The sequence below is a fragment of the Aurantimonas sp. A2-1-M11 genome (assembly GCF_036549475.1).
In the GTDB taxonomy this organism is placed as follows: Bacteria; Pseudomonadota; Alphaproteobacteria; order Rhizobiales; family Rhizobiaceae; genus Aurantimonas.
The window spans coordinates 1-54,843 of the sequence record NZ_JAZHLI010000020.1 but is presented as its reverse complement, the minus strand read 5'-3'; the positions used below and the strand labels follow the sequence as shown (position 1 = coordinate 54,843).

The following is a 54,843-nucleotide window of genomic DNA, read 5'->3' as shown; positions in this document are numbered from 1 at the left end:
ACTTGTCTCGCCTGCCATGGTCAGGCGAGCGGCCGGCGCCGCGAACAGTCCGACGGCGCGCTCGACCTCGGCGGCCAGCGCCGGGATGCCCGTTACCGCGGCTGCATGCCGGGCACGTTCGAGCGCGTCGCGGGCCAGTCCGGCCTGTACCCGGCGCATCGCGATGCCGGCCTCGACGAGCGCGTAGCCCGATCGCGACGCAGGCGGCAGAACAGTGAAATCCACCCGGGCCAGCGCCGCCTCCGCCTTCTGGAGTTCGCCGATCAGGAGATGGTAGCGCGCTTCCAGCGTGCCGGCATGGGCCGCATTGGCGCGGTCGCCATGGGCTTCGAGCGCCGACCGTGCGGCTGCCAGATGCTGCATCGACCGCCCGAGATCGCGTGACACGAAGGCGATCTCCGCCTCGGCCAGCGCGCACCGCCCGCGCGACACGGCTTCCCGCGGACCGAAGGCGCGCGCGACGTCCCGCAGCAACGCCCTGGCGCGGGGCAGATCGCCAAGCTGCGCCATGGCAATGCCGCGCAGGGCCAGTGCCGGCGCATCCCCGCGGAGGGCAACGAGATTGAGAGCCCCGAGCGCGTCGCCTCTGGCGAGCGCCACGGCAGCGGCGGTGATCAGCGACTCCATTCAAATCGCGCCAAACATGTCACTCACACCTGTCGATCGGGCACGCCAATCTCGCTCACACCGCAGTCGGCCCGGGCCATTCTTGCCCAGGGGCCGCGGGAACTGAAGAGGAGATGACCGATGACATCGCATGCAACCGGATCACGCGACGAATGGCTGGCAGCCCGGCTCGAACTGCTGCAGACGGAGAAGACACTGACGCGGATGAGCGACGAGGCGGCACGCCAGCGGCAGGCCCTGCCATGGGTCCGCATCGACAAGGACTATCGCTTCGACACCAGGGATGGCCCCGCGTCGCTTGCCGAGCTTTTTGCCGGCCGCACCCAGCTCATCGTCTACCACTTCATGTTCGGCCCCGATTACAGGGCCGGATGCCCGTCCTGCTCGGCGATCGCCGACGGGTTCGATGGCATCGCCGTGCATCTCCAGAACCATGATGTGGCCTTTGCCGCCGTCTCGCGGGCGCCCCTCGCCCATCTCGTGGCCTATGCGACGCGCATGGGCTGGACGTTTCCCTGGGTGTCCTCGAACGGCAGCGACTTCAACTACGATTTCGGCGTCGCCTTTACCGAGGCCCAGCAATACGAGATCGGCATCGCGTATAATTACCGCCAGGAGCCGGCAAAGGTCAGGCTGGCCGCCAATGCTTCGGCGGATCCGGCGCCCGCGGCGCCGAGCGGTCCGGAAATCGCCGCGGCAATGACAGGCACGGACGTCGCGACCTATGCCCGGGAGCGGCCCGGCGTCAGTGCCTTCGCCCTGCAGGACGGCGCCGTCCATCACACCTATTCGACGTTTTCGCGCGGCCTCGACGATCTCTGGGGCATGTACAAATGGCTCGATCGCGCGCCGAAGGGTCGCAACGAGCCCGGCATGTGGCTGCGTCGCCGCGACGAATACGGCGTGGCGTGAGCGCGATGTCCGAGCCGAACGTCGACGCATCCGCTGGCCTGGAAGCAATGAATCCCAGGCAGGCAGCGGCCGTCTGGCCAGGGTGGCCGTCTGGCTGGCCCTGGCCGCGTCTCCGACCTTCATGCTGATGGCGGGTGTCGCCATCGCCGACACGCCGGCCATGGCAACCTGCCTGCAGACGTCGTCGCGTCTTTCGGCCGGCAGCATGGCCTTCATGTACCTGCTGATGGGTGTCTTCCATCTGTCGCCATGGCTGAGACTGGCCGCGACCGCCCCTCGCCTCTGATGGTCGAGATCCCGCGCCCGAACGTCAGGCGGGGGATTGCGCCCGGCTACCCAAGGCGAAGCGCCGGCGTGCCGGAGCGCAGATTGGCGATCGGCCGCCAGATGCCGATCTGCCTGTCGGCGGCCAGAAGGTCCGGCAGCGCGGCGTGCCACGCCCGGCGGTACGGCCGCGCCATCTGGACGGTCACGACGTCGTCGTGGTCAGACCAGACTTCGTGGAGGAGAAAGCGCTGCGGATTCTCCGGATCCTCATGCAGCGTCGCGCTCCGGAACGTCGCCTCGTGCCGCATGGCGTCGAGAACGCCGGTGAGGCGTTCGAGAAACCTTTCGCGGCGCCCGGGGCGCACGTCGAACGCGATGACATAGGCGACACTCATGCCGCCACCGGGTCGAGAAAGTCGAGGACTTCGACGATGCGACCCTCGGCATCGAGGCGCACGATGTCCGTGCCGGCAGCGACGGGTGATCCGCCATCGGGTCTCAGCGTCCAGGAGAAGCGCGCGCAATGCCCGTGACCGTCCGGCGTGCCGTGCAGGGCGAAGACGTGTCCCGGAAACTGCGCCCGTGCGCCCGCGATCATGCTGGCGACGCCATCGCGGCCGTCGGCCTGCATCAGCGGATCGCGGTAGCTGGCGTCGGCGCTCCAGTTCTCCAGAAGACGCCGCCGGTCGGCGTCCTGGTCCGCGTTCCACAGGTCCAGATAATTCGCGGCGATGTCGATCGGTGCTCGCATGGTGGTCTCCTCTGGTTGCGAGCCCGCAGTCTGGCAAATGCGCCGAGGCCCGCGATTACCTCCGAGGTCATGGGCGGCGCCGACATTCCGTGCGAAAACGCGCCATGACGACGGTTCTGGCAGACCATACGGTGGGCGACGTCCTGCGCGACTGGCGACAGCGGCGCCGCTTCAGCCAGTTGCAGCTGGCCCTGGAGGCGGAGGTCTCGGCGCGGATCTGAGCTTCATCGAGAGCGGACGGTCCGCGCCCAGTCGCGACATGCTGCTGCGCCTGGCCGAGCCGCTGGGCTTGCCCCTGCGCGAGCGCAACCGTCTCCTGCTGGCGGGCGGCTATGCGCCGCAATATGCCGAACGGCCGATGGATGCGCCGGACATGGCGGCGGTCCGGCAGGCGGTGGAGGCCGTTTTGGCCGGCTATGAGCCGTTTCCCGCTCTGGCCGTCGACCGGCACTGGACGCTGGTTGCCGCCAACGGCGCGCTGGCGCGCCTGTTGCAAGGTGTCGGGCCCCGCCTCCTGGAGCCGCCCGTCAACATCCTGCGGCTGTCGCTGGCGCAGGACGGGCTTGCGCCCTTCATCCTCAATCTCGCCGAATGGCGGCACCACATCCTGGAGCGCTTGCGGCGCGACGCGGCCGCCTCGGGGGATGGCGCACTGGACCGTCTCCACGACGAATTGCGCGCCCTTCCGGTGTCCGCACGATCGACAAGGCCCATATCGCCGCCACCGAGCATGCCGGTCGCCGTGCCCCTCGTCCTGCGCCATCCGGCCACCGGCGAACGGCTGTCCTTCCTGTCGACCACCACGATGTTCGGCACGGCAACCGACATCGCGCTTGCCGAGCTCACCCTGGAGGGCTTCCTGCCCGCTGACGCCGCAACGCGCCAGGCTTTGATGCGGGGTTGACGAAGGATGGCGACGTGGCGCTCCCCGCGTCTGTCGCCAGAGGGCCCACGGAGTGACGAGGCCCCGATCACCCGACGCTTCGACCTCAGGCTATATTCCACGCACCGCAGGCAGCGCCTTCAGAGTCCGGTCCGCGAGCGCATGGCGGCCGAGAGCGTGCCTTCGTCCAGATAGTCGAGCTCGCCGCCCACCGGCACGCCGTGGGCAAGACGGGTGACCCGCACCTCGAAGCCCTCGAGCTGGTCCATGAGGTAATGCGCCGTGGTCTGCCCCTCGACCGTGGCGTTGACGGCCAGGATCAGCTCCTTCACCCCGCCCCTGTGGACGCGCTCGACGAGCTGCCGGATGGTCAGATCGTCCGGCCCGATGCCGTCGAGCGGCGACAGGACGCCGCCGAGCACGTGATAGGCCGCGTTCAGGGCCTTGGCCCGCTCCAGCGCCCACAGATCGGAAACGTCCTCGACCACGATCACGATCGACTGGTCCCGCGAGGCGTCGGTGCAGATCGTGCAGGGGTCGAAGGTGTCGATGTTGCCGCAGGCCGAGCAGATGGTCACCTTGTCCAGCGCCTCGCCCATCGCAGCCGACAGCGGCGCCAGAAGCTGCTCGCGCCGCTTGACGAGATGAAGCGCCGCGCGGCGTGCCGAGCGGGGGCCGAGGCCGGGAAGCTTGGCGAGCAGCTGGATCAGCCGCTCGATTTCCGGGCCGGCAATGGGTTTGGCCATGAGGGTCTAGATGCCGTCGAAGGATCTCAGAACGGCAGGCTCATGCCGGGGGGAAGCTGCAGGCCGGCGGTCAGCTCCTGGGTCTTTTCCTGGATGGCGGCGTCGAGCTTGCCCTTGGCGTCGTTGTGCGCCGCCATGACGAGATCCTCGACGATGTCCTTTTCCTCGGGCTTCAGCAGCGACGGGTCGATCGCCACCGCCTGCAGCTCGCCCTTGCCGGTCAGGGTCACCGACACGACGCCGCCGCCGGCCTGCCCGGTCACGGTGATGCCGGCGATCTCTTCCTGCAGGCCGGCCATCTTGGCCTGCATTTCCTTGGCCTGCTTCATCATGCCCATCAGGTCTTTCATAGCGATCTCCTAGATGTCGTCATCGTCGGACATTTCCGACGGATCGACCAGAATGTCGTCCTCGACCACCTCCGCGACAAGCGCCGCTTCGTCGGCCGCTGCCTCGGCATGGCCGCGAAGCCGCACGTCGATCACCTTCGCGCCGGGGAACGAGGCGAGGATGGCCGCGACCTCGGGGTCGGATTCGGCGTCCAGAAGCAGGGTGTTGCGGCGCGCGGTCGCGCTCTCGTCCAGGGTGGGCCGCGCCTCGCCATTGGAGATGGTCACCACCCAGCGCCGGCCGGTCCATTCGTGCAGCCGCCGCGTCAGGTCGGTGATCAGCGTGCGCGGCGCCTCGGGCGTCAACGCGACCTCGATGCGCCCCGGCACCAGCTTCACCAGCCGCAGATAGCGACGGATCGACACGGTCATCAAGGAATCGCGCTTTGCCTCGGACAACGCGACCAGCTGTTCGAGCGAACCGATCTCGACCTCGGGCGGCGCCTCCGGAACCGCCGGGCGGATCTGCGGCCGCGATGGCTGCCCGCTGCCGCCCATCCGCGCCGCCGACAGGCTCGAGGATTGCGGCCCGCCAGATGATACGGCCGGCCCCGTCCCGGAGGCGATCGCCTGGGTGGTACCCGACCCGGCCGGCATACCCTGGCCGGATGCGCTGGGGTCATGGCCGCCACCGCCCGTCTCTTCGGACCGGGATGCGCCGTTGCCCGCGGCGTGAGCCGGCAGGCTGCCGATCTCGCCGTTGCGGATCATCCGCACCAGATCGTCGGGCGATGGCAGGTCGGCGGCATGGGCGATCCGGATCAGCGCCATTTCCGCCGCCTGGCGTGGCGCATTGGCGTTGCGGGTCTCCTCCAGGGCCTTCAGCAGCATCTGCCAGACCTGGCCGAGGGTGCGGATCGACAGCGTCTTGGAAAATTCCAGCCCGCGCTCGGCCTCCATCGGCGACAGCGCCGCATCGTCGGCCGCATCCGGCACGAATCGCAGTGTCGTGACGAGATGGGTGAAATCGGCGAGGTCGGCCAGGACGACGGCCGGATCGGCGCCGACGACATATTGCTCGCGCAGTTCCTTCAGCGCCGCCGCGCCGTCGCCCGCCATCAGATATTCGAAGAGGTCGATGATCCGGACACGGTCGGCCAGGCCCAGCATGTCGCGCACGGCCTGCGCCGACACCGCCCCGGCCCCATGGGCGATGGCCTGGTCGGTCAGCGACAGGGCGTCGCGGACCGAGCCCTCGGCGGCCCGGGCGATCAGCCGCAGGGCATCCTGGTCCACCTCGACCCGTTCGGCCGCGGCGATCCTCGTCAGATGCGCCATCAGCGTCGCCGATTCGACGCGCCGCAGGTCGAAGCGCTGGCAGCGCGACAATACCGTCACCGGCACCTTGCGGATCTCGGTGGTCGCGAAGACGAACTTCACGTGCTCCGGCGGCTCCTCCAGCGTCTTCAGCAGGCCGTTGAAGGCCTGCGTCGACAGCATGTGGACCTCGTCGATGATGTAGACCTTGTAGCGTGCCGACACCGGGCGGTAGCGCACCTGCGCGATGATCTCGCGCACGTCGTCGATGCCGGTGTGCGAGGCCGCGTCCATCTCGACGACGTCGACATGCCGGCCTTCCATGATCGCCTGGTCGTGGATGCCGGGCTCGCCCATGTGGATGGTCGGCTGGTCGATGTCGTCGGTCTGGTAGTTCAGGGCGCGGGCCAGGATGCGGGCGGTCGTGGTCTTGCCGACGCCGCGCACGCCCGTCAGCATCCAGGCCTGCGCGATGCGGCCGGTCTCGAAGGCATTGGTCAGGGTGCGGACCATCGGCTCCTGGCCGATCAGGTCGTCGAAGGAGCGCGGACGGTATTTGCGCGCAAGCACCCGATAGGGCGCGGCGTCGCCGGCCTCGGATGACATCGCAGTGCCGCTTTCGATATCGCTCATCGCGCCTGGGTCCGGAACTTCGTCGCTGGGTGGCGGGATCGACCCAACACCGTCGGCCGGCGCGGCGGCCCGTGGCCGATGCCGCGCTTGCGTCCGGTTCTGAAGCGAATGGGCGGGGGACGCAAGTCCTGCGCGCGGCCAATGGACCCCAGCCCGTGTTTCGCCTTGCAAGTCGCGACAAGGCTCTGGCAAATGCGGCAAGATCGCCGTCACGGCGATTATGCGGCGGAGTGAGATGATGGCACTGGCGCGATATCAGAAGCGACGCAGGCTGGCACTCTTCGCCCTGCTGATCGCAGCGTTCATGGCGCTGCTCGTCGTCAGATCGGCCTGGCCGGAGCACGTCCACGAAACCATCGAGGTCGCCGGGCTGGCGCTGATCGTCGTCGGCATCGCAGGGCGGATCTGGTGCACGCTCTATATCGGCGGCCGCAAGGCGTCGGAAATCGTCTCCAGCGGCCCCTATTCGATCTCGCGCAATCCGCTCTACGTGTTTTCCAGCATCGCGGCGGGCGGGGCCGGAGCGGCCACCGGCAGCCTCGTGCTCGGCCTGGTCTTCATGATCGGTTGCGCCGCCGCGTTCCGGGTGGTGATCCTGCGCGAGGAGAGCTATCTGCGCGGCATCTTCGGCACAGATTTCGACCGCTATGCAGCCCGCGTCCCGCGGTTCCTGCCAAAGCTCGCCCTCTACCAGGATGTCCGTCGGATCACCCTCGATACCAGGCTGGTCTATCGCACCCTGATGGACGGGCTGGTGTTCTTCCTCGCCGTGCCCTTCTTCGAAACCGTCGAGATGCTGCAGACGAGCGGCTATCTGCCAGTGCTTCTGCGCCTGTACTGATCGGCGCATGGCAACCCGCCACGGGCGCGGCCGGGGGCTGCGCGCTCGTGCGGATCGTGATGGCGAAAGGGAATTGGTGGGAGGCTGGCACGATGACCCGTGCCGAAGCTCGTTGGGGCTGCTTCCTTCCGGACCTGACCCGGTTGGCGAGTGGCGCGTCCACCACCAACCTCCCACGCTCCATATCTGCGATACGTGCCCTAATTGCAAGACGGGCACCCCCAATCGAGGATCGGAATTGATGCGAGCCTTCCAACTCGACCCCTGTCTTGCCAGGGACACGATTGCGATCAGCCAGCTCGGTCTCTGCGACCTTCGCCTGATGAACGACAGCCGCTGGCCCTGGCTGATCCTGGTGCCCCAGCGTCTCGGCATCACCGAGTTTCACGAACTGACACCGCTCGACCAGACCATGCTGACCTTCGAGATGGGCCTTGTCGCCAAGACGCTGCAGACCACCGTCGGCGCCGACAAGATGAATCTCGGCACGCTGGGTAATATCGTGCCGATGTTTCACCTGCATGTCGTCGCGCGGCGCAGGGGCGACCCCAACTGGCCCGGTCCGGTCTGGGGACATGGCACGCCGGTGCCCTATGATGCGGGCGAAGCCGAACGATTCGCCGACGAGATGCGGCGCGCGATCCTGCCGGCATGAATCTGCGGACAATCGAAAGAGCGACCCTTGAAAGATGACAACCAGCGCGCCGCGGCCTCCCTGGCGGCCGAGATGAGCGCCCGGACCGGCTTTACCGGCAACACGCTGTGGCGCGACGGCGAGCGGCGCACCGACGACAGCCTTGCTGCGGCGCTCGATCATGCCGGGGCCCGGATCTTCCTGGCGACGCCTGGCGGCAAATGGCTCTGCCGGACGGTCGGCACGGCGCTCGATGTCGGCTTCGCCCGAACCGAGGTGGAAGGGTTCGGCGCCGATTTCGCCACCTGCATCCTGCTCGGCTTCGAGCCCGACGGCCGTCCGGTCCTGGCGGCGAGCGCACCAGCGGACCTGCCGGGCGAGGGACTGGAGGAAAACGACCTGCGCTCGCTTGCCATGGGCGCCCGTCTCGACCCCGACACCGAAGGCCAGCTCGGCCAGGCCGCTCACCTGCTGGGCTGGCATGCACGCAACGGCTTCTGCGCCCGCTGCGGCGGCCCCACCCGATCGGAAGCGGCAGGGTATCGGCGCCGCTGCACGCGCTGCGAAGACGTCGTCTTCCCGCGCACCGACCCGGTGACCATCATGCTGGTCCATGACGGCAATGGTCGCTGCGTGCTGGGCCGCCAGCCGCATTTCCCGCCGGATTTCTGGTCCTGCCTCGCCGGTTTCGTCGAGGCCGGGGAGACGGTGGAGGCGGCGGTCCGCCGCGAGACGCTGGAGGAATCGGGCCTCACCGTCGCGACGGTGCGCTATCTGGCTTCGCAGCCCTGGCCATTTCCCGGCAGCCTGATGATCGGCTGCATTGCCCTGGCCAACAGTTTCGCGATCGATTTCGACAGCGACGAACTGGAAGCCTGCCGCTGGTTCGGCCGCGACGAGGTCCGGGCGATGCTCGCCAAGACCCATCCGGACGGCCTGGCCCTGCCCGGGCGCTTCGCCATCGCCCACCACCTGATCAAGGCGTTTGCCGACGGCGAGGTCTGAGCCTGCCGGCGCCGGGGGCTACTCGCCCGCCGGGCCGGACATCGCCGCGTTCAGGCGGTCGGGGGCGGCCTCGTAGACGCCCAGGATCGTCACCTTGCGGGTGAAGAACGCCAGTTCCTCCAGGGCCAGGCGCAGCGAATCGTCGCTCGGATGGCCCTCCACGTCGGCATAGAACTGGGTGGCAATGAACTGGCCGCCGAGCTGGTAGCTCTCCAGCTTCGTCATGTTGACGCCGTTGGTCGCAAACCCGCCGAGCGCCTTGTAGAGCGCCGCCGGCAGATTGCGCACCTCGAAGACGAAGGTCGTGACCGTGTGCCGCCCGGCCGGCGCCCACAGATCGGTCGGCTGGGCGCCGGGCCGCGACAGGATCACGAAGCGCGTCACGTTGTTGGCCGAATCCTCGACATTGCGCTCGATGATGTCGAGCCCGTAATGGGAGGCGGCCAGTTCCGGCGCCAGGGCCGCCCGGCTCCGGTCGCCGGCCTGCGATACTTCCCGCGCCGCGCCGGCCGTGTCGCCGGCCACGACCGGCTTCCAGCCATTGCCGCGGATGTAGCGGCGGCACTGGCCGAGCGCGTGGATGTGGCTCTGCACCGTGCGGATCTCGTCGCGGGCGACGCCCGGCAGGACCATCAGTTGGAAATGGATCGGCATGAAATATTCGCCGACGATCTGCAGCCCCGAATCGGGCATCAGGTGATGGATGTCGGCGACCCGGCCGGCCAGCGTGTTCTCGATCGGAATCATCGCCAGTGCCGCCTCGCCCGAGCGCACCGCGTCGAAGGCGTCGTCGAAGGACGGGCATGGCAGCGGCTCGTAGTCCGGCCGCACCGCATGGCAGGCCATGTCGGAATTGGCTCCCGGCTCGCCCTGGAAGGCGATCTTCAGGCGGTCCGCGCTCATGGCGTCACTCCGTACATGCTGCGCGCCCGCGCCAGATCGTCCGGCCCGTCCACGCCGAGCGGCACGGTGTCGACAATCTCGGCATCGATCCGCATGCCGTCCTCCAGCGCCCGCAGCTGCTCCAGCTTCTCCCGGATCTCCAGCGTCGAGGGGCCGAGCGCGACGAAGCGCTCCAGGCTGGCGCGCCGATAGGCGTAGAGGCCGACGTGATGGAACAGCGGCCCCTCGCCCCACGGCGCCGTGGCGCGGGTGAAATAGAGCGCGCGCAGCCGCGATGGTCCGTTCGGCGAGCCGACGATCTTGACCACGTTCGGGTTGGTCTTCTCCTGCGAATCGGTGATCTCGACGCCGAGCGTCGCGATGTCGCAGCGCGGATCCTCGAACGGCGCCAGCACCTGGCGGATCGCTTCCGGCTCGATCGTCGGCAGGTCCCCCTGGACGTTGACCACGGTCTCGACCGCCCCTTCCGGATCGAGGCCCTGCAGCGCCTCGAAGATCCGGTCCGAACCCGACTGGTGCTCGATCGAGGTCATCACCGCCTCGTAGCCCGCGCCGGTCACCGCATCGCGGATGTCCTGCGAATCCGTGGCGATGACCACGCGGCCGATATCGGCGGCCGAGGCGCGCTCGGCGACACGCACGATCATCGGCCGTCCGGCGATATCGGCGAGGGCTTTCCGGGGCAGGCGGGTCGAGGCGAGCCGCGCGGGAATGAGGACGAGGATCGACATGACGTGGAAGGAACCGGAATGTGAAGCCGCAAAGTGCTTGTCTGCAGCGGCGCGGGATGACAAAAGGCGCGGTGGAACCGCCTCTTACAGATATTGCCTTGAAACCGCAAAAGACTTAGGTTCCGCGCGTTTTAGTCAGACAGAAAGCGGCGGCATCGGGTGCCCTGCTTGCAGAGGGAGCCCTCCCGCTCATGAATTCGTTCGAGGCCAACAAGATCATCGGAGCCGTGCTCGGGACCATCTTCGTCCTGTTCGGCGGCAGCCTGCTGGCGGAAGCGTTGTTCCACGCAGAAGCGCCGGAAGTGCCGGGCTACGAGATCGTGGCAGCCGAACCCGGCGAAGGTGGCGAGGCTGCTCCCGCCGCGGCGGAAGCTCCGCCGATCGCCGCGTTGCTCCAGACCGCGGATGTCGAGGCCGGCGCCTCGCAGTTCAGGAAATGCACGGCCTGCCACAGCATCGAGCAGGGTGGCGCCAACAAGGTCGGCCCGGCTCTGTGGGACGTGGTCATGCGTCCGGTCGCCTCGGTCCCCGACTTCGGCTACTCGGCCGCCATGCAGGACTTCTCCGAGGGTGGCGAAGTCGCTTGGGACTATGAGCACCTCAACGGCTTCCTGGAAAACCCGAAGGGCTACGTGCCCGGCACGATCATGGCCTTCGCCGGCCTGAGAGATCCGGAGGACCGCGCCAACCTCATCGCCTATCTGCGCGAGCAGGCCGACAGCCCGGCACCGCTGCCCGAGGCTCCCGCAGAGGGCGCTGCCGAGGCTGAGGCTCCTGCCGATGCACCCGCCGACGCAGCAGCGCCTGCCGAGGGCGCCGCCGCAGAGGCTCCGGCCGCAGACGCGCCTGCAGGCGAAGACACGACGGCGAATGCTGACGCGACCACGCAGACGGACCCGGCTGCCGGCGCCGAATCGAGCGCCCAGGCCGGCGCCACGGTCGATGCCGAGCCGGCGCCTCAGGCGGGCGCCGACCAGGCCCCGACGATGACCGAAGAGCAGCGCCCGAGCCCGCCTGCCGCCGATCAGCCGCAGGATGCCGCCGCTACCCAGCCCGAAAGCCAGGAAGCGCCTGCGGCCGAGGCGGCTCCGGCCGAAGAAACTGCTGCGCCCGCGGCTGCCCCTGCCGAAGAAGCAGCGGCCCCCGCACCGGCCGAAGGCGCGGCGGAGACCCAGGTCGCCGCGGCCGAGCCGGCCGCAATTGCCGGCGATCCGGCAGCCGGCAAGTCGGTGTTCCGCAAGTGCATGGCCTGCCATGCGGTCGGCGAAGGCGCCCAGAACAAGATCGGACCCGAGTTGAACGGGATTGTCGGCGAGGCCGTCGCATCGGTCGAGGGCTACAACTTCTCGCCGGCGCTGCAGGAATATGCAGGCACGCAGCCGACGTGGGACGTCGAGCAGCTGACCGCATGGCTGGAAGACCCGCGCGCCCTCGTGCCGGGCACCAAGATGGTCTTCCCCGGCCTGAAGAAGCCCGAGGACCTCGCCAACGTCATCGCCTATCTCGCCACCTTCGACGAGAACGGCGCCACCACCGACAACTGACACCGCACCATCCTCGCGATGACATCGACGAAGCCCCGGCCACCCGCCGGGGCTTCGTTCGTTCTGGCGGTCGCATTTCCATAGTTCTCGCCGGGACGCCTCCCATGCACGGACACCGCGCTCGATTACGCTTTCGTCACGTGACTTTACCCGTGCCCCTTCCCTAGACTGGCCGTCAGACTCGATCGCGGGACAATGCCCGCCCATTGCATGGAGGCCGCCCTTGTCGTTGCCGAACCGTTTCGTCCGCCTTGCCCTTGCTGCCAGCCTTGCCACCGCAGCGATCGGCGCGCCGGCCTTCGCCCAGGATGGCGTGTCGCAGCCCGATCCGTCGGCGCAGACCGGAGCGGCAGAGACGGCAGGCAATGCGCAGACCCAGGACGGCGGCGAATGGCACGAATCCTCGTCGCTGATCGAGCGTTCGAAATATCCCGACGATTTCGCCCATTATGACTACGTCAATCCCGATGCGCCCAAGGGCGGCACGCTGAACCAGATCGCCATCGGCTCCTATGACAGCTTCAACCCGTTCATCGTGCGCGGCACGCCGGCGGCGGGTCTGGCGACCTTCGGCGGCGGCCTCCTCTACGACACGCTGATGGAGCAGTCGCCCGACGAGCCGGGCACCGCCCATGCCCTCATCGCGGAAGCCGTGCGCCATCCGGCTGACTTCTCCTCGGTGACCTATCGCCTGAACCCCGACGCGCGCTGGCACGACGGCGAACCGATCACGGTCGAGGACGTGATCTGGAGCTTCGAGACGCTGACCGAGCTGCATCCGCAATGGTCGGCGTACTACAAGAACATCGTCTCGGCCGAGGAGGCCGGCGAGCACGAGGTGACCTTCACCTTCGACCAGACCGGCAATCGCGAACTGCCCAACATCGTCGGCGACCTGACGATCCTGCCGAAGCACTGGTGGGAAGGCACCGATGCCAGCGGCAAGACGCGCGACATCACCCAGCCGACCTCCGAGATTCCGATGGGCTCCGGCCCCTATCGCATCAAGGCCTACGACACTGGCCAGTCGATCACCTGGGAGCGCGTCCCCGACTATTGGGGGCTCGACAACCCGACTCGAGTCGGCCGCTACAATTACGGCGAGATCCGCTACGTCTATCTGCGCGACGCCAATGCCGCATGGGAGGCCTTCAAGAAGGGCGGTCTCGACGACTGGCGGCTGGAGAACATGTCCCGCCGCTGGGCCGAGGGCTACGACTTTCCCGCCGTCAATGACGGGCGCGTCATCCGCAAGACCATCGACAGCGGCCAGGTGCAGTCGATGCAGGCCTATGTCCTGAACAACCGGCTGGAGAAGTTCCAGGACCGCCGGGTGCGCAAGGCGCTGACGCTGGCCTACAATTTCGAGGAGATGAACCGCACGCTGTTCTTCGGCCTCTACGAGCGCATGCACAGCTATTTCGAGAACAGCGAACTGGCGGCAAAGGGCCTGCCGAGCGAGCGGGAACTGGCCTATCTGGAGCCGCTGCGCGGGCAGATCCCCGCGGAGGTCTTCACAGAGGAATTCGCGCTGCCGACCTATAACGACCCCGGCGCCGCGCGCAATTATCTACGCGAGGCGCTCGGCCTCCTCAAGGAAGCCGGTTACGAACTGCGCGGCACGACGCTGGTCGATGCAGAGACCGGCGCGCCCTTCACCATCGAGTTCCTGGGCAACGACCCGATGGACACCCGCACGCTGGAGCCCCTCGCCCGCCAGCTCAACCGGCTCGGCATCCAGACCGAGGTCCGCATCGTTGACACCAACCAGTATATCGAGCGCATGAACAACTTCGAGTTCGAAGTGGCGGGCCTGCGCTATCCGGGCCAGTCCCTGTCGCCGGGCAACGAGCAGCGCGACTTCTGGAGCACGACCGCCGCCGACGCGCCGGGCAGCCGCAATTATTCCGGCATCAAGAACCCGGCCATCGACCAGCTGATCAACGACATCGTCTATGCGCCGAGCCGCGAAGACCTCGTCGCCGCGACGCGGGCGCTCGACCGGGTCCTGCTGTGGGAGTATTACGTCATCCCGCAATGGTACAAGGCGGAAGACTGGCTGGCCTATTGGGACAAGCTGCAGATGCCCGAGAAGGGCCCCGCCTATAACGGGATCGATCCCTTCTCCTGGTGGACGAAATCCGCCGAAACCGAGAAGGCCGCAGCGAACTGATGGCGACGGCGCTCTCCTATCTCACGCGCCGGAGCTTCGGGCAGATGATGCTCGCGGCCGGCGCCGCGGCGATGCTGCCCGGCCGACCCTTCGCGCAAGTGGCGACAGGGACGCCGCTGCACGGCCTGTCGGCCTTCGGCGACCTGAAATATCCGCCCGACTTCGACCATTTCGCCTATGCGACCCCGGACGCGCCGGCCGGCGGGCAGATGAACCTGGCGGTCTCCAACTGGCTGTTCAACCAGTCGCCCCAGACCTTCGACACCCTCAACACCTTCGTGCTGCAGGGCAACGCCCCGCCGCGCATGGAAAAGCTCTACGATTCGCTCGTCGTCGCCTCCATGGACGAACCCGACGCGATCTATTGCGCCCTTGCCGAGAGCGTCACGCTGTCGGACGACCGCAACAGCTTCATCTTCCGCATCCGGCCCGAGGCGCGCTTTTCCACCGGCGAGCCGGTCACCGCCGACGACGTGGTCTTTTCCTACGAGACCCTGCAGGAATTCGGGCATCCGAGCCTGCAGGTGGCGCTGCGCAAGGTGGCGGAAACCGTTGCCGAGGACGCGGCCACGGTGCGCATCACCTTTTCCGGCTCCCAGAGCTACCAGGATGCGCTCAGCGCGCTCGGCATGCCGATCCTGCCGCGCGCCTTCTTTGCCGGACGGGATCTCGCCACGGTCAGCGCCGAGCCGATTCCGGGCAGCGGGGCCTATACGATCGGCCGGCACGAATTCGGCCGCTATATCGAATATGTCAAACGCCCTGACTATTGGGCGAAGGACATGAACTTTGCCCGCGGACTCGGGCATTTCGACACGCTGCGGATCGATTTCTTCCGCGATCGCCAGCCGGCGCTGGAAGCCTTCAAGAAGGGATTGATCACCTTTCGTGAGGAATTCACGACCAAGGATTGGGCGACCGAATACGACTTTCCGGCGGTCCGCCGCGGCGACGTCGTCAAGCGCGAATTTCCGTCCGAAAAGCGGCCCCGCTTCCAGTGTTGGGCGCTCAACCAGCGCCGCGAGCGGTTTGCCGACGCCCGCATCCGCCGCGCCATCAACATGTGCTTCGACTTCGAATGGACGAACGCCAACCTGCTGTTCGGCCAGCGCGTCCATTCCAACTCGCCCTTCCAGGGTTCGGAATTCGTCGCCACCGGCACGCCGTCCGAGGCCGAGCTCGCGCTGCTGGAACCGCTGCGCGCCAGCATCCCCGAGGAGGTCTTCGGCGAGGTCTGGGTGCAGCCGGTCAGCGACGGCTCCGGCCGCGACCGGCGGCTCCTGCGCGAGGCGTCGCAGCTCTTCGCCGAAGCCGGCTGGCGCCGCGACGGCAACCGGCTGGTCGACGCGTCCGGAGAGCCCTTCCGGCTGGAATATCTGACCTACGGCCAGGAGCAGGAGCGGGTCTACGCCAAGTTCATCGACACGCTGCGCACGCTCGGCGTCGACGCCTCGTTGCGGCTGGTCGACCCGGCCCAGTATCAGGAGCGGCTGAACCGCTACGATTACGACATGGTGCTCGCCGCCTTCAGCCTCGGCGCCACCCCGACGCGCGAAAGCCTGTCGCTGTTCTTCGGCAGCGACGCCGTCGACCGGCCGGGCGCCTACAATTATCCGGGCATGGCCAGCGAGGGCGTCGACGCGCTGATCGAACATGCCGCGAGTGCTACGAACCGCGACGAGCTGGTCACGGCACTGCGCGCCATCGACCGGGTGCTGCGCTGGCGGCTCGACTGGCTGCCGAACATCACCGCCGACGGGCATCGCGCGGCCTTCTGGGACATTTTCGGCTTTCGCGAAGACAAGCCGGACTATGCGTGGCCCGTCGAGACTCTATGGTGGTACGACGCGGAGAAGGCGAAGGCGCTGGGCCGCAGCTGAAACACGGCCCGGCACGCCGGTGACGGGCGGATCGCGACGCTTTTGCGATCGCGGCGCGCCCGCGCTATCACCGGAACCGGCCGGAAACGCCTGCCGCCCCTTGGGCGGCACAACTGCATCTCGGAGACGATTACCCGCCCATGGGCTCCTATATCCTCCGCCGCATCCTGTTGATGATCCCGACCCTCGTCGGCATCATGGCCATCTCGTTCCTGGTGATCCAGTTCGCCCCCGGCGGGCCGATCGAACAGGTCATCGCCAGCCTGCAGGGCGAGGCCGGCGGCGCCATGGACCGGGTGTCCGGCGGCGGCGGCGATTTCGGCTCGGGCTCGAGCGGCGGCAGCGACAATTCCGGCTATCGCGGCGCCCAGGGCCTCGATCCCGCCTTCATCGAGCGTCTGGAGAAGCAGTTCGGCTTCGACAAGCCGCCGCTGGAGCGCTTCGGGCTGATGCTCTGGAACTATGTCCGCTTCGATTTCGGCGACAGCTATTTCCGCTCCGTCTCGGTCTGGGAGCTGATCCTGGAGAAGATGCCGGTGTCGATCTCGCTCGGCCTGTGGATCACCCTCCTGTCCTACCTGATCTCGATCCCCCTGGGCATCCGCAAGGCCCTGACCGACGGCTCGCGCTTCGACGTCTGGACCTCGGGCATCGTCATCGTCGCCTATGCGATCCCGGGTTTTCTCTTCGCCATCATCCTGATCGTCCTGTTCGCCGGCGGCTCGTTCTATGACTGGTTCCCGCTCCGCGGCCTCCTGTCCGACGGGGTGCGCGGCGACTGGTGCGCATTCTGGTCGCCGGCGGGCGATCTCAAGGCCTGCGTCACCCGCACCATTCCCGACTATTTCTGGCACCTGACGCTGCCGCTGATCGCGCTGTCGCTCTCGGCCTTCGCCACGACGACGCTTTTGACCAAGAATTCCTTCCTCGACGAGATCCGCAAGCAATATGTGACGACAGCCCGCGCCAAGGGCCTGTCCGAACGGCGCGTGCTCTACGGCCATGTCTTCCGCAATGCCATGCTGATCATCGTGGCGGGCTTCCCCGGCGCCTTCATCTCGGCCTTCTTCGCCGGCTCGCTGCTCATCGAGACGATCTTCTCGCTCGACGGTCTCGGCCTGCTCGGCTTCGAATCCATCTACCAGCGGGACTATCCGGTCGTGTTCGGTACCCTCTACATCTTCTCGCTGCTCGGGCTGGTGACCACGCTGCTCTCCGATCTCACCTACACCTGGATCGATCCCCGGATCGATTTCGAGAAGCGGGAGGTGTGACGATGGACGACGCACTGAAGGACCGCCTCGACGCCGAAAAGCGCGACCGTACGACCCCCGAGGAACGTGCCGCCGACATCGCGCGCGAGCAGACCGCCGGCATCGCGCAGATGGTGCCGGAATCGCAGACCACGAAACGCCCGCGCCTGTCGCCGCTGAACCTGCGCCGCTGGCACAACTTCAAGGCCAATCGGCGGGGCTTCTGGTCGCTCTGGATCTTCCTCGTCCTGTTCGTCGTGACGGGCCTTGCCGAACTCGTCGCCAACGACCGGCCGCTCCTCGTCGAGTACAAGGGCGAGTTCTACTACCCGATCGTCGTCGACTATCCGGAGGAGGTGTTCGGCGGCTTCCTGCCGGTGACCAATTATCGCGATCCCTTCGTGCAGGACGAGATTGCGGCCAATGGCTGGGCGATCTGGCCGCCGATCCGCTATTCCTACCAGACCGTCAACAACGCCATCCCGACGCCGGCCCCCTCCGCGCCCTCCTGGACATTCACCGAGGCGGAGCGCTGCCAGCGTTATCCGCTCGGCGTCGAGGACCCGAACTGCAATTTCGGCAACATGAACTGGCTGGGCACCGACGACCAGGCGCGCGACGTTGCCGCGCGGCTGATCTACGGCTTCCGCATCTCGGTGCTGTTCGGGCTGATCCTGACGGCGGCCTCGGCGGTGATCGGCGTGGCGGCCGGCGCCGTGCAGGGCTATTTCGGCGGGTGGCTCGACCTTCTGTTCCAGCGCTTCATCGAGATCTGGTCGTCGATCCCGGTGCTCTATCTGCTTCTGATCATCGCCGCGATCCTGCCGCCGGGCTTCTGGGTCCTGCTCGGCATCATGCTGCTGTTCTCCTGGGTGGCCTTCGTCGGCGTGGTGCGGGCCGAGTTCCTGCGCGCCCGCAACTTCGAATACGTCAATGCCGCGCGGGCGCTGGGCGTCGGTGACTGGACGATCATGACCCGCCATCTCCTGCCCAATGCGATGGTGGCGACGCTGACCTTCCTGCCCTTCATCCTCAACGGCTCGATCACCACACTCACCTCGCTCGACTTCCTGGGCTTCGGCCTGCCCCCGGGCTCGCCCTCGCTGGGCGAGCTGCTGGCCCAGGGCAAGAACAACCTGCAGGCGCCCTGGCTCGGCTTCTCCGGCTTCTTCGTGATATCGCTGATGCTGTCGCTGCTGGTCTTCGTCGGCGAGGCGGTCCGCGACGCCTTCGATCCCCGCAAGAGCTTCGGGTGAGGTCGATGTCGGCGCCAACCACGCTTCCCGCACGCGGGTGCCGTCGAACTGCTGCCGGCCCTCCGCCGGAGACGACGGCATGAGCAATCATTCCCATCACGACCATGGCGGCCACGACCATTCCCATGGCTTTACCGGCCATGCGGCGGGCGCCAACGAGACGCGGATCGCCGTCGCGGCAGTCCTGACCGGCCTGTTCATGGCCGCCGAGGTGGTCGGCGGCATCGTCTCGGGCTCGCTGGCGCTGCTGGCCGATGCCGGGCACATGCTGACCGACTTCGCCGCCCTGGCGCTCGGCTGGTTCGCCTTCCGGCTCGCGCGCAAGCCCAGCGACGCGCGCCGCACCTTCGGCTACGACCGCTTCCAGGTGCTCGTGGCCTTCGTCAACGGCCTGGCGCTCTTCCTGATCGCCGCCGTCATCATCTACGAGGCTTTCCACCGGCTGCAGGCGCCGAGCCCGATCCTCGGCGGCACCATGATGGCGGTCGCCGTCGCCGGGCTGGTGGTCAACATCGGCGTCTTCCTCGTGCTCCACGGCGCCGACCGCGAGAACCTCAACATCCGCGGCGCGGTACTCCATGTGCTGGGCGATCTCCTCGGCTCGGTGGCCGCGATCCTTGCGGCGATCGTCATCCTGTGGACCGGCTGGACGCCCATCGATCCGATCCTGTCGGTGCTGGTCTCGGTGATCATTCTCGTCTCGGCCTGGCGGCTGGTCCGCGACGCCGGCCACGTCCTGCTGGAGGGCGCCCCCGGCGGGATCGACATCTCCGAGGTCGAGCCGCATCTCGTCGCCTCGGTGCCTGGCCTGCGCGAGGTCCACCATGTCCATGCCTGGTCGATCACGCCCGAGCGCACCGTCGCCACGCTACACGCCTGCATCGCGGACGGGGCCGACGGCACCGCGATCACCCGTTCCATCAAGGCCGAGCTCAGCCGTCGCTTCGCCATCGGCCACGCAACGGTCGAGATCGAGCGCGGTGTCTGTGCCGACGATGGCGGCGATCATCATGGCGCTCCGGATGCCGCCCCCTGTCACCAGCCGGCCCGCAGCGCCGCCGCACCGTCCACGCGATGACGCCGGAACAAGGAATCTCCACTTGAGCCCGACCGCCACAGCCGCCCAGCCCCCCGCGCCGCAGGAAACGCTGCTGTCCGTCGAGAATCTGTCGGTCGCCTTCACCCAGGGCGGCAGGACGCAGCTTGCCGTCGACGACGTCTCCTTCTCCATCGCCAGGGGCCAGACCGTTGCGCTGGTCGGCGAATCCGGCTCCGGCAAGTCGGTCTCGGCCCTGTCGATCCTCAAGCTCCTGCCCTATCCCGCGGCCAGCCATCCGGGCGGCCGGGTGATGTTCAACGGCGAGAACCTCCTCGACGACGACGAGAGCGATCTGCGCCGGGTGCGCGGCAACCGCATCTCGATGATCTTCCAGGAGCCGATGTCCTCGCTCAATCCTCTGCACACGATCGAGCGGCAGATCGGCGAGGTGCTGAAGCTGCACCGGGGCATGCGCGACAAGCAGGCGCGCGAGCGCACGCTGGAACTGATGCATCAGGTCGGCATCCGCGAGCCCGAGAAGCGGCTCGACGCCTATCCGCACCAATTGTCCGGCGGCCAGCGCCAGCGCGTGATGATTGCCATGGCACTGGCCAACGAGCCGGACCTGCTGATTGCCGACGAGCCGACCACGGCCCTCGACGTGACGGTCCAGGCGCAGATCCTCGAACTCCTGAAGGTCATGCAGACCCGCCAGAACATGGGGATGCTGTTCATCACCCACGATCTGGGCATCGTGCGCGCCATCGCCGACCGGGTCTGCGTGATGTATCGGGGCAAGATCGTCGAGGAAGGCCCGACGAAACGCATCTTCGAGGCGCCCGAGCACCATTACACCCGGCATCTGCTGGCCGCCGAGCCGAAGGGCCAGCCCCCGGCGGCCAATTCGAACGCGCCGGCGGTGATGGAAGCCAAGGACCTCAAGGTCTGGTTCCCGATCAAGACCGGCTTCTTCCGGCGCACCACCGACCATGTGAAGGCGGTCGACGGCATCGACCTGATCGTGCGCGCCGGCCAGACGGTCGGCGTCGTCGGCGAATCGGGCTCCGGCAAGACGACGCTCGGCCTGGCGCTGTGCCGGATGATCGGCTCGACGGGGGAGATCCGCTTCGATGGCGCACGGATCGACGAACGCTCCTTCAAGGCGATGAAGCCGCTGCGCGAGCGCCTGCAGATCGTCTTCCAGGACCCGTTCGGCTCGCTTTCGCCGCGCATGCCCATCGCCGACATCGTCGCCGAGGGCCTGGAAATCCACGAGCGCCGGCTGTCGGCCCGTGAGCGCGACGCCCGCGTCGTCACCGCGCTGGAGGAAGTCGGCCTCGACCCGGCGACCCGCTTCCGCTTCCCGCACGAATTCTCCGGCGGTCAGCGCCAGCGCGTGGCGATCGCCCGGGCGATGGTGCTCAATCCGCGCTTCGTGATGCTGGACGAGCCGACCTCGGCCCTCGACATGAGCGTCCAGGCCCAGGTCGTCGACCTCCTGCGCGACCTGCAGAAGAAGCACAATCTGGCCTATCTGTTCATCAGCCACGATCTGCGCGTCGTGCGGGCGCTGGCCAACGAGGTGATCGTCATGCGCAACGGCGTGGTGGTCGAGCGCGGACCGTCCGAGCAGATCTTCGACCGCCCCCAGACCGACTACACGAAGGCGCTGATGGCCGCCGCTTTCGACATCAAGGCCGCACCGACGGGAATCGTATCGCAATGAGTACAGGTCACTATCGCGACAGGCTCGACGACCAGCCGATCGAGACGGAGCTCGTGAGCGACGAGTTGCTGCATGGCGGGTTCCGCGATTTCAAGGCGGCGACCCTGCGCCATGCGAGCCTCGACGGCGCGGGCATGATCGGCCCGGTGCGCCGCGAATATCTCCACACCGGCTCGGTCGTGGTCATCATTCCCTACGACCCGGTGCTGGATTCCATCGTCGTCATTCGCCAGTTCCGGCTGGCCGCGGCACTCAAGACCGAATGCGGCGCGGCGCTGGAACTGCCGGCTGGCATGGTCGACGAGGGCGAATCCGACGAGGCGGCCGCCGAACGCGAGCTGACCGAAGAGACGGGCCTGGCGCCCCAGGCCATCGAGAGCTGCTTCCGGATGCTGGCGGCGCCCGGCCTGACCGACGAACACGCGACCATCTTCCTGGCCCTGGTGGACGCGTCGAACCTGGCGAGCTCTGCCGGCAATGCCGACGAGGACGAGGACATCCGGCCGATCCTTGCCAGGGTCGACGACCTGATCGCCGCGGTCGACGAGCGGCGCGTGGAGAACGGCTATCTGATCGCCTGCACCCACTGGTTCGCGCGGCTCGGCCGCTCGCGCGCCCAGGCACTTCTGGGCACGCTCGACAGCGAGGACTGACCGATGACCATTCTTCTGTCCGTGACCGGCTTCGATCCGATGCGCTGGCGCGCCGCGCTGGAAGCGGCCGACGGCGACCGCGACATCGTCCTTGAGCCCGCCCGCTCGGACGACCCGGCGATCGAATACGCCGTGGTCTGGAAGCAGCCGCCGGGCCTTCTGGAGAACCTGCCCAACCTGAAGGCGGTTTTCTCGCTCGGTGCCGGCGTCGACCACATCTTCGCCGACCGGGGCCTGCCCGACGTGCCGGTGGTGCGCATCGTCGCCGAAGACCTCACCAGCCGGATGAGCGAATATGTCGTCTGGCGGGTGCTCGATCATTTCCGCCGCGGCCGCGCCTACCGCGCCCAGCAGGTCCAGACGATCTGGCACGAGCGCATGCAGCCCGCCGCCAGGGAGATCACCGTCGGCATCATGGGCCTGGGCGAACTCGGGCAGGATGCCGCCCGGAAGTTGCGCGTCCTCGGCTTCCAGGTCGCCGGCTGGAGCCGCACTGAGAAGGCGATCGACGGGATCGACACCCATGCCGGGCAGGACGGTCTGGACGGCTTTCTGGCGGCATCCGACATTCTGGTCGTGCTGCTGCCGCTGACCGCCGAGACCCGCGGCATCATCGACGCCGGACTGCTGTCGCGGCTCAAGCGGCAGACGCCGCTGGGCGGGCCGGTGCTGATCAATGCCGGGCGCGGCGGCCTGCAGAACGAGGCCGCGATCCTCGATGCGCTTGAACAGGAGACGCTGATGGAAGCCTCGCTCGACGTCTTCAATGTCGAGCCGCTGCCGTCGGATCACCCGCTGTGGCGCCATCCCCGGGTCTTCATCACGCCCCATGCGGCCGCGGTGTCAGATCCCGACGCACTGGCTCCCGCGGTCATGCGGCAGATCGCGGCCCATGAGCGCGGCGAACCGCTGCGCGGCGTGGTGGACCGCGCGGCGGGATACTGAGGGAACGGGCTGAAGCGGCGGCGCCGCTCAGCGCGCGTTGCGCTCCAGCCAGGCGCTCATCTGGGCGATCTCGGCTTCCTGGGCGGTGATGATGGCTTCGGCCAGCGCCCGCAATTCGGGATCCTTGCCGTATTCCAGCTCGACCTCGGCCATGTCGATCGCGCCTTGATGGTGGGCGATCATGCCGCGCACGAAATCGACGTCGGCATCGCCTGTCAGCGCCACCGACATGCCCTCGTGCATCCGGTCGGTGGCCGCGATGAACGCCTTGCTCGACGGGCTGTCCAATGCCGCGGCCGACGGATTGGCCTCGTCCATGGCGCCGTGCTCCGTCGCAGTGCCATGCATGGCGCCGTGATCCATGCCCGACCCGTCGGCTGCCCCATCGGACATGCCCTGCGCGGCAACGCCGCCGGCGAGGGCGACAAGCCATGCGGCTGCAACAACCATCGTGGTCTTCATCACAGGATCTCCATGCGCGATGGTGATGCCAGACGAGAAACGTCCCTGGGATCTCAAGGTCAAATAACCCTTGCGCGAGGCGACCGGATGTTCGCTATCGCGGCGTCCCGGCGGCGCGAACCCGGCGGACGCTCGTGACCGGCGCGCCCTTGTTGTCCAGCCGTTCGATCATGGCCGCGAGCGGCTCTACGGCCGTCATCATGTGATGGGCATTGGCGTGCAGGAGCCGTGTGCCGTCGAGCATGATGCCGACATGCCCCTTCCAGAAGACCAGGTCGCCGCGCTGCAGGGCCTCGACGCCGGCAATGCGGGTGCCGAGCCCGCGCTCATGCATGTCGGTGTCGCGCGGCGCATCGATCCCGGCCATCTGGCAGGCGATCTGGACAAGCCCGGAACAGTCGATGCCCGAGGCGCTCTTGCCACCCCACAGATAGGGCACGCCAAGAAACTGCTCGGCAATGGCGACGTAGTCACCGGCCACGTTGCCGGCCGGCTCGATATGCTGGGTGACGACGGCGCCGGCCGGCTCGATACGGGCATAGGAGGCGTTGTGGTCCTCCCCGGCCCCGACCACCGCCACCCTCGCGCCCATCGGCAGGTCGTGCAGCGGCGGCAGCTTGATGTCGTAGCCCGGAAACACCAGCGTCCGCGGCACGCTGACCCGATGCGTCGGGGACGCGCCCGGCGCCCCGAGCGCGGCACTTGGCACGTAGCCGACATAGGCGTCGTGCTGAAGCTGCACCCAGGCCCAGCCTTCCTGGTCCTCGTCGAAGACGGTCACGATCTCGCCGAACAGGGCTTCGGTGTCGAGCGGCGCGTTGCCGGCAGGATGTCGGCGCACCGGCGCGAGCGGGGCAATGATCCGGCGCAAGGCTCCCTCGACGAACCGGTCCGCCGTGACCTGCCCTTCGAGCCGGCGATCTGCCAGATCGGGGCGCATGGCGTTGAGGCGGGGATCGAGGGATTCGGTCATGGGGTCCTCGGGTTCACGGGCAGTGCTGCCGGCGACCGCCGGACGAGGCGGCCGCCGGTGCGGATCTCAGCCGCGCGGAAAGCGCGCCTTCAGCACCTGATAGAGCGCCCGGATGGCGTGGGCCTCGCCGCCGACGGGTCCGATCGGGCTTGCCTTGGGTCGCCAGCCATAGACGTCGAAATGCGACCAGCTCTGCGCCTTCTCGACGAACCCCTGCAGGAACAAAGCGGCGGTCACCGCCCCGGCGAAGCCATCGCTGGTGACATTGTTGATGTCGGCGACGCGCGAGAAGAGATTGGCGGCGTAGGGGGCCCAGAGCGGCATGCGCCAGACCGGATCGGCCACCGCGAGGCTTGCGGACGACAGCTCGTCGGCAAAGCCGCCATCGTCGGTGAAGAAGGGCGGCAGGTCCGGCCCCAGGGCCACGCGGGCAGCGCCCGTCAGGGTCGCCATGTCGATGAGCAGCTGCGGCGCCTCCTCGTCGGCCAGCGCCAGGGCGTCGGCCAGCACCAGCCGGCCCTCGGCATCGGTGTTGCCGATCTCGACCGTCCTGCCCTTGCGGCTGGTCAGTACGTCGCCGGGTCGGAAGGCATTGGCCGAGATCGAATTCTCCACTGCCGGGATCAGCACGCGCAGCCGCAGATTCAGGCCGCAGGACATGATGATGCGGGCAAGGCCGAGGACGTTGGCCGCGCCGCCCATGTCCTTCTTCATCAGCAGCATGCCTGAGGCAGGCTTGATGTCGAGCCCGCCCGTATCGAAGCACACGCCCTTGCCGACGAGCGTCACCTTCGGCCCGTCGGCCGGGCCCCAGCGCATGTCGACGAGCCGCGGCGCCGATGCGCTGGCCCGGCCGACGGCGTGGATCATCGGCAGGTTTTCGGCCAGCAAGGCGTCGCCTTCGATCGTCGTCACCGCTGCACCGAACTCGCCCGCAAGTGCGCGAGCGGCCGCTTCCAGTTCCGCCGGCCCCATGTCGCTGGTCGGCGTGTTGATCAGGTCGCGGGTCAGCGACACGCCCGCCGCCAGCGCCCGCACCTCGTCGGCGTCGACACCGGCGGGCGCACCGAAGCGGATGTCGGTCTTGCCCGCCTCGTTCCTGCCCTCCGTGCGATAGCGATCGAAGCGATAGCCGCCGAGAAGGACGGCAAGCGCGGCAAGCGATCCGTCGAGATCGGTGGCCTCCGCAAGGCGCCAGTCGCCCGACGGCAGATGCGTTGCCAGCGCTCCGGCGGCGAGCGCGCGACGCTGCGCCTCGCCTTCCCGGGTGCCGGCCGTCTTGCCAAGGCCCAGGATGGCGCCGGCCGTCGCCCCCGCGGCATCCGGCACGAACAGCACCTGGCCTGCGTCCGCGGTGAACCGCGTCGCCTGCGCCCAGCGCCGCGCCGGTTCCGGCAGATCGTCGAGGCCGCCTCTGGTCGCGGTCCAGACCGGCAGCGCGGTCGCGGCATTGTCGCTCGAAAGGGTGATCGTCATCGGGGGCATTTCCTGGGTTGCGTCCGGACACGGGATTAACCGGTCATTAGGGTTAACGAAATACTCTCATCCTCGAAGGCCGGTCCGTATTTACAGGGATCGGCGTGCAGGCGGGACAGGAGAGATCATGGTCGGGCGCGGAACTAGTTCGGTACGCCGTGCGAAACAGGGGTTGCTCCTCGGTGCAGGCCTCGCACTGCTGCTCGTCCAGGGCTGCGGCTCGGTCTCCAACGAGACCACCGGTTCGATCCAGCGCCCGGCGCAGGGCCGCACCGTGGCGCAGATGAACTCGACCGAGCTCCAGTCGGCGGTCCGCACCTATGGCGCCGCCTACGACCGCAATCCCAAGGACAAGCCGACCGGCCTCTCCTATGCCGCAGCCTTGCAGATGGCCGGCCGCAACGACCAGTCGCTGGCGGTGATGCAGCAGATGGCGATCGCCCATTCCAAGGATCGCGACGTTCTCGCTGCCTACGGCAAGGCCCTGGCGGCTGCCGGTGACCTGCCCAAGGCGCTGGAGACCATCCGCAGGGCCCAGACCCCCGACTATCCGGACTGGCGCCTCTATTCCGCCGAGGGCGCCATCCTCGACCAGATGGGCCAGCAGGCCGGCGCGCGCACGCTTTACCGCAAGGCGCTGGACATGCAGCCCAACGAGCCGACGATTCTGTCCAATCTCGGCATGTCCTATCTCCTCGGCAGCGATCTGAAATCGGCCGAATCCTACCTGCGGTCCGCCGCCGCCCAGCCCGGCAGCGACAGCCGCGTGCGCCAGAACCTGGCACTGGTCGTCGGCCTGCAGGGCCGCTTCGAGGAGGCCGAGAAGATCGCCACCAGCGAATTGTCGCCGTCTGAGGCGGAGGCCAATGTCGCCTTCCTGAAGGCGATGCTGTCCCAGCAGGACACCTGGTCGATGCTCAAGGACAAGGACCGCGCCGAGAACTGACCGGCCGGTCGACACCGACACACACACGCGAGGAAGGGCGCGGCCGGCCAGCCGCGCCCTTCCTCGTTTCTGGTGTGATACCGGGCCGCGATGCGATCCCCAAGACTGCACGAAAGCCTGTTCGGCCGGCTGCCTGGATCACTCTCCGGCGGCGTGCCGGAGGCGAACACGACCTCGGTTGCAGCCCTTCGTTTGACCTCGGCCCCTGCCCGGCGGTTCTATTGGACGGCCATGACCTTGATGATCGCCGGTCCGATGATCACGGCGAACAGCACCGGCAGGAAGAACACGATCATCGGCACCGTCAGCTTCGGCGGCAGCGCGGCGGCCTTCTTCTCTGCGAGATTCATCCGCTGGTCGCGGTTTTCCTGGGACAGCGTGCGCAGCGCGGTGCCGAGTGGCGTGCCGTAGCGCTCGGCCTGGACGAGCGCGGTGCAGACCGTGCGCACGCCGTCGATGCCCGTACGTGCGGCCAGATTGTCGTAGGCCACCTTTCGGTCCGGTAGATAGGACAGTTCGGCGCAGACGAGCACCAGTTCCTCGGCCAGCGGGATCGACTGGATGCCGATCTCCTCGGCCACCCGGCGAAAGGCCGCCTCGATGGAATTGCCCGATTCCACGCAGATCAGCAGCAGATCCAGGGCGTCCGGCCAGGCCCGCGTGATCGACAGCCGGCGCTTGGTGGCCCGGTTCTGCACGAAGAGGACCGGCGCGATGAAGCCGACATAGGCGACGCCCAGGCAGATCGCGACGCGCAGCATCGGCGGACTCGACTGGAGGAGGCCGAGACCGAAGACATAGAAAAGGGCCACCGCGAACACGACCAGCGGCAACACCGCGCGGGCAAACAGGAAGAGGGTCAGCGGGCGCTGGCCGCGATAGCCGGCATTGCGCAGGTTCGAGACGGTCTTGTCGTCGGCCAGGGCCTTGCGCAGGTTGAGCCGCTCGACGACCAAGCTGGCGATGCCCTTGCTGTCCTGCTGGCGCAGGCCCGAGCGCCCCCGGTCGTTTTCGGCCGCCATCCGCGCCCGTTCGCGCGCCCGCATCTCGTCGCGCTCCAGCGCGACCGCCTTCATCCGGCTCTTGAGCTGGTTGCCGGCCAGCATCGGCATGGCGATGGCGATGAAGGTGGTGAACACCGCAATCGCCATGACCACGCTGGCGGCGACCGCCGGGGTGATCCCGAGTAGCGCGAACATCGAATTCATCTGCGTCTGCACCTTCCGCTTCGGCTGCGCCTGATGGCCCGGCGCCGGTCGGCCCTAGAACTCGAAGCTGATCATCTTCTTCATCACGAAGACGCCGGTCGCCATCCACACGGCCGAGACCGCAAGAATCAGATTACCGGTACCCGAGGTGAACAGGACGGAGATGTAATCGGGCGTCGTGATGTAGACGAGACCGGCCACGATCACGGGCAGCGCGCCGATGATGCCGCCGGACGCCTTGGCTTCCATCGACATCGCCTGGACCTTGGCCCGCATCTTCTTGCGGTCGCGCAGGACCGCCGACAGATTGCCGAGCGCTTCCGACAGGTTGCCGCCGGCCTGCGACTGGATGGCGATGACGATGGCGAAGAAGTTCGCCTCCGAGGTGGGAATGTTGCGATAGAGCCGCTCGACCGCTTCGGAGATCGGCACACCCATCTGCTGGCTCTCGATGATCTTGCGGAACTCGCTGCGCACCGGCTCCATCGTCTCGCTGGAGACGATCTTCAGGGTGTCGTTCAGCGGCAGACCGGATTTGACGCCGCGCACGATCAGGTCGATGGCATTGGGAAACTCCTCGCCGAACTTCTGGAACCGCTTCTTGCGCGCCCGCGCCAGCAGGAAGCGCGGCAGACCGAGCCCGCCGACGACGGCGGCGCCGACGAGCAGCAGGAGCGGCGCACCGAAGATCGCCGCGACCATCGTGCTGACCAGGCCCAGCACGATGCTGAACAGCACGAACTGCTTGACCGACAGCTTCCATCCGGCCTGTTCGAGCTGGCGCTGCAGGGTCAGCTTGCCGGTGTGCTTGTCGCGCTCCTTGTGACGGGATTCGAGCTCCTTGAGCGACGACTGGATCGTCTTGCGCCGCTTGTCCTGCTCCTTCAACCGGTCGCGCGCGACCTTGAGCGAGCGGCGTTCGCTGTCGTCGCGCGTATATTGCGCGCGGCGGTTCTCCACCTTGCGTTCCTTGACGATCCGCGGCTGCAGAAAGGCGAAGGCGAGCCCGCCGGCCGCGACCGTCGAGAGGAGAATGAACAGGACAACGCCAGCCGGGCCCATCGTCAGAGCCCCGCCGTCTCGTCGACACCGGCGGCGTCGAGGGCCGCTGCGAGCCGCTGCTCCTCGTTGTAGTACCGGGCCCGGTCCCAGAAGGCCGGCCGGCCGATGCCGGTCGAGCGGTGCCGGCCGAGGATCCGTCCCTGGGCGTCCTCGCCGTTCATGTCGTAGACGAACAGGTCCTGCGTCGTGATCACGTCGCCTTCCATGCCCAGCACTTCGGTGATGTGGGTGATCCGGCGCGAACCATCGCGCAGGCGGGCGGCCTGGACGATCACGTCGATGGAGCCGACGATGATCTCCTTGACGGTCCGCGAGGGCAGCGAGAAGCCGCCCATGGCGATCATCGATTCCATGCGGTTCAGGCACTCGCGTGGCGAGTTGGCGTGGATCGTGCCCATCGAGCCGTCATGGCCGGTGTTCATCGCCTGCAGGAGGTCGAAGACCTCGGGTCCGCGGACCTCGCCGACGATGATGCGTTCGGGCCGCATGCGCAGGCAGTTCTTGACCAGGTCGCGCATGGTGATCTCGCCCTCGCCCTCGATGTTCGGGGGGCGGGTCTCGAGCCGCACGACATGGGGCTGCTGGAGCTGCAGCTCGGCCGAATCCTCGCAGGTGATGATCCGCTCGTCGGTGTCGATGTAGCGGGTCAGGCAGTTCAGCAGCGTCGTCTTGCCCGAGCCGGTACCGCCGGAGATCACGACGTTGCAGCGCACCCGGCCGATGATCTGCAGGATCTGCGCGCCTTCCGGCGAGATCGCGCCGAACTGGACAAGCTGATCGAGGGTCAGCTTGTCCTTCTTGAACTTACGAATGGTCAGGCTGGTGCCGTCGATCGACAGCGGCGGTGCGATGACGTTGACGCGGCTGCCGTCGGGCAGGCGCGCGTCGCAGATCGGCGAGGTCTCGTCGACGCGCCGGCCGACCTGGCTGACGATGCGCTGGCAGATGTTCAGGAGCTGCTGGTTGTCGCGGAAGCGGACATTGGTCTCCAGGACCTTGCCGGCGACTTCGATGAAGGTCTGGCGGGCGCCGTTGACCATGATGTCGGCGATGTCGTCGCGCGCCAGCAACGGCTCCAGGGGCCCGTAGCCGAGGACATCGTTGCAGATGTCGCTGAGCATGTCCTCCTGCTCGGAGATCGACATGGCGAAGCTTTTGATCGCGACGATGTCGTTGACGATGTCGCGGATTTCCTCGCGGGCGCTCTCGGCGTCGAGCCGCGCCAGCTGCGACAGGTCGATCGTGTCGATCAGGGCGGCAAACACTTCGGCCTTGCGGGCGTAGTAGCTGTCCGGCCGCACCGCCGCCGAGGTATCGCTGGCGACCGGTGCCCGAGGCTCGGCCGCGGGCGCCGGGGCCACGCGTGCACGCGACACGGGCTCGCGCGGCGGGGGCGCCGCGACCGGCGCTGCCGCCGGCTTCGGCAGGGTCGAGGACAGACCCATGCCGGTGCTGGTATTGGTCTCGCTTCCGCGTTTGCCGAACATCGCTGCCGCTACTCCCTGGTCGCTCTGCCGCTGTGGCGCAGCCGGTTGAGAAGACCCTGCTTCTTCGGCTTCTTGGCCGTGCTGCGTCCGGTCAGCACGTGGGCGACGTGCTCGAATGCCTCCACGGCCGGATGCTTGCCATCGAGTTCGGCGAGCATCTGACCGTTATTGGCCGCGTTGCCGAACGCCTGCGGATCGAAGGCGATCTGGGCGATCGGCTCGAGGCCGAGCGGATCGGCAAATTCCTCGGGGGAGATCTCCGGCCGCTTGGGGATCGCCAGCTGGTTGAGGATCAGGTGCGGCACCGGGTCGTTGGGCCGCAGCTTGGCGAGCATGTCGACGAGATTCTTGGCGTTGCGCAGATTGGCAAGATCCGGCGTGGCGGTGATCACGATCTGGTCGGCCGAGGCGAGCACGCTTCGGGTCCAGTCGTTCCACACGTGCGGAATGTCGAGCGCCACCACCGGCGCACCGCGCTGGGCGGTCTCGATCAGCGCCGTGAAGGCGTCGGTGGAGAAGTCGTAGGTCCGGTCGAGCATCGAAGGCGCAGCGAGTAGCGACAGATGCTCGGCGCATTTCGACAGGAGCCGGTCGAGCATGGTGTCGTCCATGCGCTCGGCCGAGAACACCGCCTCGGCGATCCCCTGGGCCGGGTCCTGGTCGAAATTGATGTTGGCCGTGCCGAAGGGCAGGTCGAGATCGGCGATCACCACGTCGCTGGAGAACAGCTTGGAGATCGACCAGGCCAGATTGTGCGCGATGGTCGAGGAACCGACGCCGCCCTTGGCGCCGACAAAGGCGATCGAGCGGCCGAGCGGCTCGGCATCGGGCGCGGTGAACAGCGAGCCGATGACTGCCATGATGTCGGCGATCGAGATCGGCGCGACCAGATATTCCGAGACGCCCCGATGCACCAGGTCGCGATACAGCGCGACGTCGTTGTAGTGGCCGATGATCACGACCTTGGAGCCCGGGTCGCAGACCTCCGACAGGGATTCCAGCTCGGCGATGAGTTCCAGCGGCGGAAGCTTCGATTCCAGGATCACCAGATTGGGCGTCGGCGCGCCGGAGAAATGCTCCACCGCGGCCCGGATGCCGCCCATGTTGACGCGCATGTGCGCCTTGGCCATGCGCCGGTCCCCGCCGGCATTTTCGATCGGCTTGGCGACGGCCTCGCTTTCGCAGAAGGCCTGGATGGAGATGCGCGGAATCGGCCGAACATTCTCGAGCCCGGCGGCTTCGTCGTGAGAGGCGTCCGGCGCAGCGCGCAAAGCAGTTTGCATGGTTTCCGCGGCTCCCATCAGTAATTGACATCGCTGGAACCGGCGGGGGTCGCCGTCGGCTCGCCGCGTCGGTAATTGTCGAGCACCGTGGTGCGCCGGCCGGCATCGATGGAATCGACGCCGCGCGGCGACAGCAGGTCGCGCGGGTCGGCGATCTGCGCGGCGAGGTTCTGCTGGCTGGCGCAGCCGAAATTGAAGTAGTTCTTGTTTTCCGACGTGTCCGTCAGATCGTCCGGCCAGCGGCCGCAGGGGCCGGTCTTGGCGACCAGCGTCGAATAGGCCAGCCGGATCGGCGTCGGACCGCTTGCCCCTACCGCCGAATAAGGCTGCACGAAGATGCGGTCGCGCTCGATGTAGCGGCCACGGAGCGCTTCGACGATCTCGTGGGAGACCCGCTCGGCAGCATACTGGTTCGCCGAGCCGGTCGGCAGCATCACCTGGATGGAATCGGCACCCGAGGCGCGAAAGCGGTCGGCGAAATGCTCGACACGGCCGCGATTGGCATAGGACAGGCGGGCGTCGGACATCACGATCGGGATGTCCGACGCCTCCTGGTCCTCCGATACCACGATCGGGTGCCGCGTCCGGTAGTCGTCCGGGATCGACCCGACCTCGACATTGTGGATGTTGCCACAGCCGCTGGCGACGAGCACCGCGGCCAGCGGCAACAACGCGGCCAGGGACGTGCGGGGGCGGCGGCGGCCGATGATCTGCGAACGGTCTTGCACCTGCGATCTCCCAGAACCGGTCATTTGTAGATGAAGCCGACGACGCCGTGATACCGGCCGGGCGGCAGCTTGGTTTCCATGTGGCCGTAGACGCGATTGACGCGGCCGAGGAAGTTGGCGGCACCGTCGCTCGACAGGGCGAAGCCGTCGTCCGGGCGGGCCAGCGCCTGGCGCGGAACCGGCCGCACCAGATAGGGCGTGACGATGATCACCAGCTCGGTCTCGTAGCGCTGGAAGTCGCGCGAGCGGAACAGCGTCCCGAGCACCGGGATCTTCGACAGCCCGGGCGTTCCGGAGATCACCTGGCGAACTTCGTCACGCACCAGCCCGGCGATCACCAGCGAGCCGCCGGATGGCAGCTCGACCGTCGTGTCAGCAAGACGCTTCCTGATGCCGATGACGCCGACGCCCGGTCCATACTTGTCGCCAGAAATGTTGAACGGACTCTCGAATGTCGGTTCAGAAACACTGGTTCGAATTTTGAGGCTGATGCGGCCTGGAGAAAGCACGACGGGCGTGAAGTCGAGACCGATGCCGTAGTCAATCTCGCGGCTCTCATAAGTAACGAATCCCGGAACTTTCGGAGTCGTCTTGTAGATGGGCAAACCTGTTATCGGATTGACCCCGACGACGTCTCGTGTTTCTGGCACTTCCTGCGTGACGTCGCGGCCCGAGGGAACCGAGAACTCGCCGCCGACTTTGAAGCTGGCCTTCTCACCCGAAATTGCCGTCAAGCTGGGTTCGGCCAAGGTTCGCATGACGCCAGCCTGTTCCATGGCATTGAGCTGGCCCGCGACATCGAAGCCGCCAATGCTGCCGGCAGCGCTTACGATGTTGTCGGCGATCGTCTTCCCGAGTCCAAATGGATTGTCTATATTGCCGTAAGAGATTCCGTCGGATGCCGAACCGTTGAAGCCGAGCTGCTTGACAACCGAACGCTGGACCTCGGCCACGGTGACTTTCAGCGTAACCTGGTCTTCGCCCTGGATCTGCAGGAGATTGACGATCTGGCTCTGCCGGCGTTCCTCTTGGGCAAAGCCGACGTCGCCGTCGCCGCCACCGGCACCTCCCGATGCGGTCGCCTGCTGGATGTACTGGCCGGTCGTGCCCTCGCCGCCGGTCACGAACAGCCGTGCCAGACGCTCGACCTTTGCCGCGTCCTGCGGCGTCTGCACCGTGCCGTTCAGAACGACATTGTCGTTCAGCATCTCGACCTGGACCACCGAGGACGGGACGTATTTGCGGATCGTGGCCTCGAGCCCGGTGATGTCGCGCTCGATCTTCAGGTCGATGGAAGCAATCTGGCGATTCTGGCGGTCGAAGACGACAATGTTCGTCTGCCCGATCTGCTTGCCGAAGATGTAGATGCGGCGTGCGTCACGGGTGACCGCATCGGCGACCGCCGGATTGGCGACAAGGATGTCGTGGGCGTCGGCCTCCAGGACGATGACCTTGGTCTTGTTCAGCCCGAGATTGACGGACTGGCTGCCCTGCCGGACATTCACCACCGTCTGCTCGGCACGGGCCGGCAAGGTCGCGAGCGGCGCAAGTGCCGTGGACGCAGCGGCCATGACGACCACCAGTTTGCGAAGCCGGGCGCGTAGCATGTCTGATCCTCTCGAATGGTTCATCGATGTGCCCGTCATTCCTTGGTGGTGATTTCGGAGGACTGGCCGTAGCGCACGACCCGGATCTTGCCGTTCTGGGCGTTTTCCTGGGCGAGCAGGAAGGCGGCATAGCCTGGAGAACCCGGGACGGAATCGGCCAGGGCGCGCAGCGACAGCACCAGCCGGTCGGCGATCTGCTGGGCGGCGGTCAGGGCTTCGGCCTGGTCCGGGTCGACCTCAAGGGTCGCGGTCGATCCGACCACGACCTTCTCGCCGTCCTGCTCCTGGATGGTCTGGTCGATGGCGAGAACCCGCAGGTTGCGCAGCACGGTCTCGGTCAACACCTGGTCGCCGCGGTTCTCCGCGCCTGAGACCCGGCGGGTCATGATGACGTCGACATGATCGTTCGGGAGGATGAACCCGCCGGCCGACGTTTCGGCCGCAATCTGGACGGCGACGGCGCGCTTGCCGGCCGGCAGAACGGCCGACATGAAGCCCTGGTCCGAGCGGATCAGCTTGGACTCTCGCACCGGTTCGCCGGCAAAGAAGGATTGGCGGGCGAGCGAGCCCTTGAGTTTCTCGATCGCGTCAGGTCGGTCGGACTTGCGGATCAGCGTCGGGCCGATGCCGTCCTCGGGCCAACTCTGCCAGTCGAGCGCGTCGTCGACCGCCTCCCCCATCGACAGGTCGCGGGACGTGACAAGGACGTCGGCGAGCTTGATCGGTGGCTCGGCCGGCGCCGCGGTGATGATCACCGGCTCGACCTTCTCGGGCTCCAGGTTCAAGGCGACGAATGCCGCACCCGCCGCTGCGACCAAAGCGACCGCCACAACTGCCATGCGGGCTAGATTCATCGGGCAACTCCTCGCAAACGAGGCCGCGACCATGCGGCTGTTCGCAACGGTTATCGCCGACAAACTCTCAATGTATGGTTAACGAAACCTGTCTCGTTGCGACGAACGCCCCTCAGAACGCGGCGGTGCGTGCCGCAATGTCGATCCAGACGCTGCCGGAATAGACGGTCAGTCCGGCAAGGCCGAGGGCGATTCCGTAGGGAATGCCGGTTTCGCCGTCGAGCAGGCGATCGACGAAGTCGACGCCGGTGACGGGCTGGACGAAGTTCCGAACCGTCAACAGACCGACGGTCAGCAGCCCGCCATAGATGCTTGTGAAGAGAAAGTATTCCAGGAGCGCGGTGGTCGGGCCGAACCACACGGCGGTGGCGGCCAGGAGCTTGGCGTCGCCGCCGCCCATCCAGCCCGCGGCGAACATGCCGAAGGCGACGGTCAGGCACACCAGGCCAACGCCCAGATGGGCGCCGATCGCGCCGGGCGCCATGCCGGCCGCATAGGCGACGACAGGAAAGGCCAGGGCGAGGAGAATGGAGACGCGGTTGGAAATCGTCATCGACACCAGATCCGACGCGGCTGCGTAGAGCATGGCGAAGGGAAAGATGACGAGGATCGCAAGGGCCGTCACGCGCCTACTCCAGTATCCAGGACCGGGCGAAGCAGGCGCTCCGTCCCGGTCCTGATGATCTTGAAATCACGCGGCATCACCGCGAGATGCAGCGCGATTAGTTGATGGTGGAAGGCGTCGAGTCGAGCATCGTGCCGATGTTGGTGAAGGAGGTGGTGAGACCGCCGGTCACGAACGGGAAGGCAGCGATGAGAGCAACGGCCATGATCGCGGCGATGAGGCCGTATTCGATGGCGGTCGCGCCGGACTCGTCCTTGGCGAAGCGAGCGAAAAGCTTGGACATTGGGAACTCCTTGTTTTCCAGAAACCGTTTGAAGCAGCATCCCCGTCGACAGCTTCGTCGATCGGATGGCCCATTTGTAAGGGCGTCCGGTTGCGATCCTCTTAAGCTGCGTGGTTTATTTTCCCTTCAGTTCTTGCTTAAAATTGTCACCTTTACTTGGGTTGCAGCTTAATCCGGCGTTTACCAAGACCGGGCTATCAAGAGAGAGGATTCCAGCAGCAGATCGGGATGAGCCACATGACCAGCTACCCTTGCGCCGCACTGGCTGCGACGATTGTCCTCGCTGCATGCGCCACCGCAAGCGCCTTCGACGGTACCGGCGTTCTTCCGGTCGAGGTCGACCATGCGCGGATCGTGCAGATCGACAACCCGGCTGCCACGGTGATTGTCGGCAACCCGGCAATCGTCGACGTCGCGGTCCTCTCCTCGAACCGCCTCGTGCTCACCGGTCGCAGCTACGGCATCACCAACCTCGTCATTCTCAATGCGGATGGTGATGTCATCATGGACCAGCAGGTCGCGGTGCAGAGCTTCGAGGACAACACCGTGCGCGTCTATCGCCAGGCGAGCCGCGTCACCTATGCCTGCGCTCCCAAATGCGAGCCGACGGTCACCATCGGCGACAACGACGAAAGCTTCGGCCAGGCCGCCCAGCAATATGCCCAGCGCCAGGGCATGGCGATGGATGCCGCCAAGCAGTAGCACGGCGCTGCTTTTGCCGGCGCCAGGCCCGGCTTCCCCTGTGAATCGTCGCCACCCCGACTATCTGCGTGACCGTATGCACGCCGGCACCGGACAGCCGGCGCCAGGCGGGCCGGCTAACGGGTCATGGAGACAAGCTTGACGCGCGCGGTTCTGATCGTCCTCGATTCCTTCGGGATCGGCCATGCCAGGGACGCCGACGCGTTCGGTGACGCAGGGGCCGACACGTTCGGCCATATTCTCGACCGCGCCGAAGCCGGCGACGCCGACCTTGCCGGGGTCAGGCAGGGCCCGCTCAGCCTGCCGAACATGCAACGGCTCGGCCTCTTCCACGCCGCCGGGCGCGATGGCGACGGATCGCCAGCCGGCCTGTGGGGCAGCGCCGAGGAAGTCTCCCGCGGCAAGGACACCCCGTCCGGCCATTGGGAAATTGCCGGCGTGCCGGTGACCTTCGACTGGGGCTATTTCCCGCGCACGGTGCCGGCCTTTCCCGATTCGCTGATCCGGCAGATCGCCGACGACACCGACATTCCCGGCATTCTCGGCGACTGCCATGCCTCCGGCACGACGATAATCGCCACGCTCGGCGAGGAGAGCATCGCGACCGGCAAGCCGATCTTCTATACCTCGTCCGACAGCGTGCTGCAGATTGCCGCCCACGAGACCCATTTCGGCCTCGACCGGCTCTACGCGCTGTGTGCCGTGGCACGGCGACACGTCGACCCCCTCAATATCGGGCGGGTGATCGCGCGTCCCTTCGTCGGCGAGACCGCCGAAACCTTCCGCCGCACCGGCAACCGCCGCGACTATTCGGTGCCGCCGCCCGAGCCGACCATCCTCGACCGCGCCGTCGACGCCGGCCACCGGGTCATCGCCATCGGCAAGATCGGCGACATCTTCGCCCATCAGGGCATCTCGGACGTGCGCAAGGGCGACGGCAACATGGCGCTGTTCGATGCCATGCTGGGCGCGATCGACGATGCGGGCGACGGCGATATCGTGTTTGCCAATTTCGTCGATTTCGACATGCTCTACGGCCACCGGCGCGACGTCGCCGGCTATGCCGCCGCGCTCGAGGCGTTCGATGCGCGCCTGCCGGAACTGGAGGCGCGGTTGCGGCCAGGCGATCTCGCCATCATCACCGCCGATCACGGCTGCGACCCCACCTTCCGCGGCACCGACCATACCCGCGAGACGGTGCCGGTGCTGGGCTTCGGACCGGGCGTTGCCCCCCGCGCCATCGGACGCCGCGAGACCTTCGCCGATATCGGCGAGAGCATCGCGGCGCATCTCGGCCTGCCCGCGGGGCGCCACGGCGAGAGCTTTCTTTGAGCATGGCGGCCAACCCTGCCCTCGCCCGCGCCGGGCGCGGCGGCGAGGTGCCGATGGCCGAGCTCCACTGCCACATCGAGGGTGCCGCCCGACCGGCGCTCGTCCTGGAACTGGCCGGGAAACACGGCATCGACGTCGGCGGCATCATCCGCGACGGCGCCTATGTCTGGCATGATTTCACCAGCTTCCTCGCCGTCTACGACCGTGCCTCCCTGGTGTTCCGGGATGCGGCCGACTATGCCCGCCTCGCCGAGGATCATCTGACAGTCCTGGCCCGCTCGGGCGCGGTCTATGCCGAGTTCTTCATCTCTCCCGACCACGCCGCTGGCGCAGGCATGCCGGGCAAAGCCTATCTGGCGGGCCTCGCCGACGGAGTGCGCCGGGCGACAAGCACGACCGGCATCGAGGCGCGGATGATCGTCGTCGGCGTGCGCCATCTGGGTGCCGACCGCGTCGAGGCCGCCGCTCGCTTTGCCGCGGCGAACGCGGTGCACGAGCCGCTGCTCACCGGCTTCGGCCTGGCCGGGGACGAGAGGATCGAGCGGCCGCAGGACTTCGCTCGGGCCTTCGACATCGCCCGCGACGCCGGTCTCGGCCTGACCGCCCATGCCGGCGAGTTCGACGGCGCCGAGAATGTGCGCGAGACGGCCAGGATCCTCAAGCCGAGCCGGATTGGCCATGGCGTGCGCGCGATCGAAGCGCCGGATGTCGTGCGCATGCTGGCCGACAAGGGGATTGTCCTGGAGATCTGCCCCGGCTCCAACCTCGCCCTCGGCGTCTATCCCGACGCGGCCTCGCACCCGCTCCGCAGGCTCGTCGAGGCCGGGTGCCGGGTGACGCTGAACGCCGATGACCCGCCCTTCTTCGACACCGATCTTGCGGCCGAATATGACTTTGCGGCCGCTGCGGGCTTCGGGCCGGGCGAGCGCCTCGGCTTCACCCGCAACGCCATCGAGGCCGCCTTCGTCGACGGTGCAACCCGGCAGCATCTCCTCGACCGCCTCGTGGTCTCGGCGATCGCCCTTGGCGCGCCGCCATCGTCCGGTTAAGCAGAAGCCAAATCAGCCAGAAAGCGAGGCCCCATGGACGGCGTCACCGTGATCGACCACCCGCTGGTCCAGCACAAGCTCACCATCATGCGCAACAAGGAGACGTCGACGGCGAGCTTTCGCCGGCTCCTGCGCGAGATCTCGACGCTCCTCTGCTACGAGGTGACACGCAATCTCGACCTGACGACAATCAGGATCGAGACGCCGATGGAGCCGATGGACGCTCCGGTCCTGGAAGGCAAGAAGCTGGTCTTCGCCTCGATCCTGCGGGCCGGCAACGGCCTCCTGGAAGGCATGCTCGACCTGGTGCCGGCCGCGCGCGTGGCCCATATCGGGCTCTACCGCGACCACGAGACGCTGCAGCCGGTCGAATACTATTTCAAGGCGCCCGAGGATCTGGGAAACCGCCTCGTCATCGTCGTCGACCCGATGCTGGCCACGGCCAATTCCGCCATCGCGGCGATCGAGAATCTGAAGCGGCGCGGCGCCAGGAACATCCGGTTCCTGTGCCTCCTGGCCGCGCCCGAGGGCATCGAGCGGTTTTGCGACGCCCACCCGGACGTGCCGGTCTTCACCGCGGCGATCGACAGCCACCTCAACGACAAGGGCTACATCATCCCCGGTCTCGGCGATGCCGGCGACCGCATGTACGGCACCAAATAGGCTTCAAGCCAGCCGATCTTAACCGTTCGGCAACCGCTCGGGGAGATCCACGGCGCGCGCGCTTCGCGGATTCGCGCCGGGTTAACCCCGGTGCCCCCACAATGTCCGACCCATCCGCAAAGGGTCGGACCGCCAGATGCAGAACGTCCTCATCATTCTCGCCGTGACCTCGATGGTCGCACTGACCATCCCGTCGGCGTTCGAGCGCTATCGGGCCAGCCTTTTGTCGGGCCAGGTGGAGACCGTCGACCCCGCGCCGGCGATCATGGATGCAGCGATCGAGCCCCGCGCGTCGGGCCTGTCCGGGCGTGTCGCGCGACTGTCCGCCGATGCGGGCGGCCATTTTCGGACCGCTGCGCGCATGAACGGCCGCTCCGTCCCGGTCCTGGTCGATACCGGCGCCACCTTCGTGTCCATCGACGAGACCACGGCCCGCCGGCTCGGCGTGGCACCGCAGCTCGATGCATACCGCCACCGGGTGCAGACGGCCAATGGCGAGACGCGGGCGGCTCTCGTCACCGTGGCCCGCCTGCAGTTGGGCCCGATCGAATTGCGCGACGTCGACACGCTGGTCACCCGCGACGGCACGCTGCCCGTCGCGCTTCTGGGCATGAGCTTCCTCGGCCGTCTGGATGGGGTCGAGATCGACGCCGGCCGGTTGACCCTCAGGCAATAGCGGCCGGCATCGCTCAGCCGATGCGATCGATGACCACCGGCCCGTTCCCGTACGGGCTTCCCTCGCCCAGGCCATAGGCGTCACGGACCATCTCGGCGGCCGCCTCCGCCGCGGCCGCGTCTCGGGCATGGACCATGGCGAGCGGGTCGCCGGCTGCGACAACCCGCCCGATCGGCAGCAGCTCCGACAGGCCGACGGCGTGGTCGACCGCATCCTGCGGCCGCGTGCGCCCGCCGCCGAGTGCCACCACGGCCAGCCCCAGCCGGCGGGCGTCCACGGCCGCGATCCTTCCCCCGGCCATGGCCGGGATCGGCCGGATGACCGGCGCCTGCGGCAGATGCGATTCCATCCGCTCGACAAAATCCGAAGGCCCGCCAAGCGCTGCGACCATTCGGCCAAAGACCTCCGCCGCACGCCCCTCCTCAAGAGCGGCTCGTGCTTTCCGCCCGCCCTCGTCGAGATCGGAGGCAAGACCCGCGAGCACCAGCATGTCCGCCGCCAGCGCGAGCGTTACCGCTTCGAGGGCCGGGTCGCGCTGGTCGCCGACCAGGAAGCGGACGGCGTTGCGCACCTCCACGCCGTTACCAGCCGCCGAAGCCAGCGCCTGGTCCATGCGGGTGATCAGCGCCGTGGTCTCCAGGCCCGCGCCCTGGGCGACGCCCACCAGGCTCCTGGCCAGGGCTTCGGCGTCTTCCGGCCGCGCCATGAAGGCGCCGGAACCGCATTTGACGTCGAGCACCAGTCCCTGGAGCCCGGCCGCGAGCTTCTTGGACAGGATCGAGGCGGTGATCAGCGGGATCGATTCCACCGTCGCTGTCACGTCCCGGATGGCGTAGAATCGCCCATCCGCCGGCGCCAACCGGCCGGTCTGGCCGACGATCGCGCAGCCGGTCTCGCGCACCGTCCGCCGGAACGTCGCATTGTCGGGCGTGACGCAATAGCCGGGGATCGCCTCCATCTTGTCCAGCGTGCCGCCGGTATGGCCGAGCCCGCGGCCCGAGATCATCGGCACGGCTGCGCCGCAGGCGGCCACGATCGGCGCCAGCATCAGCGAGACATTGTCGCCGACGCCGCCGGTCGAGTGCTTGTCGACCACCGGGCGGTCGAGATCGGACCAGTCGAGCGTGTCGCCGCTGTCGCGCATCGCCTCGGTGAGTGCCACGGTCTCGAGGCGCGTCATGCCCTGGAAGAACACCGCCATGGCGAAGGCGGCGACCTGTCCCTCGGTGACGCGGCCATCGTCGAACCCGGCGATGAAGGCCTTGATGTCGGCAGGATCGAGCGCCGCCCCGTCCCGCTTGGCGCGGATGATTTCCTGCGGCAGGAAGGCCATCAGTAGCCGGCCGTCTCGCCGGCCCGCGCCTTGCCGCTCGCCACGGCCAGCAGATCGGTCAGCACGCTGGATGCGCCGATGCGGAACCGCTCCGGCGTCGTCCAGCCCGGGCCGCAGATCGCCTCCGCCAGCTCGAAATAGGTGTTGGCGTCCTCGAAGCGCCTGATGCCGCCCGCCGGCTTGAACCCCACCTCGCGCCCGGAATCGGCGATGGCGCCGAGAAGCAGCCGGGCAGAGACCGGCGTCGCACTCTCGGCGACCTTGCCCGTCGAGGTTTTCAGGAAGTCGGCCCCGCCGTCGAGCGCGGCCTGGCAGGCCATGCGGATCGCCTCCGGATCACCGATCTCGCCGGTCTCCAGGATGGTCTTCAGCCGCGCCGTAAGGCAGGCCGCCTTCACCTGCCGCACCTGCGTCTCGACGAAATGAGGATCGGCCGGTATGCGCCGATAGGCGATCACGAGGTCGATCTCCTCGGCACCATCGGCGACCGCCACCCGGGTCTCGGCGACCGTCGCGTCGACATCTTCGCCGCCGGCCGGAAAGTTCACCACCGTCGCGATCCGGATCGCCGGGTCGAGCCGGTCGCGGGCGAAGGCGACGAAACGCGGCCAGATGCAGATCGCCGCGGTCGGGCCTTCCGGCGTTGCCGCCCGATCGCACAGGGCCGCCACGTCGGCCTCGGTGCAGTCCTCGTCGAGATTGGTCAGGTCGAGGCAGGCGATCAATCGCCGCGCGCGTGCCTGCCGTTCGGCGTCAGTCATCGAAGCCTCCATGTTCCAGCATGGCTCCGAGGATGTGCGCGAGCCGTGCCCCGCCCCTCGGTGCCATGTCCTTGGTCTCCCCGTGGGAGAGTTCGGCGCCGGTCATGCCGGCCCCGTAATTGGTGATCACCGACGCAGCGACGACCCGCAGGCCGAAGAACCGCGCCAGGATGGTTTCCGGCACCGTCGACATGCCGACCGCGTCGGCCCCGAGCGTGCGCGCCATGCGGATCTCGGCAGGCGTCTCGAAGGACGGGCCGGAAAACCACATGTAGACGCCGCCGAACAGCGTCTCGCCGACGGTCTCGGCCGCCTCTGCCAGGCGGGTTCGCAGCGCCGCGTCATAGGCGGTGGTCATGCCGACGAAACGGCCTTCCGAGGCTTCGCCGATCAGCGGATTCAGGCCGGAAAAGGCAATGTGGTCCTCGATCATCATCACCGAGCCCGGTGGCATGTCCTGGCGCACCGACCCGGCCGAATTGGTCAGCAGCAGCCGGTCGATGCCGAGATCGGCGATCGCGGCGATCACCGGGCGCATCACCGCCGCGTCGCCGGCCTCGTAATAATGCACGCGGCCCGACAGGACGAGGATGTCGCGGCCGCCGAGCCGCCCGGCCACGACCTCGCCCGCATGGCCCGTCACCGCGCTGACCGGAAAGCCGGGAATCTCGGCGAAGGGTACCCGCAGGGTGTCCTCCATCGCCTCGACCAGGAGCCCCAGGCCCGAGCCCAGCACCATGGCCGCGACCGGGCGGCGCTCGCCCAGGCGGTATCGCAGATAATTGGCGGCCGCGTTCATGCCAGGCTCTCGGTGTCGAAGGCGCGGGGCAGGAGCTCGCCCATGGTCACGGTTTCCCGCACGCCGCCGTCGACATCGCACAGATGCACCCGCGTCGCCGCATCGGCGAATTCGGCGATGCGCTGCCGGCAGCCGCCGCAGGGTGTGCAGAGCGGCAGCTTCTCGGCGACCACCGCGATCTCGGCAATCCGCCCGCCGCCATCCATGACCAGATGGCCGATCGCCGTCGTCTCGGCGCACCATCCCTCGGGAAAGCTGACGATCTCGACATTGCAGCCGGCAAAGATGCGCCCGTCGGTGGTGCGCAATGCCGCCCCGACCGGAAACCGCGAATAGGGCGCGTGGGCGCGCCGCATCGCGGACTTCGCCCGCGCGAAGAGGTCGTCCGCCATGGCTATCTTTCTTTCACATAGGGAACGCCGCCGGCCTTGGGCGGCGTGGCCTTGCCGACGAAGCCGGCCAGCAGGATGACGGTGAGGATGTAGGGCAGCGCCTGCACGAACTGCACAGAAATCTCGCCGATCAGCGGGATCTCAACACCCCGGACGCGGATCGAGATGGCATCAAGAAAGCCGAAGAGCAGGCAGGCCAGCATGACCGGCAGCGGTTTCCAGTTGGCGAAGATCAGCGCCGCGAGCGCGATGTAGCCCTTGCCGGCGGTCATGTCGCGGGTGAAGCCCGCGGCCTGGGCCATCGCCAGATAGCTGCCCGCAAAGCCGGTGAGGATGCCGCAGATGATCACCGCCCGGTAGCGCAGCCAGGTCACCGAGATGCCGGCCGTGTCGACCGCCGCCGGGTTCTCGCCCACCGCCCGCAGCCGCAGGCCGAAGCGGGTGCGGAACATCACCCACCAGGTCAGCGGCACCATCAGGAAGGCGACATAGACGAGGATGGCGTGGCCGGACAGGATGTCGGCATAGATCGGGCCGATCACCGGCACGTCGGCGATGGCCGCCGCCCAAGGCAGGTCGATCGCGCCGAATCGGGCATCGCCCAGGAGGCTGGGCGTGCGCCCGCCCTGGGCGAACCAGGCCTGGCCCAGGATGATGGTGAGCCCCGCGGCGATGAAGTTGATAGCGACGCCCGAGACGATCTGGTTGCCGCGATAGGTGATCGAGGCGAGGCCGTGGATCAGCGAGAAGCCGGTTGCGGCGAGGACGCCGACCAGGAGGCCTAGCATGGCCGAGCCCCACACCGCGGCGGCCGAGGCCGAGGCGAAGGCGGCGATCAGCATCTTGCCTTCCAGCGAGATGTCGAAGATGCCGGAGCGCTCCGAATAGAGCCCCGCCAACGCCGCAAAGAGCAGCGGCGTGGACAGGCGGATGGTGGAATCGATGACGTTGATCCAGGCGCCGGCATCCATCAGCGGGTTTCCTCGACATCGGTGCCCGCCGGCTCCGCCGTGCGGAACCGCACCCATTGATAGGCCGCGCCGACGCCGGGTCGGAACATGTTCTCCATCGCGCCGGCAAACAGGATGACGAGCCCCTGGATGATGACGATCATGTCCCGCGAGATGGCCGGCATGTCGAAGGCGAGTTCGGCCCCGCCCTGGTAGAGGACGCCGAACAGTATCGCGGCGGGAATGATCCCGGCCGGATGGCCGCGCCCCATCAGCGCCACGGCGATGCCGACGAAGCCGGCACCGCCGGGAAAGTCGATCAGAAGCCGGTACTGGTCGCCCATCACCGGGTTCAGCGCCATCATGCCGGCCAGCCCCCCGGACACCATCATGGTCACGACGATCAGCCGCGTCTCGGACATGCCGGCATAGCGCGCGGCACGCGGCGAGAAGCCGAGCGTGCGGATCTCGTAGCCGAGCCGCGTGCGCCAGATCAGCACCCACACGAGGAAGGCGGCGGCCAGCGCCACGAACAGCGAGACGTTGAGTGGCGCCCCGCCGAGATTGAAGCCGAACAGCGCGAACAGCTCCTTCAGCTTGGGAAGCTGCGCGCCGGCCTCGAAGGTGCCGGTCCCGGGCGACATGGTGCCGGCGGGCTTCAGCGCGCCGACGAGGAGATAGACCATCAGCGCGGCGGCGATGAAGTTGAACATGATGGTGGTGATGACGATGTGGCTGCCCCGCCTGGCCTGCAGGATCGCCGGGATGAAGGCCCAGGCCGCGCCGAAGGCGCAGGACAGCGCGATGGCCAGCGGCAGGTTCAGCCACCAGGGCAGGAGACCGCCGAGGGTCAGCGCCACCGCGGCGACGCCGAGCCCGCCCAGATAGGCCTGCCCCTCGCCGCCGATGTTGAACAGCCCGCCATGGAAGGCGACGGCGACGGCAAGTCCGGTGAAGATGAAGCTGGTGGCGTAATAGAGGGTGAAGCCGATCCCCTCGCCATAGCCGAAGGCACCGCGGATCATCAGCGCGGCCGCCTCCACCGGGCTTTCGCCGACGACGAGGACCACGAGTCCTGCGACGGCGAAGGCAACGACGAGATTGATCAGCGGGATCAGGCCATAGTCGATCAGCGGTGGCAGCTTGGTATAGGGCCGGCTCATCGATGCGTCAGTCCTTGAAGGGTGGGAGTATCACCCGGCCGGCATCGTCGAGCCGCCAGAAGGGATTGTGGGCGACCTCCCAGAGATGGCCGTCCGGATCGCGGAAATTGCCGGAATAGCCTCCCCAGAAGGCTTTCTGCGGATGCTTGACCGCAGCCGCCCCGGCCTTGAGCGCACGGGCGTAGAAGGCGTCGACGGCTTCCGGCGCTTCGAAATTGACGGCCAGCGCCATCGAGCCGGAACCCGGGGGCAGATCGCCCTCCCCGCCATCGGCGATCATGTCGTCGCGGTTCCACAGCGACAGGACGACCCCCTCGCCCAGCATGAAGGCCGTGCGCTCGACGCTGTCCGGCGAGGCCTCCCACCCCAGCGCCGCGTAGAAGGCGACCGCGCGAGCCACGTCCTCGACGCCGAGCGTGACCAGAGAGATGCGCGCTGCGTTCATTCCGCGGCCACCCGGTTCTCGATGCCGGCCATCAGCAATCCCAGCTCGCCCTCCTCGGCGTCCGGACTGCGCTCGCCGACGATGCGGCCATCGAACATGACGAGGATGCGATCGGACAGGGCGCGGATCTCGTCGAGCTCGACCGAGACGAGCAGGATCGCCTTGCCGGCGTCGCGCATCTCGACGATGCGCCGGTGGATGAACTCGATCGCCCCGACATCGACGCCGCGGGTCGGCTGCCCGATCAGGAGCACGTCGGGGTCGCGCTCCATCTCGCGGGCGAGCACGATCTTCTGCTGGTTGCCGCCGGAAAAGTTCGAGGTCTTCAGCCGGCAGTCCGGCGGACGGATGTCGTAGGCTTCGATCTTGGCCCTGGCGTCGGCGCGCATCGCGTTCCGGTCGAGCAGCAGGCCCCTGGCATAGCGCTTGTCGCGCTGGTAGCCGAGAATGGCGTTCTCGTTCTCCTCGAAGGGCAGGACGAGGCCCATATTGTGCCGGTCCTCCGGCACATGGGCGCAGCCCATCCGCCGGATCTCGGCCGGATCGACCTCCTGCGAGGGATCGATGTCGCGCCCCAGCATGGCGATCCGTCCGCTTTCGGCCCGGCGGATGCCGGCCAGCGTCTCCAGGAGCTCCGACTGGCCGTTGCCCGCGACGCCGGCGATGCCGACGATCTCGCCGGCTTTCACGTCGAAGGAAACGTCCTCGACCATGACGACGCCGCGCCGGTCGCGCACCGTCAGGTTCCGGACGTCGAGTTTCACGTCGCGCGGCGCGGCCGCGGCCTTGTCGACGGTCAGCAGCACCCGGCGCCCGACCATCAGCTCGGCCAGCTCGGCGACCGTCGTGTCGCCGGTCCGGCGCGTCGCCACCATCTCGCCCTGCCGCATCACCGAGACATTGTCGGTGATCGCCATGATCTCGCGCAGCTTGTGGGTGATCAGGATGATCGTCTTGCCCTCGTCGCGCAGCTGCCGCAGCACGGCGAAGAGGTGGTCCGCCTCGGCCGGGGTGAGGACGCCGGTCGGCTCGTCGAGGATCAGGATGTCGGCGCCGCGATACAGCGCCTTGAGGATTTCCACCCGCTGCTGGCGGCCGACCGGCAGCTCCTCGACGATGGCGTCGGGATCCACGTCGAGCGAATGGTCGCGCTCGAGCCGCTTCAGCTCGGCCCGCACCTTGGCAATGCCGGAAAACAGCAGCGGCGACTGCTCGGCGCCGAGCATGACGTTCTCGACCACGGTGAAGTTCTCGACCAGCATGAAGTGCTGGTGGACCATGCCGATCCCCGCCGCGATGGCGGCGTTAGGGTCGGTGATCTGCACCGGCTTGCCGCCGACCCTGATCTGTCCGGAATCGGCCTGGTAGAAGCCGTAGATGATCGACATCAGCGTCGACTTGCCGGCGCCGTTTTCCCCGATGATGCCGTGGATCGTACCGCGTTCCACCGCCAGATTGATGCGCCTGTTGGCCCGCACCGCGCCGAAGCTCTTGTCGATGTCGATCAGTTCGATCGCCGGATCGGGCATGCACATACTCTGGACTGACTGACGCCGTTCGGCAGACCTTAGAGAGCGCCGGTCCCCTTGACCAGCCGGTTGGCCGAGCGGGTCGCAACTCCGGTCGGGCGTTGCGTTCGCGGCACGCATACGGGATGAGTCGGCAAGCGGAAGGGGAGGACGACAGGCCGATGCGCGAGACGGAGCGAGAGCCGAGACCGGCGCCCGGGCGGCGCGAGGCCTACCGGGCCTTCGTGCCCCTGACCACGCGCTGGTCGGACAACGACATCTACGGCCACATGAACAATGTCGTGCACTACGCCCTGTTCGACAGTGCGGTGAACGGCTGGCTGATCGCCGCGGGCCTTCTCGACATCCATCGCGGCGCCCGGATCGGCCTGGTGGTCGAGACCGGCTGCCGCTATTTCGCCGAACTGGCCTTTCCCGACCCCGTCACGGCCGGCATAAGGGTGGGCCGTCTGGGCACATCGTCGGTCCGCTACGAGATCGGACTGTTTCGCGGCGAGGCCGAGACCGCGGCGGCGGAGGGGTTCTTCGTCCATGTCTATGTCGATCGCGACACCCGCCGCCCGGCGCCGCTCGACGACCGGCTGCGCAACAGGCTTCTGGAGCTGACCACATGAGCGACACCGACGACGGCAACGAGAAGCGGATCGAGGATCTGGAGATCATGGCGGCCCACCAGGCCCAGATGATCGAGGATCTGTCGGAGGAACTGCAGCGGGCCTCGGCCGCCATCGAGCGGATGCAGCGCAGCCTGCGCTCGCTGGGCGATCGCTTCGAGGCGCTGGAGGACGTTGCCGCGCCCCGGCCGGAAAACACCAAGCCGCCGCATTACTGAGCGGCAGCGTCGCGGTTCAGGGCAGCCGGGCGACCCGCTCGGTCAGCAGGGCGAAATAGGCATCCGCATCGCCCGAGCGCACCCAATGGGCATTCTTCGGCCGGTTGGTGACGCCCCAGTAATCGCAGACCGTCATGCCCCGGGTCAGAAGGCTCGCCGTCTCGACCTCCACATTGACGGCGCGGGCGGTGAAGATCTCCGGCCGCAGCACGAAGGCGGTGACGCAAGGGTCGTGCAGCGGCGCACCCTCCCAGCCGTATTTCTCCACGTCGAAGCGCTCGGAGAAATTCAGCATCGCCGCCACCGCTGCGCCCGAGCGATTGCCGAGACCGCCGAAGCCGGCGATCCGCGCGCGGGTCGAACGCATGAGATGGGTCACGTCGAGCGGCAGGACGGTGATCGCCGCACCGCTGGCGAAGACGATCGCGGCGGCCTCCGGGTCGACATAGATGTTGAATTCGGCCGCCGGGGTGATGTTGCCGCCCTCGAAGCAGCCGCCGCCCATCAGCACGATGTCCTGCAGCCGCGCGGCGATGTCCGGCGCCTTGGTGAAGGCGACGCCGAGATTGGTCAGGGGCCCCAGCGCCAGCAGCCGGATCGTGCCTGCCGGATGGGCGCGTGCCGTCTCGATCAGGAAGTCGACGCCGTGGCCGCCCCGCGCCGCCAGTGCCGGCTCCGGCAGATCCGGCCCGTCGAGGCCCGTCTGGCCGTGGACATGCTCGGCGGTGACCAGCGGGCGCAGCATCGGCCGCTCGCAGCCGGCATGGACCGGGATGTCCCGGCGGCCGCCGAGTTCCAGCAGCTTCAGCGCGTTCTTCGTCGTCAGCGACAGCGGGATGTTGCCGGCCACGGTGACGATGCCGAGAATGTCCAGTTCCTCCGGCGAGGCGAGCGCGGTCAGGATCGCGACGGCGTCGTCCTGGCCGGGATCGGTGTCGAAGATCACTTTCTGGGGCATCGCGCCTGTCTCCCGCCGTTCGCCGCCGCCGGCGATAGCACCGCGCCGGCGGCGGCGAAAGCGGCCCGGTGCTCCCGTGCGCCGCGTCAACGAAAAAGGCGCCCCGCGAGCGGGACGCCTTCGCCGCAATCAGACCTGCGGGATCAGTAGGGGCAGCTGGAATCGGTGCTGTAATCGTGCACTTCGATCTTGCCGTCGATGATGTCCTGGCGCGCCTGGTCGGCGGCGGCCTTCATCTCGTCGGTGATCAGATCGGCATTGTGCTCGTCGAGGGCATAGCCGACGCCGTCATTCTCCAGGCCCAGCGTCACCACCCCGGGCTTCCATTCGCCCTTCGCCGCGTCCTCGAAGGTCGTGTAGACGGCCGTGTCGACGCGCTTGACCATCGAGGTCAGCACGTGGCCGGGAAACAGCATGTTCTGGTTGGAATCGACGCCGATGCCGAATTTGCCCGCGTCGGCCGCCGCCTGCAGCACGCCGATGCCGGTACCGCCGGCGGCGTGGAAGATCACGTCCGCGCCCTGGTCCATCTGCGACTTGGTCAGTTCGCCGCCGCGAACCGGATCGTTCCAGGCCGCGCCGGTCGTGCCGGTCATGTTTTCCAGCACCTTGGCATCCGCGGTGACCGACTTGACGCCGCCGGCATAGCCGCAGGCGAATTTCGAGATCAGCGGGATGTCCATGCCGCCCACGAAGCCGACCGTGCCGGTCTCGGACTTCATCGCCGCGAGAATGCCGACGAGATAGGAGCCCTCTTCTTCCTTGAACAGGATCGACTGCACGTTGGGCGCGTCGACGACGGCGTCGATGATCGCGAACTGGGTGTCGGGATATTCCGCGGCGACCGCCTCCAGCGCCGCGGCCTGGCTGAAGCCAACCGAGATGATCGGATTGGCGCCGTCACGGGCGAAGCGGCGCAGCGCCTGCTCGCGCTGGGCATCGTTGGTGATCTCGAATTCGCGATATTCGGTGCCGGTGTCGGCCTTGTACTTCTCGGCGCCGTTATAGGCGGCCTCGTTGAAGGATTTGTCGAACTTGCCGCCGAGATCGTAGAGGACCGCCGGGGCGAAATCGGCAGCCGATGCGGCGGAAGCCGAGAGAAGCGTGGCGGCCAGAAGTCCGGCCAGGAGCTGTTTCATGTGATCCGATCCCTGTTGCAGATGGGCGGACGCGAGAGGCCGAAGCCCCGGCGCCGGCGGCAGACCCCGCGTCTGCAGCAAAGACTGACATGGTCGCTGCCGGAAATCACGCGGAATCCGGCCGACCATCCGTGAACCCAAGCCACGGCGGTCGGCTCCCTCACCGCGGTTTGGGAGGCACGCCGTCCGGCCGGGCCGACACACAGCGGGACCAGACTGCTGGGCCGTGCTATTGCGCCGCTTCGGCGCCGAGGCCGACCGGGCAGGACACGCCGGTGCCGCCGACGCCGCAATAGCCGCTCGGGTTCTTCGCCAGATATTGCTGGTGATACCCCTCGGCATAATAGAATTCGCCGGCGGGCCGGATCTCGGTGGTGATCGTGCCCTTGTGGCCGGCCGCCTGCAGCGCCGCCTGATAGGCCGCCTTCGAGGCCTCTGCCGCCTCGCGCTGGTCCTCGGAGGTCAGATAGATGCCCGAGCGGTACTGGGTGCCCATGTCGTTGCCCTGGCGCATGCCCTGGGTCGGGTCGTGGCCTTCCCAGAACGTCTTCAGCAACGCCTCGTAGCTGATCCGCGCCGGGTCGAAAACGACCAGCACCACCTCGTTGTGCCCGGTCTGGCCGGTACAGACCTCCTGATAGGTCGGGTTCGGCGTCGAGCCCGCGGCATAGCCCGCGGCCGTCACGACGACGCCCGGCAGCTGCCAGAACTTGCGCTCGACGCCCCAGAAGCAGCCCATTCCGAAGATCGCGGTTTCCAGCCCCTCGGCGAACGGCCCCTTCAGGGACGCGCCATTGACGAAATGTGCCTCGGCGGTCTCGATCGGCGCGTCGCGGCCGGGCAATGCCTCGTCCTTGCCGGGAAGCTTCATCTTCTTGGAAAACATGTCGAGAATATACATGGTCTGCTCCTAGCTGAAACTGTCTGCGAATCGCGCGCTCACCGCAGCGACTGCCGGCGCCGGGATCGGGGTGTCCGGCCGAGGACGAGAAGGACCAGCCCAGCGACGCCCGTGGTTATCGCGACCGGCCAGCGGCCCACCTCGCTGGTCACCACCGCCAGCGTCGCGCTGTCCGGCGCCGTCGGAAGGCTGGCGCCGATGAGTATCAGCGCCTCGCTCACCGTCAGCAGCCGGGTCGTCTCGGCAGCGAGGCTGCGGGCGATGTCGCCGACGGCGAAGACCACGCAGATGGCCAGACACATCGTTCCGATCAGGCGCAGCAGCAATCGCATCGTTCGTCGTCACCTTACATCATCGTCATCGGCGGCCGTCACGCGCCTTCGCCGTCACTTGCCCGTCCCGGCGTCGGGCACCGGCGCGAAGCGCGCATTTCCGGTCATTCTATCATATTCGGTGGGCCAGCCCACCATAGGTGGGGGCATCGGCGTGCCGGCGCAATCTCGGCCGCGGGAACCCCCGATCACGGATTGGCGAAATCGGCTCTTGAACCGCGAGGCGTTCTGGCTATAGTCCGCGCCGTTCGAGAGGCCCGCGAACGCACTGATTTGGTGCGCTCCGGGCCGGTCGCCCTTCAGGCGGCACAGACGGCCAGACCGCCCGTCCGTAGATCGAACATCTGGTGAGGTGGCCGAGTGGTTGAAGGCGCACGCCTGGAACGCGTGTATACGGGAAACCGTATCGAGGGTTCGAATCCCTCTCTCACCGCCATTCAACCCCCAGAACCCTATATTTACTAGGCATTGCAAGAATGCCACTCACCAGTTTGCGCTGACCTGACTGACCGTTCTTGACGGCTAGTGACGACCCGATGCAATCCGCAGCATGCTTGTTGCCCTGCCAGTGATGTGCTCAAAAGCTAATTGGTACGGGCCACCAACGGAAGGCTCTACGGGTTCGCAATTTGGGAATTTCGATGAAACGATCAATCGCAATCGCGCTGCTTGCTGGCCTCGCATTAACCGGATGTCAGACGAGATCGCCAGAAACCGACAGAGCGCTGGCAAGTCAGGTGCCTGACAACTACCGTTCGCAGGTGGTTTCATATTTCAGAAAGACGATGAAGGACCCTTACAGCGTGAGAGACGCCGAGATTTCAGCTCCTACGAGTATTTTTGTAGGAGCAATAAATGGCGGAAGTGCTCCGGGCGTTTGCGTTAGGATGAATGCGAAAAACAGCTTCGGAGCATACATCGGCGTCAAAACCGTAGCAGTGAGTTTCCGAGACGGGATTGTGTCCGGTGTTGGCGAGCCGGTGTTTGACACGTGTAGCGGCGTGGGGTTTCAACCCTTCCCAGAACTAATGGCCGTCAGCTAAGCGATATGTAGAGGGAATGTCCCAGTCCGATTGTGGAGGCTAGTGATAGCTTTGGATTTGTCGCAATCCATCGCGAAGCAGGCCGAACTCAGGGTCGGACTGGGCAACCCAATTCGCGAAATACCGGTCCTCTCCAACTGGCGGGCGTTTCGGTGCCTTTGGGTTTGTAGCAAAGCAGATCGCATTCAAAACAGCCTCTATGTGCAATGAACCTGCAAAAATCTCTCTGAGCTTTTTTCGGAGCCTTGCTTCCGGGAACGAATAAAAAAGCCACACAAACAAATTTACAACGTCTATCGGGCATAGATGAATTATGCCGTCTTTAGCATAACTGCGTTCACAGAAATCCGCGCTGACGCGATTAACGTACGTGACATCTTTTGAGAAATATTTTCGTCTGATATAAAATATTTCTCTCATCCTTCCATCTTGGATCAAGATCACAAGTTTTTGACTTTCAACTATATAGATGTCGGTCATTGACCATTCTCCAAAAACAGCCGGTATTTTTCCGCTGCGATTTCGTCACCGTCACCGACATAAATTTCGGTGTCTATTGTGACATTTTGAGCCTGCTTCGATCTTTCAGCAATTTCGAGTTCATGAAGCTTTGCAAGCGCAGTAGCTATATTGCTCGCCTCGCTTGCGGACAGGTCTCCCGACGCGAGTGCTTCCCGAATGTCCGCAGCCGTTACTGCGTCGAACTCTATTGTGCGATCCCGAGGCAAAATGTGCGTCAGGACACATTCGATAGCCCAACGCTCCCCGGCATGGACAGCTCGCCAGAGCCTTTCGACCGCAACCGGCCCCATCGTGCGGATGGCGCTCAGTAGCTGGCGGGGGGCTTTACCACGAGCCCCTACGGGCCGGCCTCCGTTTCCCGGTGTGAATCGCCCTGAGGCGTCCCGTCCGTCCATCGCTACACCCATTGGACGGGGACGCCGCGAGAATGCAGCCAAGCCGCAAGATCAGCCGTCCGCGTATAGGACGCCCATCCGACGCGTTTGCAGCGAGGAAGGCCGTGGACGCGTCGCCAATTGCAAAGCAACTGCTTCGACGCTCCAAGCGCCGCTCCAAGCTCTGCGCTCGTCACCACCTCCCGCGTAGGCAGAGCAACCGTGCTGGGAAGCTGCGGGCCACGGCGGATCACGATTTACCACCCATCAGGAGATCAAAGGCCTCCTGACTGGTTTGGAGGCCTGCCGCCATGGCGACGGCTGAACACAAGCTTCTGAGAAGATGCCTGGACGCGGCGACTGTTTCTTGGCGGGCATTGTGTTTAGCAAGAGCCGCGCGAGCCGCTTCGAGCGCAGCCGCTTCGTCCGGTCCAACTGCTACGGGATCGTCGAGCGTAGGACGGCGCTGGTAAGCCGCCTGCATCCCGCTGCGGTGTATATGCCCCACAAGCAGGTGGCGCTCGACCAAGGCGTCCCAAAGAGCGGTAGGGAGATCAGGATACGCCTCCCTGCCCGCCTGTAAAACGGCACTCGTCATTTGCACGTTGGCAGACTGGACGAAGCGACCCTGCTCAGATGGCGACATCGCTTTGAAGACCGACCGAAACTCTCCGTAAAGCGTCGGGCACCCGGGTATGGGGGCCATCGCCGTTGCGTTGGCAGCCGCGATGGCCGCGTTTTCGGCCCTAACGCTCGCGGCCACACTTTGAACGGCTGATGCGAGGGTTCCGCCGGCACATGTGCGGACGCGCTCGTTTCGCGCATCGGTTTTGAGGGTGGCATCAGCGGCATTTGCTTGGGCTGCAAATTGATCGAGCGCGGCCGCAAGGTGGGTCAGCGGCTTTT

General features: G+C 67.1%; 56 protein-coding genes, 1 tRNA gene, 1 other RNA gene and 2 pseudogenes (1 of these 60 only partly in view). 24 read left to right on the top strand and 36 right to left on the bottom strand.

The window, feature by feature from the left end; translation table 11 throughout:
- A pseudogene (locus VQ042_RS11225) lies at positions 1-627 on the bottom strand (helix-turn-helix domain-containing protein) (it extends 589 nt beyond the left edge of the window).
- 120 nt (positions 628-747) lie between these two features.
- On the opposite strand from VQ042_RS11225, the gene VQ042_RS11220 reads away from it, so the two are divergent.
- Positions 748-1,539 (top strand): DUF899 domain-containing protein, encoded by a 792-nt coding sequence (locus tag VQ042_RS11220; protein WP_331819190.1) that lies wholly within the window; start codon positions 748-750, stop codon positions 1,537-1,539.
- Positions 1,540-1,621: 82 nt separating this feature from the next.
- Positions 1,622-1,825 (top strand): hypothetical protein, encoded by a 204-nt coding sequence (locus VQ042_RS11215; protein ID WP_331819188.1) that lies wholly within the window; start codon positions 1,622-1,624, stop codon positions 1,823-1,825.
- A gap of 46 nt (positions 1,826-1,871) precedes the next feature.
- Here VQ042_RS11215 and VQ042_RS11210 read toward each other — a convergent pair whose 3' ends face one another.
- Together VQ042_RS11210 and VQ042_RS11205 are read right to left on the bottom strand one after the other, a co-directional pair.
- Positions 1,872-2,201, bottom strand: coding sequence for a putative quinol monooxygenase (locus VQ042_RS11210; protein ID WP_331819186.1), 330 nt, complete (start codon positions 2,199-2,201; stop codon positions 1,872-1,874).
- Positions 2,198-2,557 (bottom strand): nuclear transport factor 2 family protein, encoded by a 360-nt coding sequence (locus tag VQ042_RS11205; protein ID WP_331819185.1) that lies wholly within the window; start codon positions 2,555-2,557, stop codon positions 2,198-2,200. Before VQ042_RS11205 ends, VQ042_RS11210 begins: the two co-directional genes overlap by 4 nt.
- A 104-nt stretch (positions 2,558-2,661) precedes the next feature.
- Between VQ042_RS11205 and VQ042_RS11200 the strand changes: the two are divergent.
- Positions 2,662-3,461 (top strand): annotated as a pseudogene (locus tag VQ042_RS11200) (helix-turn-helix domain-containing protein).
- 119 nt (positions 3,462-3,580) lie between these two features.
- On the opposite strand, the gene recR reads toward VQ042_RS11200, so the two are convergent.
- The 3 genes from recR to VQ042_RS11185 are packed head-to-tail and all read right to left on the bottom strand — an operon-like array spanning position 3,581 to position 6,465.
- A complete protein-coding gene (gene recR / locus VQ042_RS11195; protein WP_331819183.1) occupies positions 3,581-4,186 on the bottom strand; it encodes a recombination mediator RecR in 606 nt (201 codons plus the stop codon).
- Positions 4,187-4,212: 26 nt separating this feature from the next.
- Positions 4,213-4,536, bottom strand: coding sequence for a YbaB/EbfC family nucleoid-associated protein (locus VQ042_RS11190; protein WP_331819181.1), 324 nt, complete (start codon positions 4,534-4,536; stop codon positions 4,213-4,215).
- A 9-nt stretch (positions 4,537-4,545) separates the two neighbouring features.
- Entirely contained in the window at positions 4,546-6,465 is a 1,920-nt protein-coding gene (locus VQ042_RS11185; RefSeq protein WP_331819179.1) for a DNA polymerase III subunit gamma/tau, read from the bottom strand.
- A 238-nt stretch (positions 6,466-6,703) separates the two neighbouring features.
- Between VQ042_RS11185 and VQ042_RS11180 the strand changes: the two genes are divergently transcribed.
- Positions 6,704-7,306 (top strand): methyltransferase family protein, encoded by a 603-nt coding sequence (locus tag VQ042_RS11180; protein WP_331819177.1) that lies wholly within the window; start codon positions 6,704-6,706, stop codon positions 7,304-7,306.
- Between the two features lie 76 nt (positions 7,307-7,382).
- Here the strand turns inward: VQ042_RS11180 and ffs are convergent.
- Positions 7,383-7,480, bottom strand: an RNA gene (ffs, locus tag VQ042_RS11175) — signal recognition particle sRNA small type.
- Positions 7,481-7,547: 67 nt separating this feature from the next.
- On the opposite strand from ffs, the gene VQ042_RS11170 reads away from it, so the two are divergent.
- A complete protein-coding gene (locus VQ042_RS11170) occupies positions 7,548-7,961 on the top strand; it encodes an HIT family protein (RefSeq protein WP_331819175.1) in 414 nt (137 codons plus the stop codon).
- 27 nt (positions 7,962-7,988) lie between these two features.
- Positions 7,989-8,945: an NAD(+) diphosphatase gene (nudC, locus tag VQ042_RS11165; protein WP_331819173.1), complete on the top strand. Its 957-nt coding sequence runs from the start codon at positions 7,989-7,991 to the stop codon at positions 8,943-8,945.
- Positions 8,946-8,963: 18 nt separating this feature from the next.
- Here the strand turns inward: nudC and VQ042_RS11160 are convergent, their stop codons facing one another.
- Together VQ042_RS11160 and VQ042_RS11155 are read right to left on the bottom strand one after the other, a co-directional pair.
- On the bottom strand, positions 8,964-9,848 hold the full coding sequence (locus VQ042_RS11160) for a prephenate dehydratase (RefSeq protein WP_331819171.1): 885 nt from the start codon (positions 9,846-9,848) through the stop codon (positions 8,964-8,966).
- Positions 9,845-10,579, bottom strand: coding sequence for a 3-deoxy-manno-octulosonate cytidylyltransferase (locus VQ042_RS11155; RefSeq protein WP_331819169.1), 735 nt, complete (start codon positions 10,577-10,579; stop codon positions 9,845-9,847). Before VQ042_RS11155 ends, VQ042_RS11160 begins: the two co-directional genes overlap by 4 nt.
- 191 nt (positions 10,580-10,770) lie before the next feature.
- On the opposite strand from VQ042_RS11155, the gene VQ042_RS11150 reads away from it, so the two are divergent.
- From VQ042_RS11150 to VQ042_RS11110, 9 genes are all read left to right on the top strand, one after another.
- Positions 10,771-12,123: a c-type cytochrome gene (locus tag VQ042_RS11150; RefSeq protein ID WP_331819167.1), complete on the top strand. Its 1,353-nt coding sequence runs from the start codon at positions 10,771-10,773 to the stop codon at positions 12,121-12,123.
- A 313-nt stretch (positions 12,124-12,436) separates the two neighbouring features.
- The gene (locus VQ042_RS11145) at positions 12,437-14,296 is read left to right on the top strand and encodes an extracellular solute-binding protein (protein WP_442880069.1); all 1,860 of its coding nucleotides are present in this window, start codon (positions 12,437-12,439) and stop codon (positions 14,294-14,296) included.
- A complete protein-coding gene (locus tag VQ042_RS11140) occupies positions 14,296-16,176 on the top strand; it encodes an extracellular solute-binding protein (protein WP_331819163.1) in 1,881 nt (626 codons plus the stop codon). Before VQ042_RS11145 ends, VQ042_RS11140 begins: the two co-directional genes overlap by 1 nt.
- A 140-nt stretch (positions 16,177-16,316) precedes the next feature.
- Positions 16,317-17,450, top strand: coding sequence for a microcin C ABC transporter permease YejB (locus VQ042_RS11135; protein WP_331819161.1), 1,134 nt, complete (start codon positions 16,317-16,319; stop codon positions 17,448-17,450).
- 110 nt (positions 17,451-17,560) lie between these two features.
- Entirely contained in the window at positions 17,561-18,685 is a 1,125-nt protein-coding gene (locus VQ042_RS11130; protein ID WP_331819239.1) for an ABC transporter permease, read from the top strand.
- A 79-nt stretch (positions 18,686-18,764) separates the two neighbouring features.
- Positions 18,765-19,763: a cation diffusion facilitator family transporter gene (locus VQ042_RS11125; RefSeq protein ID WP_331819159.1), complete on the top strand. Its 999-nt coding sequence runs from the start codon at positions 18,765-18,767 to the stop codon at positions 19,761-19,763.
- A gap of 22 nt (positions 19,764-19,785) precedes the next feature.
- Positions 19,786-21,450, top strand: coding sequence for an ABC transporter ATP-binding protein (locus VQ042_RS11120; RefSeq protein ID WP_331819157.1), 1,665 nt, complete (start codon positions 19,786-19,788; stop codon positions 21,448-21,450).
- A complete protein-coding gene (locus VQ042_RS11115) occupies positions 21,447-22,103 on the top strand; it encodes an NUDIX hydrolase (protein ID WP_331819155.1) in 657 nt (218 codons plus the stop codon). Before VQ042_RS11120 ends, VQ042_RS11115 begins: the two co-directional genes overlap by 4 nt.
- A gap of 3 nt (positions 22,104-22,106) precedes the next feature.
- Positions 22,107-23,048: a 2-hydroxyacid dehydrogenase gene (locus VQ042_RS11110; protein ID WP_331819153.1), complete on the top strand. Its 942-nt coding sequence runs from the start codon at positions 22,107-22,109 to the stop codon at positions 23,046-23,048.
- A gap of 27 nt (positions 23,049-23,075) precedes the next feature.
- On the opposite strand, the gene copM is transcribed toward VQ042_RS11110, so the two are convergent.
- The 3 genes from copM to VQ042_RS11095 form a co-directional block, all read right to left on the bottom strand.
- Positions 23,076-23,441, bottom strand: coding sequence for a CopM family metallochaperone (copM, locus tag VQ042_RS11105; protein WP_442880068.1), 366 nt, complete (start codon positions 23,439-23,441; stop codon positions 23,076-23,078).
- A 163-nt stretch (positions 23,442-23,604) separates the two neighbouring features.
- Positions 23,605-24,483 carry a C40 family peptidase gene (locus VQ042_RS11100; RefSeq protein ID WP_331819150.1) on the bottom strand — a complete coding sequence of 293 codons (879 nt, stop codon included), beginning with the start codon at positions 24,481-24,483 and terminating at the stop codon, positions 23,605-23,607.
- Between the two features lie 66 nt (positions 24,484-24,549).
- The gene (locus VQ042_RS11095; protein ID WP_331819148.1) at positions 24,550-25,959 is read right to left on the bottom strand and encodes a leucyl aminopeptidase family protein; all 1,410 of its coding nucleotides are present in this window, start codon (positions 25,957-25,959) and stop codon (positions 24,550-24,552) included.
- 127 nt (positions 25,960-26,086) lie between these two features.
- Here VQ042_RS11095 and VQ042_RS11090 point away from each other — a divergent pair, with 127 nt between their 5' ends.
- Positions 26,087-26,905 (top strand): tetratricopeptide repeat protein, encoded by an 819-nt coding sequence (locus VQ042_RS11090; RefSeq protein ID WP_331819146.1) that lies wholly within the window; start codon positions 26,087-26,089, stop codon positions 26,903-26,905.
- Between the two features lie 218 nt (positions 26,906-27,123).
- Here the strand turns inward: VQ042_RS11090 and VQ042_RS11085 are convergent, their stop codons facing one another.
- From VQ042_RS11085 to VQ042_RS11045, 9 genes are all read right to left on the bottom strand, one after another.
- A complete protein-coding gene (locus VQ042_RS11085; protein ID WP_331819144.1) occupies positions 27,124-28,113 on the bottom strand; it encodes a type II secretion system F family protein in 990 nt (329 codons plus the stop codon).
- Positions 28,114-28,167: 54 nt separating this feature from the next.
- Entirely contained in the window at positions 28,168-29,175 is a 1,008-nt protein-coding gene (locus VQ042_RS11080) for a type II secretion system F family protein (protein WP_331819142.1), read from the bottom strand.
- A gap of 2 nt (positions 29,176-29,177) precedes the next feature.
- Complete coding sequence (locus tag VQ042_RS11075; RefSeq protein ID WP_331819140.1) at positions 29,178-30,662, bottom strand: CpaF family protein; 1,485 nt, start codon at positions 30,660-30,662, stop codon at positions 29,178-29,180.
- A gap of 8 nt (positions 30,663-30,670) precedes the next feature.
- Positions 30,671-31,945 carry an AAA family ATPase gene (locus VQ042_RS11070; RefSeq protein WP_331819138.1) on the bottom strand — a complete coding sequence of 425 codons (1,275 nt, stop codon included), beginning with the start codon at positions 31,943-31,945 and terminating at the stop codon, positions 30,671-30,673.
- Positions 31,946-31,962: 17 nt separating this feature from the next.
- The gene (locus tag VQ042_RS11065; protein WP_331819136.1) at positions 31,963-32,673 is read right to left on the bottom strand and encodes a CpaD family pilus assembly protein; all 711 of its coding nucleotides are present in this window, start codon (positions 32,671-32,673) and stop codon (positions 31,963-31,965) included.
- 20 nt (positions 32,674-32,693) lie between these two features.
- Positions 32,694-34,319: a type II and III secretion system protein family protein gene (locus VQ042_RS11060; RefSeq protein WP_442880067.1), complete on the bottom strand. Its 1,626-nt coding sequence runs from the start codon at positions 34,317-34,319 to the stop codon at positions 32,694-32,696.
- The gene (gene cpaB / locus VQ042_RS11055) at positions 34,316-35,134 is read right to left on the bottom strand and encodes a Flp pilus assembly protein CpaB (RefSeq protein ID WP_331819132.1); all 819 of its coding nucleotides are present in this window, start codon (positions 35,132-35,134) and stop codon (positions 34,316-34,318) included. The genes VQ042_RS11060 and cpaB overlap by 4 nt, the downstream gene beginning before the upstream one ends.
- 112 nt (positions 35,135-35,246) lie before the next feature.
- Positions 35,247-35,759, bottom strand: a complete 513-nt coding sequence (locus VQ042_RS11050) for an A24 family peptidase (protein ID WP_331819130.1) — start codon at positions 35,757-35,759, stop codon at positions 35,247-35,249.
- A 97-nt stretch (positions 35,760-35,856) separates the two neighbouring features.
- On the bottom strand, positions 35,857-36,042 hold the full coding sequence (locus VQ042_RS11045; RefSeq protein ID WP_331819128.1) for a Flp family type IVb pilin: 186 nt from the start codon (positions 36,040-36,042) through the stop codon (positions 35,857-35,859).
- Positions 36,043-36,279: 237 nt separating this feature from the next.
- Here VQ042_RS11045 and VQ042_RS11040 point away from each other — a divergent pair, with 237 nt between their 5' ends.
- From VQ042_RS11040 to VQ042_RS11020, 5 genes are all read left to right on the top strand, one after another.
- Positions 36,280-36,744 (top strand): pilus assembly protein N-terminal domain-containing protein, encoded by a 465-nt coding sequence (locus VQ042_RS11040; RefSeq protein ID WP_331819126.1) that lies wholly within the window; start codon positions 36,280-36,282, stop codon positions 36,742-36,744.
- Positions 36,745-36,882: 138 nt separating this feature from the next.
- Positions 36,883-38,076: a phosphopentomutase gene (locus VQ042_RS11035; protein ID WP_331819124.1), complete on the top strand. Its 1,194-nt coding sequence runs from the start codon at positions 36,883-36,885 to the stop codon at positions 38,074-38,076.
- A 2-nt stretch (positions 38,077-38,078) separates the two neighbouring features.
- On the top strand, positions 38,079-39,125 hold the full coding sequence (locus VQ042_RS11030) for an adenosine deaminase (protein WP_331819122.1): 1,047 nt from the start codon (positions 38,079-38,081) through the stop codon (positions 39,123-39,125).
- Positions 39,126-39,158: 33 nt separating this feature from the next.
- The gene (gene upp, locus VQ042_RS11025; protein ID WP_331819120.1) at positions 39,159-39,788 is read left to right on the top strand and encodes a uracil phosphoribosyltransferase; all 630 of its coding nucleotides are present in this window, start codon (positions 39,159-39,161) and stop codon (positions 39,786-39,788) included.
- Positions 39,789-39,924: 136 nt separating this feature from the next.
- Complete coding sequence (locus tag VQ042_RS11020) at positions 39,925-40,464, top strand: retropepsin-like aspartic protease family protein (RefSeq protein WP_331819118.1); 540 nt, start codon at positions 39,925-39,927, stop codon at positions 40,462-40,464.
- Positions 40,465-40,477: 13 nt separating this feature from the next.
- Here VQ042_RS11020 and deoA read toward each other — a convergent pair whose 3' ends face one another.
- The 8 genes from deoA to VQ042_RS10980 are packed head-to-tail and all read right to left on the bottom strand — an operon-like array spanning position 40,478 to position 47,836.
- Positions 40,478-41,797: a thymidine phosphorylase gene (gene deoA, locus VQ042_RS11015; protein ID WP_331819116.1), complete on the bottom strand. Its 1,320-nt coding sequence runs from the start codon at positions 41,795-41,797 to the stop codon at positions 40,478-40,480.
- Entirely contained in the window at positions 41,797-42,558 is a 762-nt protein-coding gene (deoC, locus tag VQ042_RS11010) for a deoxyribose-phosphate aldolase (protein WP_331819114.1), read from the bottom strand. The genes deoA and deoC overlap by 1 nt, the downstream gene beginning before the upstream one ends.
- Positions 42,551-43,357 (bottom strand): purine-nucleoside phosphorylase, encoded by an 807-nt coding sequence (locus tag VQ042_RS11005; RefSeq protein ID WP_331819112.1) that lies wholly within the window; start codon positions 43,355-43,357, stop codon positions 42,551-42,553. Before VQ042_RS11005 ends, deoC begins: the two co-directional genes overlap by 8 nt.
- Complete coding sequence (locus tag VQ042_RS11000) at positions 43,354-43,749, bottom strand: cytidine deaminase (RefSeq protein WP_331819110.1); 396 nt, start codon at positions 43,747-43,749, stop codon at positions 43,354-43,356. Before VQ042_RS11000 ends, VQ042_RS11005 begins: the two co-directional genes overlap by 4 nt.
- A 2-nt stretch (positions 43,750-43,751) precedes the next feature.
- The gene (locus tag VQ042_RS10995) at positions 43,752-44,720 is read right to left on the bottom strand and encodes an ABC transporter permease (protein ID WP_331819108.1); all 969 of its coding nucleotides are present in this window, start codon (positions 44,718-44,720) and stop codon (positions 43,752-43,754) included.
- Positions 44,720-45,862 carry an ABC transporter permease gene (locus VQ042_RS10990; RefSeq protein ID WP_331819106.1) on the bottom strand — a complete coding sequence of 381 codons (1,143 nt, stop codon included), beginning with the start codon at positions 45,860-45,862 and terminating at the stop codon, positions 44,720-44,722. The genes VQ042_RS10995 and VQ042_RS10990 overlap by 1 nt, the downstream gene beginning before the upstream one ends.
- Positions 45,863-45,869: 7 nt before the next feature.
- Positions 45,870-46,307 carry a VOC family protein gene (locus VQ042_RS10985; protein WP_331819104.1) on the bottom strand — a complete coding sequence of 146 codons (438 nt, stop codon included), beginning with the start codon at positions 46,305-46,307 and terminating at the stop codon, positions 45,870-45,872.
- Positions 46,304-47,836, bottom strand: coding sequence for an ABC transporter ATP-binding protein (locus VQ042_RS10980; protein ID WP_331819102.1), 1,533 nt, complete (start codon positions 47,834-47,836; stop codon positions 46,304-46,306). Before VQ042_RS10980 ends, VQ042_RS10985 begins: the two co-directional genes overlap by 4 nt.
- Before the next feature lie 161 nt (positions 47,837-47,997).
- Here VQ042_RS10980 and VQ042_RS10975 point away from each other — a divergent pair, with 161 nt between their 5' ends.
- Entirely contained in the window at positions 47,998-48,450 is a 453-nt protein-coding gene (locus VQ042_RS10975; protein WP_331819100.1) for an acyl-CoA thioesterase, read from the top strand.
- The gene (locus VQ042_RS10970) at positions 48,447-48,668 is read left to right on the top strand and encodes a SlyX family protein (RefSeq protein ID WP_331819098.1); all 222 of its coding nucleotides are present in this window, start codon (positions 48,447-48,449) and stop codon (positions 48,666-48,668) included. Before VQ042_RS10975 ends, VQ042_RS10970 begins: the two co-directional genes overlap by 4 nt.
- Before the next feature lie 16 nt (positions 48,669-48,684).
- On the opposite strand, the gene VQ042_RS10965 is transcribed toward VQ042_RS10970, so the two are convergent.
- The 4 genes from VQ042_RS10965 to VQ042_RS10950 form a co-directional block, all read right to left on the bottom strand.
- Positions 48,685-49,626 carry a nucleoside hydrolase gene (locus tag VQ042_RS10965; protein WP_331819096.1) on the bottom strand — a complete coding sequence of 314 codons (942 nt, stop codon included), beginning with the start codon at positions 49,624-49,626 and terminating at the stop codon, positions 48,685-48,687.
- Positions 49,627-49,769: 143 nt separating this feature from the next.
- The gene (locus VQ042_RS10960) at positions 49,770-50,765 is read right to left on the bottom strand and encodes a BMP family lipoprotein (protein ID WP_331819094.1); all 996 of its coding nucleotides are present in this window, start codon (positions 50,763-50,765) and stop codon (positions 49,770-49,772) included.
- Between the two features lie 229 nt (positions 50,766-50,994).
- Positions 50,995-51,666, bottom strand: a complete 672-nt coding sequence (gene msrA / locus VQ042_RS10955) for a peptide-methionine (S)-S-oxide reductase MsrA (RefSeq protein WP_331819092.1) — start codon at positions 51,664-51,666, stop codon at positions 50,995-50,997.
- Between the two features lie 38 nt (positions 51,667-51,704).
- Positions 51,705-51,998, bottom strand: coding sequence for a hypothetical protein (locus VQ042_RS10950; protein WP_331819089.1), 294 nt, complete (start codon positions 51,996-51,998; stop codon positions 51,705-51,707).
- A gap of 346 nt (positions 51,999-52,344) precedes the next feature.
- Between VQ042_RS10950 and VQ042_RS10945 the strand changes: the two genes are divergently transcribed.
- Positions 52,345-52,434, top strand: a tRNA-Ser gene (locus tag VQ042_RS10945).
- Between the two features lie 646 nt (positions 52,435-53,080).
- On the opposite strand, the gene VQ042_RS10940 is transcribed toward VQ042_RS10945, so the two are convergent.
- The 3 genes from VQ042_RS10940 to VQ042_RS10930 form a co-directional block, all read right to left on the bottom strand.
- A complete protein-coding gene (locus VQ042_RS10940) occupies positions 53,081-53,521 on the bottom strand; it encodes a hypothetical protein (RefSeq protein ID WP_331819087.1) in 441 nt (146 codons plus the stop codon).
- Positions 53,518-53,958: a hypothetical protein gene (locus tag VQ042_RS10935; protein ID WP_331819085.1), complete on the bottom strand. Its 441-nt coding sequence runs from the start codon at positions 53,956-53,958 to the stop codon at positions 53,518-53,520. Before VQ042_RS10935 ends, VQ042_RS10940 begins: the two co-directional genes overlap by 4 nt.
- A 229-nt stretch (positions 53,959-54,187) precedes the next feature.
- On the bottom strand, positions 54,188-54,843 hold a 656-nt coding region (locus tag VQ042_RS10930), incomplete at its 5' end, for a hypothetical protein (RefSeq protein ID WP_331819083.1).

What these genes read in the sequence shown, in the direction of transcription:
- VQ042_RS11220 (WP_331819190.1), top strand. Translation starts at nt 748, where the DNA reads ATGACATCGCATGCAACCGGATCACGCGACGAATGGCTGGCAGCCCGG.
- VQ042_RS11210 (WP_331819186.1), bottom strand. Translation starts at nt 2,201, where the DNA reads ATGAGTGTCGCCTATGTCATCGCGTTCGACGTGCGCCCCGGGCGCCGC.
- VQ042_RS11205 (WP_331819185.1), bottom strand. Translation starts at nt 2,557, where the DNA reads ATGCGAGCACCGATCGACATCGCCGCGAATTATCTGGACCTGTGGAAC.
- recR (WP_331819183.1), bottom strand. Translation starts at nt 4,186, where the DNA reads ATGGCCAAACCCATTGCCGGCCCGGAAATCGAGCGGCTGATCCAGCTG.
- VQ042_RS11190 (WP_331819181.1), bottom strand. Translation starts at nt 4,536, where the DNA reads ATGAAAGACCTGATGGGCATGATGAAGCAGGCCAAGGAAATGCAGGCC.
- VQ042_RS11185 (WP_331819179.1), bottom strand. Translation starts at nt 6,465, where the DNA reads ATGAGCGATATCGAAAGCGGCACTGCGATGTCATCCGAGGCCGGCGAC.
- VQ042_RS11180 (WP_331819177.1), top strand. Translation starts at nt 6,704, where the DNA reads ATGGCACTGGCGCGATATCAGAAGCGACGCAGGCTGGCACTCTTCGCC.
- VQ042_RS11170 (WP_331819175.1), top strand. Translation starts at nt 7,548, where the DNA reads ATGCGAGCCTTCCAACTCGACCCCTGTCTTGCCAGGGACACGATTGCG.
- VQ042_RS11160 (WP_331819171.1), bottom strand. Translation starts at nt 9,848, where the DNA reads ATGAGCGCGGACCGCCTGAAGATCGCCTTCCAGGGCGAGCCGGGAGCC.
- VQ042_RS11155 (WP_331819169.1), bottom strand. Translation starts at nt 10,579, where the DNA reads ATGTCGATCCTCGTCCTCATTCCCGCGCGGCTCGCCTCGACCCGCCTG.
- VQ042_RS11150 (WP_331819167.1), top strand. Translation starts at nt 10,771, where the DNA reads ATGAATTCGTTCGAGGCCAACAAGATCATCGGAGCCGTGCTCGGGACC.
- VQ042_RS11140 (WP_331819163.1), top strand. Translation starts at nt 14,296, where the DNA reads ATGGCGACGGCGCTCTCCTATCTCACGCGCCGGAGCTTCGGGCAGATG.
- VQ042_RS11135 (WP_331819161.1), top strand. Translation starts at nt 16,317, where the DNA reads ATGGGCTCCTATATCCTCCGCCGCATCCTGTTGATGATCCCGACCCTC.
- VQ042_RS11130 (WP_331819239.1), top strand. Translation starts at nt 17,561, where the DNA reads ATGGTGCCGGAATCGCAGACCACGAAACGCCCGCGCCTGTCGCCGCTG.
- VQ042_RS11125 (WP_331819159.1), top strand. Translation starts at nt 18,765, where the DNA reads ATGAGCAATCATTCCCATCACGACCATGGCGGCCACGACCATTCCCAT.
- VQ042_RS11115 (WP_331819155.1), top strand. Translation starts at nt 21,447, where the DNA reads ATGAGTACAGGTCACTATCGCGACAGGCTCGACGACCAGCCGATCGAG.
- VQ042_RS11110 (WP_331819153.1), top strand. Translation starts at nt 22,107, where the DNA reads ATGACCATTCTTCTGTCCGTGACCGGCTTCGATCCGATGCGCTGGCGC.
- copM (WP_442880068.1), bottom strand. Translation starts at nt 23,441, where the DNA reads ATGTCCGATGGGGCAGCCGACGGGTCGGGCATGGATCACGGCGCCATG.
- VQ042_RS11100 (WP_331819150.1), bottom strand. Translation starts at nt 24,483, where the DNA reads ATGACCGAATCCCTCGATCCCCGCCTCAACGCCATGCGCCCCGATCTG.
- VQ042_RS11095 (WP_331819148.1), bottom strand. Translation starts at nt 25,959, where the DNA reads ATGACGATCACCCTTTCGAGCGACAATGCCGCGACCGCGCTGCCGGTC.
- VQ042_RS11090 (WP_331819146.1), top strand. Translation starts at nt 26,087, where the DNA reads ATGGTCGGGCGCGGAACTAGTTCGGTACGCCGTGCGAAACAGGGGTTG.
- VQ042_RS11085 (WP_331819144.1), bottom strand. Translation starts at nt 28,113, where the DNA reads ATGAATTCGATGTTCGCGCTACTCGGGATCACCCCGGCGGTCGCCGCC.
- VQ042_RS11080 (WP_331819142.1), bottom strand. Translation starts at nt 29,175, where the DNA reads ATGGGCCCGGCTGGCGTTGTCCTGTTCATTCTCCTCTCGACGGTCGCG.
- VQ042_RS11075 (WP_331819140.1), bottom strand. Translation starts at nt 30,662, where the DNA reads ATGTTCGGCAAACGCGGAAGCGAGACCAATACCAGCACCGGCATGGGT.
- VQ042_RS11070 (WP_331819138.1), bottom strand. Translation starts at nt 31,945, where the DNA reads ATGCAAACTGCTTTGCGCGCTGCGCCGGACGCCTCTCACGACGAAGCC.
- VQ042_RS11060 (WP_442880067.1), bottom strand. Translation starts at nt 34,319, where the DNA reads ATGACGGGCACATCGATGAACCATTCGAGAGGATCAGACATGCTACGC.
- cpaB (WP_331819132.1), bottom strand. Translation starts at nt 35,134, where the DNA reads ATGAATCTAGCCCGCATGGCAGTTGTGGCGGTCGCTTTGGTCGCAGCG.
- VQ042_RS11045 (WP_331819128.1), bottom strand. Translation starts at nt 36,042, where the DNA reads ATGTCCAAGCTTTTCGCTCGCTTCGCCAAGGACGAGTCCGGCGCGACC.
- VQ042_RS11040 (WP_331819126.1), top strand. Translation starts at nt 36,280, where the DNA reads ATGACCAGCTACCCTTGCGCCGCACTGGCTGCGACGATTGTCCTCGCT.
- VQ042_RS11030 (WP_331819122.1), top strand. Translation starts at nt 38,079, where the DNA reads ATGGCGGCCAACCCTGCCCTCGCCCGCGCCGGGCGCGGCGGCGAGGTG.
- upp (WP_331819120.1), top strand. Translation starts at nt 39,159, where the DNA reads ATGGACGGCGTCACCGTGATCGACCACCCGCTGGTCCAGCACAAGCTC.
- VQ042_RS11020 (WP_331819118.1), top strand. Translation starts at nt 39,925, where the DNA reads ATGCAGAACGTCCTCATCATTCTCGCCGTGACCTCGATGGTCGCACTG.
- deoA (WP_331819116.1), bottom strand. Translation starts at nt 41,797, where the DNA reads ATGGCCTTCCTGCCGCAGGAAATCATCCGCGCCAAGCGGGACGGGGCG.
- deoC (WP_331819114.1), bottom strand. Translation starts at nt 42,558, where the DNA reads ATGACTGACGCCGAACGGCAGGCACGCGCGCGGCGATTGATCGCCTGC.
- VQ042_RS11005 (WP_331819112.1), bottom strand. Translation starts at nt 43,357, where the DNA reads ATGAACGCGGCCGCCAATTATCTGCGATACCGCCTGGGCGAGCGCCGC.
- VQ042_RS11000 (WP_331819110.1), bottom strand. Translation starts at nt 43,749, where the DNA reads ATGGCGGACGACCTCTTCGCGCGGGCGAAGTCCGCGATGCGGCGCGCC.
- VQ042_RS10995 (WP_331819108.1), bottom strand. Translation starts at nt 44,720, where the DNA reads ATGGATGCCGGCGCCTGGATCAACGTCATCGATTCCACCATCCGCCTG.
- VQ042_RS10990 (WP_331819106.1), bottom strand. Translation starts at nt 45,862, where the DNA reads ATGAGCCGGCCCTATACCAAGCTGCCACCGCTGATCGACTATGGCCTG.
- VQ042_RS10985 (WP_331819104.1), bottom strand. Translation starts at nt 46,307, where the DNA reads ATGAACGCAGCGCGCATCTCTCTGGTCACGCTCGGCGTCGAGGACGTG.
- VQ042_RS10980 (WP_331819102.1), bottom strand. Translation starts at nt 47,836, where the DNA reads ATGCCCGATCCGGCGATCGAACTGATCGACATCGACAAGAGCTTCGGC.
- VQ042_RS10975 (WP_331819100.1), top strand. Translation starts at nt 47,998, where the DNA reads ATGCGCGAGACGGAGCGAGAGCCGAGACCGGCGCCCGGGCGGCGCGAG.
- VQ042_RS10970 (WP_331819098.1), top strand. Translation starts at nt 48,447, where the DNA reads ATGAGCGACACCGACGACGGCAACGAGAAGCGGATCGAGGATCTGGAG.
- VQ042_RS10965 (WP_331819096.1), bottom strand. Translation starts at nt 49,626, where the DNA reads ATGCCCCAGAAAGTGATCTTCGACACCGATCCCGGCCAGGACGACGCC.
- VQ042_RS10960 (WP_331819094.1), bottom strand. Translation starts at nt 50,765, where the DNA reads ATGAAACAGCTCCTGGCCGGACTTCTGGCCGCCACGCTTCTCTCGGCT.
- msrA (WP_331819092.1), bottom strand. Translation starts at nt 51,666, where the DNA reads ATGTATATTCTCGACATGTTTTCCAAGAAGATGAAGCTTCCCGGCAAG.
- VQ042_RS10950 (WP_331819089.1), bottom strand. Translation starts at nt 51,998, where the DNA reads ATGCGATTGCTGCTGCGCCTGATCGGAACGATGTGTCTGGCCATCTGC.
- VQ042_RS10940 (WP_331819087.1), bottom strand. Translation starts at nt 53,521, where the DNA reads ATGACCGACATCTATATAGTTGAAAGTCAAAAACTTGTGATCTTGATC.
- VQ042_RS10935 (WP_331819085.1), bottom strand. Translation starts at nt 53,958, where the DNA reads ATGGACGGACGGGACGCCTCAGGGCGATTCACACCGGGAAACGGAGGC.